The sequence below is a fragment of the Providencia sp. PROV040 genome (genome assembly GCF_032706145.1).
Classification (GTDB): domain Bacteria; phylum Pseudomonadota; class Gammaproteobacteria; order Enterobacterales; family Enterobacteriaceae; genus Providencia; species Providencia hangzhouensis.
Map to the genome: position 1 here is coordinate 1441788 of NZ_CP120530.1, position 57671 is coordinate 1499458.

49 protein-coding genes (2 of these 49 cut by a window edge) are annotated in these 57671 nt (G+C 39.1%); 20 read left to right on the plus strand and 29 right to left on the minus strand.

Going from position 1 to position 57671, the window contains the following annotated elements; all coding sequences use genetic code 11:
• The 8 genes from P3L40_RS06545 to P3L40_RS06580 all read left to right on the plus strand — a co-directional run.
• Window positions 1–383, plus strand: the end of a protein-coding gene (locus P3L40_RS06545) for a fimbria/pilus outer membrane usher protein (RefSeq protein ID WP_210852383.1). It extends 2197 nt beyond the left edge of the window; only the last 383 of its 2580 coding nucleotides appear in the window; its start codon lies off the left edge, out of view; its stop codon occupies window positions 381–383.
• Window positions 384–396: 13 nt separating this feature from the next.
• On the plus strand, window positions 397–1473 hold the full coding sequence (locus P3L40_RS06550; protein WP_136134008.1) for a fimbrial protein: 1077 nt from the start codon (window positions 397–399) through the stop codon (window positions 1471–1473).
• 20 nt (window positions 1474–1493) lie between these two features.
• Window positions 1494–2057 carry a fimbrial protein gene (locus tag P3L40_RS06555; protein WP_036958503.1) on the plus strand — a complete coding sequence of 188 codons (564 nt, stop codon included), beginning with the start codon at window positions 1494–1496 and terminating at the stop codon, window positions 2055–2057.
• A gap of 58 nt (window positions 2058–2115) precedes the next feature.
• Window positions 2116–2658, plus strand: coding sequence for a fimbrial protein (locus P3L40_RS06560; RefSeq protein ID WP_004262414.1), 543 nt, complete (start codon window positions 2116–2118; stop codon window positions 2656–2658).
• A 211-nt stretch (window positions 2659–2869) separates the two neighbouring features.
• The gene (locus P3L40_RS06565) at window positions 2870–3400 is read left to right on the plus strand and encodes a fimbrial protein (RefSeq protein ID WP_136134009.1); all 531 of its coding nucleotides are present in this window, start codon (window positions 2870–2872) and stop codon (window positions 3398–3400) included.
• A 30-nt stretch (window positions 3401–3430) separates the two neighbouring features.
• Window positions 3431–3961, plus strand: a complete 531-nt coding sequence (locus P3L40_RS06570) for a fimbrial protein (RefSeq protein ID WP_112307342.1) — start codon at window positions 3431–3433, stop codon at window positions 3959–3961.
• Window positions 3962–4176: 215 nt separating this feature from the next.
• Window positions 4177–4425 carry a helix-turn-helix domain-containing protein gene (locus P3L40_RS06575; RefSeq protein WP_004262407.1) on the plus strand — a complete coding sequence of 83 codons (249 nt, stop codon included), beginning with the start codon at window positions 4177–4179 and terminating at the stop codon, window positions 4423–4425.
• Between the two features lie 390 nt (window positions 4426–4815).
• Window positions 4816–5793 carry a LysR substrate-binding domain-containing protein gene (locus P3L40_RS06580; protein ID WP_196731629.1) on the plus strand — a complete coding sequence of 326 codons (978 nt, stop codon included), beginning with the start codon at window positions 4816–4818 and terminating at the stop codon, window positions 5791–5793.
• A gap of 105 nt (window positions 5794–5898) precedes the next feature.
• On the opposite strand, the gene P3L40_RS06585 is transcribed toward P3L40_RS06580, so the two are convergent.
• From P3L40_RS06585 to P3L40_RS06600, 4 genes are all read right to left on the minus strand, one after another.
• The gene (locus P3L40_RS06585; RefSeq protein ID WP_272693261.1) at window positions 5899–7077 is read right to left on the minus strand and encodes a M20 family metallopeptidase; all 1179 of its coding nucleotides are present in this window, start codon (window positions 7075–7077) and stop codon (window positions 5899–5901) included.
• Window positions 7078–7659: 582 nt separating this feature from the next.
• Window positions 7660–8985: an amidohydrolase gene (locus P3L40_RS06590; RefSeq protein WP_004262397.1), complete on the minus strand. Its 1326-nt coding sequence runs from the start codon at window positions 8983–8985 to the stop codon at window positions 7660–7662.
• An 18-nt stretch (window positions 8986–9003) separates the two neighbouring features.
• Window positions 9004–9480, minus strand: a complete 477-nt coding sequence (locus P3L40_RS06595; RefSeq protein ID WP_094961301.1) for a hypothetical protein — start codon at window positions 9478–9480, stop codon at window positions 9004–9006.
• Window positions 9481–9492: 12 nt separating this feature from the next.
• Entirely contained in the window at window positions 9493–10248 is a 756-nt protein-coding gene (locus P3L40_RS06600) for a DUF3100 domain-containing protein (RefSeq protein ID WP_272693262.1), read from the minus strand.
• Between the two features lie 810 nt (window positions 10249–11058).
• Between P3L40_RS06600 and P3L40_RS06605 the strand changes: the two genes are divergently transcribed.
• Window positions 11059–11505 (plus strand): GNAT family N-acetyltransferase, encoded by a 447-nt coding sequence (locus P3L40_RS06605; RefSeq protein ID WP_136135169.1) that lies wholly within the window; start codon window positions 11059–11061, stop codon window positions 11503–11505.
• A 77-nt stretch (window positions 11506–11582) separates the two neighbouring features.
• Here P3L40_RS06605 and P3L40_RS06610 read toward each other — a convergent pair whose 3' ends face one another.
• The 3 genes from P3L40_RS06610 to P3L40_RS06620 form a co-directional block, all read right to left on the minus strand.
• Complete coding sequence (locus tag P3L40_RS06610; RefSeq protein WP_136135168.1) at window positions 11583–14546, minus strand: TonB-dependent receptor plug domain-containing protein; 2964 nt, start codon at window positions 14544–14546, stop codon at window positions 11583–11585.
• A 25-nt stretch (window positions 14547–14571) separates the two neighbouring features.
• Window positions 14572–16026, minus strand: coding sequence for a porin family protein (locus P3L40_RS06615; protein ID WP_210852385.1), 1455 nt, complete (start codon window positions 16024–16026; stop codon window positions 14572–14574).
• Window positions 16027–16105: 79 nt separating this feature from the next.
• Entirely contained in the window at window positions 16106–16852 is a 747-nt protein-coding gene (locus P3L40_RS06620; RefSeq protein ID WP_196731632.1) for a Slam-dependent surface lipoprotein, read from the minus strand.
• Window positions 16853–17334: 482 nt separating this feature from the next.
• On the opposite strand from P3L40_RS06620, the gene P3L40_RS06625 reads away from it, so the two are divergent.
• Together P3L40_RS06625 and P3L40_RS06630 are read left to right on the plus strand one after the other, a co-directional pair.
• Window positions 17335–17958, plus strand: coding sequence for an SDR family oxidoreductase (locus P3L40_RS06625; protein WP_036958498.1), 624 nt, complete (start codon window positions 17335–17337; stop codon window positions 17956–17958).
• Between the two features lie 140 nt (window positions 17959–18098).
• A complete protein-coding gene (locus P3L40_RS06630; RefSeq protein WP_228676962.1) occupies window positions 18099–18293 on the plus strand; it encodes a hypothetical protein in 195 nt (64 codons plus the stop codon).
• A 99-nt stretch (window positions 18294–18392) separates the two neighbouring features.
• Here P3L40_RS06630 and torD read toward each other — a convergent pair whose 3' ends face one another.
• Genes torD through torC form a run of 3 tightly spaced genes read right to left on the minus strand, consistent with a single transcriptional unit; the run spans window position 18393 to window position 22718 of the window.
• Window positions 18393–19007 carry a molecular chaperone TorD gene (gene torD / locus P3L40_RS06635; RefSeq protein WP_210852387.1) on the minus strand — a complete coding sequence of 205 codons (615 nt, stop codon included), beginning with the start codon at window positions 19005–19007 and terminating at the stop codon, window positions 18393–18395.
• The gene (gene torA, locus P3L40_RS06640; RefSeq protein ID WP_272515378.1) at window positions 19004–21550 is read right to left on the minus strand and encodes a trimethylamine-N-oxide reductase TorA; all 2547 of its coding nucleotides are present in this window, start codon (window positions 21548–21550) and stop codon (window positions 19004–19006) included. The genes torD and torA overlap by 4 nt, the downstream gene beginning before the upstream one ends.
• Window positions 21540–22718 (minus strand): pentaheme c-type cytochrome TorC, encoded by a 1179-nt coding sequence (gene torC, locus P3L40_RS06645; protein ID WP_094961309.1) that lies wholly within the window; start codon window positions 22716–22718, stop codon window positions 21540–21542. The genes torA and torC overlap by 11 nt, the downstream gene beginning before the upstream one ends.
• 136 nt (window positions 22719–22854) lie before the next feature.
• Here torC and torR point away from each other — a divergent pair, with 136 nt between their 5' ends.
• Window positions 22855–23556 carry a two-component system response regulator TorR gene (gene torR / locus P3L40_RS06650; RefSeq protein WP_004262356.1) on the plus strand — a complete coding sequence of 234 codons (702 nt, stop codon included), beginning with the start codon at window positions 22855–22857 and terminating at the stop codon, window positions 23554–23556.
• Here the strand turns inward: torR and torT are convergent.
• Window positions 23529–24560, minus strand: a complete 1032-nt coding sequence (gene torT / locus P3L40_RS06655) for a TMAO reductase system periplasmic protein TorT (RefSeq protein ID WP_094961310.1) — start codon at window positions 24558–24560, stop codon at window positions 23529–23531. The two genes, torR and torT, sit on opposite strands and share 28 nt — an antisense overlap.
• Before the next feature lie 84 nt (window positions 24561–24644).
• On the opposite strand from torT, the gene torS reads away from it, so the two are divergent.
• Window positions 24645–27398, plus strand: coding sequence for a TMAO reductase system sensor histidine kinase/response regulator TorS (gene torS, locus P3L40_RS06660; protein WP_210852392.1), 2754 nt, complete (start codon window positions 24645–24647; stop codon window positions 27396–27398).
• Window positions 27399–27449: 51 nt separating this feature from the next.
• On the opposite strand, the gene cfa is transcribed toward torS, so the two are convergent.
• From cfa to P3L40_RS06680, 4 genes are all read right to left on the minus strand, one after another.
• Window positions 27450–28613 carry a cyclopropane fatty acyl phospholipid synthase gene (cfa, locus tag P3L40_RS06665; RefSeq protein WP_110592198.1) on the minus strand — a complete coding sequence of 388 codons (1164 nt, stop codon included), beginning with the start codon at window positions 28611–28613 and terminating at the stop codon, window positions 27450–27452.
• 471 nt (window positions 28614–29084) lie between these two features.
• On the minus strand, window positions 29085–30377 hold the full coding sequence (locus P3L40_RS06670) for a cytosine deaminase (protein WP_136135161.1): 1293 nt from the start codon (window positions 30375–30377) through the stop codon (window positions 29085–29087).
• Window positions 30370–31617, minus strand: coding sequence for a cytosine permease (codB, locus tag P3L40_RS06675; RefSeq protein WP_004262339.1), 1248 nt, complete (start codon window positions 31615–31617; stop codon window positions 30370–30372). Before codB ends, P3L40_RS06670 begins: the two co-directional genes overlap by 8 nt.
• Window positions 31618–31777: 160 nt before the next feature.
• Window positions 31778–32662 (minus strand): LysR family transcriptional regulator, encoded by an 885-nt coding sequence (locus P3L40_RS06680; protein WP_210852419.1) that lies wholly within the window; start codon window positions 32660–32662, stop codon window positions 31778–31780.
• Window positions 32663–32763: 101 nt separating this feature from the next.
• On the opposite strand from P3L40_RS06680, the gene P3L40_RS06685 reads away from it, so the two are divergent.
• Window positions 32764–33207, plus strand: a complete 444-nt coding sequence (locus tag P3L40_RS06685) for a PACE efflux transporter (RefSeq protein ID WP_004262335.1) — start codon at window positions 32764–32766, stop codon at window positions 33205–33207.
• A 69-nt stretch (window positions 33208–33276) separates the two neighbouring features.
• Here P3L40_RS06685 and dbpA read toward each other — a convergent pair whose 3' ends face one another.
• Window positions 33277–34650, minus strand: a complete 1374-nt coding sequence (dbpA, locus tag P3L40_RS06690) for an ATP-dependent RNA helicase DbpA (protein WP_144140651.1) — start codon at window positions 34648–34650, stop codon at window positions 33277–33279.
• Between the two features lie 143 nt (window positions 34651–34793).
• Here dbpA and P3L40_RS06695 point away from each other — a divergent pair, with 143 nt between their 5' ends.
• Window positions 34794–35153 (plus strand): DUF7000 family protein, encoded by a 360-nt coding sequence (locus P3L40_RS06695; protein ID WP_210852394.1) that lies wholly within the window; start codon window positions 34794–34796, stop codon window positions 35151–35153.
• Window positions 35154–35359: 206 nt separating this feature from the next.
• Here the strand turns inward: P3L40_RS06695 and P3L40_RS06700 are convergent, their stop codons facing one another.
• Window positions 35360–36799, minus strand: a complete 1440-nt coding sequence (locus P3L40_RS06700; protein WP_247605778.1) for a YfcC family protein — start codon at window positions 36797–36799, stop codon at window positions 35360–35362.
• A 23-nt stretch (window positions 36800–36822) separates the two neighbouring features.
• A complete protein-coding gene (locus P3L40_RS06705; RefSeq protein WP_136135158.1) occupies window positions 36823–37953 on the minus strand; it encodes a M20 family metallopeptidase in 1131 nt (376 codons plus the stop codon).
• A 1227-nt stretch (window positions 37954–39180) separates the two neighbouring features.
• Between P3L40_RS06705 and P3L40_RS06710 the strand changes: the two genes are divergently transcribed.
• The 3 genes from P3L40_RS06710 (at window position 39181) to P3L40_RS06720 (ending at window position 43143) form a co-directional block, all read left to right on the plus strand.
• Window positions 39181–40326: a trans-sulfuration enzyme family protein gene (locus tag P3L40_RS06710; RefSeq protein WP_210852396.1), complete on the plus strand. Its 1146-nt coding sequence runs from the start codon at window positions 39181–39183 to the stop codon at window positions 40324–40326.
• Between the two features lie 40 nt (window positions 40327–40366).
• The gene (locus P3L40_RS06715) at window positions 40367–41791 is read left to right on the plus strand and encodes a Na+/H+ antiporter NhaC family protein (RefSeq protein WP_112307329.1); all 1425 of its coding nucleotides are present in this window, start codon (window positions 40367–40369) and stop codon (window positions 41789–41791) included.
• A gap of 245 nt (window positions 41792–42036) precedes the next feature.
• Window positions 42037–43143, plus strand: coding sequence for a trans-sulfuration enzyme family protein (locus tag P3L40_RS06720; protein WP_196731636.1), 1107 nt, complete (start codon window positions 42037–42039; stop codon window positions 43141–43143).
• Between the two features lie 144 nt (window positions 43144–43287).
• On the opposite strand, the gene dmsD is transcribed toward P3L40_RS06720, so the two are convergent.
• From dmsD to P3L40_RS06750, 6 genes are all read right to left on the minus strand, one after another.
• Window positions 43288–43905, minus strand: a complete 618-nt coding sequence (gene dmsD, locus P3L40_RS06725) for a Tat proofreading chaperone DmsD (RefSeq protein WP_036958487.1) — start codon at window positions 43903–43905, stop codon at window positions 43288–43290.
• A gap of 123 nt (window positions 43906–44028) precedes the next feature.
• Window positions 44029–44886 carry a DmsC/YnfH family molybdoenzyme membrane anchor subunit gene (locus P3L40_RS06730; RefSeq protein WP_096863217.1) on the minus strand — a complete coding sequence of 286 codons (858 nt, stop codon included), beginning with the start codon at window positions 44884–44886 and terminating at the stop codon, window positions 44029–44031.
• A gap of 1 nt (window position 44887) precedes the next feature.
• A complete protein-coding gene (locus tag P3L40_RS06735) occupies window positions 44888–45505 on the minus strand; it encodes a DMSO/selenate family reductase complex B subunit (protein ID WP_096863216.1) in 618 nt (205 codons plus the stop codon).
• Between the two features lie 10 nt (window positions 45506–45515).
• Window positions 45516–47942, minus strand: a complete 2427-nt coding sequence (gene ynfF, locus P3L40_RS06740; RefSeq protein ID WP_247605779.1) for a selenate/tellurate reductase subunit YnfF — start codon at window positions 47940–47942, stop codon at window positions 45516–45518.
• A 476-nt stretch (window positions 47943–48418) separates the two neighbouring features.
• Window positions 48419–49162 (minus strand): energy transducer TonB, encoded by a 744-nt coding sequence (locus P3L40_RS06745; protein ID WP_272660819.1) that lies wholly within the window; start codon window positions 49160–49162, stop codon window positions 48419–48421.
• 403 nt (window positions 49163–49565) lie between these two features.
• Complete coding sequence (locus P3L40_RS06750) at window positions 49566–50036, minus strand: multidrug/biocide efflux PACE transporter (protein WP_094961326.1); 471 nt, start codon at window positions 50034–50036, stop codon at window positions 49566–49568.
• A gap of 109 nt (window positions 50037–50145) precedes the next feature.
• Here P3L40_RS06750 and P3L40_RS06755 point away from each other — a divergent pair, with 109 nt between their 5' ends.
• Window positions 50146–51000, plus strand: coding sequence for a LysR family transcriptional regulator (locus P3L40_RS06755; protein WP_004262273.1), 855 nt, complete (start codon window positions 50146–50148; stop codon window positions 50998–51000).
• A 185-nt stretch (window positions 51001–51185) separates the two neighbouring features.
• The gene (locus P3L40_RS06760; protein ID WP_094961328.1) at window positions 51186–51665 is read left to right on the plus strand and encodes a DUF4822 domain-containing protein; all 480 of its coding nucleotides are present in this window, start codon (window positions 51186–51188) and stop codon (window positions 51663–51665) included.
• Window positions 51666–51733: 68 nt separating this feature from the next.
• On the opposite strand, the gene yegD is transcribed toward P3L40_RS06760, so the two are convergent.
• The 5 genes from yegD to nrfD all read right to left on the minus strand — a co-directional run.
• Window positions 51734–53086: a molecular chaperone gene (gene yegD, locus P3L40_RS06765; RefSeq protein WP_096863213.1), complete on the minus strand. Its 1353-nt coding sequence runs from the start codon at window positions 53084–53086 to the stop codon at window positions 51734–51736.
• Window positions 53087–53408: 322 nt separating this feature from the next.
• Window positions 53409–53807 (minus strand): hypothetical protein, encoded by a 399-nt coding sequence (locus tag P3L40_RS06770; protein ID WP_004262270.1) that lies wholly within the window; start codon window positions 53805–53807, stop codon window positions 53409–53411.
• Window positions 53808–54136: 329 nt separating this feature from the next.
• Window positions 54137–55183: a heme lyase NrfEFG subunit NrfF gene (gene nrfF, locus P3L40_RS06775; RefSeq protein ID WP_210852400.1), complete on the minus strand. Its 1047-nt coding sequence runs from the start codon at window positions 55181–55183 to the stop codon at window positions 54137–54139.
• Window positions 55176–57050 carry a heme lyase CcmF/NrfE family subunit gene (locus tag P3L40_RS06780; protein WP_136135152.1) on the minus strand — a complete coding sequence of 625 codons (1875 nt, stop codon included), beginning with the start codon at window positions 57048–57050 and terminating at the stop codon, window positions 55176–55178. The genes nrfF and P3L40_RS06780 overlap by 8 nt, the downstream gene beginning before the upstream one ends.
• Before the next feature lie 24 nt (window positions 57051–57074).
• A protein-coding gene (gene nrfD / locus P3L40_RS06785; protein WP_181488282.1) for a cytochrome c nitrite reductase subunit NrfD crosses the window boundary here: on the minus strand, window positions 57075–57671 show its 3' portion. The gene runs 360 nt beyond the window's last position; only the last 597 of its 957 coding nucleotides appear in the window; the start codon falls outside the window, past its right edge; the stop codon is at window positions 57075–57077.

A 57671-nucleotide genomic window follows, 5' to 3' on the forward strand; every position in this document is an offset into this window, starting at 1 on the left:
TAGATACAAAAACATTGGGTGACAATGTGGAATTACAAGAAAGTGCTAAGAGTGTTGTGCCGAGTAAAGGGGCGATTTCTAGAGTTGAGTTTATTACTCAGATAGGGTACCGAGCTTTAATCACACTAAAACATAAAAATGGCACAGTGATACCTTTTGGTGCATCTGTACAGTTAGTTCAAAACAACGGGAAAGCGGTTAATAGCTCCATAGTAGGAGAAGGTGGACAGTTATTTATGAGTGGGTTACCAGAAAGCGGCAAACTGGAAGTTAAATGGGGACGTCAGGCAGCGCAAAGTTGCTTTGTTAATTACCAACTACCTGTCAATTCAAAGAGTAAAGATACTATTGGCATTATTCAAACTCAAGCCGTATGCCAGTAATTAGGGGATTATAATGAGAAAGTTATTTAGCACTCGTATGTCCAAGTTATTGTTAGCTTCCAGCTTATTAACTTCTTCATTGCTGGTAGTTCCATATAGTGCATTTGCTAATAATGGTATTTGTCGACCACATGCTGATGGGCCAGGAAGGTATACCGCCACTCTTCAGGGGGATATTGGTGCGTCATTTAATAAAGTAGGAACAGAGCTTTTATCCCAGTTTACTTGGAAAGAGAATGGTTTTATTTATAAGGTAGAGTGTTTTTGTTTTCCAGCAAATACGCAGATTAACTCAACATATTATTGGGGGGAATATGCTGCAGGAATAACTCAAGGACATGCCCCAGGCTGGTACTCTGTAAATGAATACCTAGATATTAGAACAGAAGTGGCAATTTGGAACGCTAATGTTGGGGGGATGCAATATCATAGAGTACCTTTTGGCCCCATATCTAACAATACTCCAGAAATGTGCTCCAATGCTGCTCGGTTAACTACAAGTGTGTCGAGTGGTGGCTCTGGGAAAATGGATCTTTATATAAAGAAAGCATTTGTCGGGAACGTTTCTTTTAGTATTTCAGATATATATTACCTTAAGGCATCATTAATTAGTAATACTTCAGGCCCCCCTATTGCACTAATTGGGTTGAATGTATCTGTGACTGCTCCACAGTCATGTGAAATTGATGCTGGGCAGAATATATCAATCTCTTTTAATGATACATCACAACAAAATTTTGTGAAGGCGGGTAAAGGTGAAATGCCTTCAGGCATGGTTCCGCAATCTAAAACATTAAGCATAAAATGCTCAAATATGGACGCTTATGCAAATTTAGATATGCGTTTTATTGGTGCTGCTGACCCAAATAGTACTACTGATGGCTTTAGTACGGATAATAAAGATATTGCTATTGCAATAGAAGGACCTAATGGTCGCTTAACACCGACTACAGGGAAACTCCCTTTGCAATTAGATGCTAATCAAAATGGTTCGGTAACTATCAAAACTTACCCTTTCAGTAGTACTGGTCTAGCCCCTGCGGTTGGTAAATATTCATCAATTGTAACTGTGCGTTTAGACTTTAGATAATAACAATGGAGATAACTATTATGAGTAAGGCAATGGAAAATAGTCGTAATTTCCCATGGTCAACAATGAAAAAAGCGGGTGTTTTATCATTATTGATTGCAGTTAGCGGTGCAGCACATGCAGCGGATATTACGTTGAACTTTAGTGGTAATGTAACAGTAACAGGGTGCGATATTTCAGCTAGTAGTAAAACAAAAGCAATTGCTTTCGGTACTGTGGATTTGGCGAAAGCGGCAGCTGGTGGGACAGGGTCTTCGGCCTTAAAAGATGTGGATTTTTCTTTAGATTTTACCAATTGTGTGAACCTTAAGAATATCAGCTTAGTGATGGATACAACCAAAGCTGTGACGGGATTTGCTGATTACTATTCTATCGATGAAGGTGCGGGGAAAGCCGGTGGCTTAGCGGTTGGTATTAAGGGAACAGATACAGCAAAAACTGTTCAATCACCAGGAAAAGAGGTTTTATGGGCAAACACAGCGGCAACAAATAATATTCCTTTTAAAGCCACATTATATAAAACCGGTGCAGTAACTGCAGGGGCAATTACTGGGCTTGTGAATGTTACTGTGAAATATAATTAGTATAAATTATCTATTTAAAAATATTACTTCTAATAATATAGAACCAAAGGTTATATAAATGAAAAAAACTTTTGTATTAACGCTAATAAGCGCTATGGCAGGTATCGCTTTAATTTCAGGCGCACAAGCGGCTGATGCAACATTAACATTGAAAGCAACAATAAAATTGGCGGGTTGTGATATTTCAACAGGCACAGGTAAAGACCAATTAGTTGACTTTTCAGATGTTACCGTAGTTAAAAATGCGGTCAAAGGGAGCTCAATAGCTAAAAAAGATTTTAATCTGCAATTTCAAAATTGTGCAGACTTGAAGGGCATTGATGTTTCAATGAAAGGTACTGCTGATACGGATTTCGCGGGTGGAGAACTGTTTGCGATTGATAAAGGTGCAAATATGTCCAAAGGCGTTGGTGTTAAGATTATTGCGAAAACAACTGGTGGAGAAAAAGTCCAGAAGCCAGTCGGTGATACGGTTGTTTGGGGAAGTCTTTCAGGGGCTAGCGTGACTTTACCTTATCGTGCTGAATTAGTTAAAACGTTAGATACGATAACCGGGGGGGATGTTCGTTCAGTTGCCGAAGTTAGCGTAGCATATAAATAAAATATTAATAGATTGAATGGTGTTATAGATATTTAAAATAACTGATGGCATTGTCGTTTTATTCTCTTAAAACGACAAAGAAGTTTAATTTATCTACTTTTACTATAGAAGTGATTCAATAATTTATATGCATATTATAAGGCAATGATTAATTCAAGAACTAGCATCTTTATTCGTTAATTTTGATTTGCGATTATTATTTGGACTGATTATGAAATTATATTCGTATAGGTATTGTTATATTTTTGGCATAGTTTTTTCGCTATGCCCTCTATTTTCATCAGCTAGTGATTTATCGTTAAATTTTACTGGAAATGCAATTGTTACAGGGTGTGATGTTGAATTTGGAAATAGTGGTAAGAATCAAGAAATCGATTTTAAAACAGTAACAACGACGAAAAGTGGAACAGGTCTTTCTGGCTTGGTTACTCAACCATTTTCATTGAAATTATCTAATTGCGCGGGAACAATTAATAAAGTTTCTGTGAGTATGTCTGGTAAGGCTGATACCGGCTTTTCTGAATACTTTGCCATTAATAGTGGCACTGGCAGTGCGCAAGGGTTGGTTTATGGTGTGAACGTAAAAGGGGACAAGAATAAAAAGCAAAAACCCGATGGTACAGTTGTTGAGTGGTCATCAACGGCACAGCCATTAGAATATGAAGCCACTTTGTATAAAACAGGGAATGTTGATGGTGGTCTCGCACAAGCGAGTATTGATATCAGTATTGGGTATCAATAAATAATATCTATTTAATATGGGAGAGAGAGGATGAACATAAGCCGTTTATTCAGGGGAACTGTTTTAGTTGCAGGTATAAGCTTCTTTTCATCAGGGGCACTGGCTTTGGATGCTTCTGTTCAGATTAAAGGCAAAATAAAATTGATGGGATGCGAGGTTGATACCGGATCAAAAGATCAAACTGTTGATTTTAAAAGGGTCAATGTGCCGGTGAGTTACCCTTCAGGAAGTGTTGTAGCCGAGAAACCATTTACGATTAAACTACAAAATTGTGAATCAACCGCAGTTGCTGATGTTTCGATGAGTGGTACCCCAGATAGTTTTAATGCAGATTATTTTGCATTAGATTCTACGAGTCAAGATTCAGCGAAAGGAATAGCTCTGCGTATTAAATCAACAAATGGGGATGTTCAGAACCCTTCAGGTAAAGTAGTGACATGGCGTTTTAATTCATCAAGTAGTGAACAATTATTAACATATAATGGTGCATTAATTAAGACGAGTGATATCACTAACGGTAAAGTGAATGTAAATGCAGAGTTTAGCGTTAATTATCGTTAATTTTAATATAGAAAGATAATAGTGTATTAATTAATCTGATAATAATGGTTTAATAACTTTTATTATATGAGTTTATGATTGTTTTTTTATTTGAGAAATATAAGTTTATTGGAAGTTGTAAATCTCGAATACGCTTTTTTATAGCATATCAGGGCGTTAAACTTTAAGGCTACAACACTAAAAATAATAGTGTCGTTATAATTAGGACAGTACGTATGAGCGTATATAACACTGAAATTTCTAATAGTTTTATTGGGCAGCAGGTTCGCAAACGCCGCCTTCTTTTAGGTTGGTCTGCGAGTACATTGGGGAAAAAATCAGGCTTGAGCCAACAACAAATTTCACGCTATGAAAGAGGAACACAGAATTTCACTATTTATCGTTTATGTATATTTGCAAATATACTGGAATGTGACTTAAATTACTTTTTGGGGCATGAAACTGATCTTGGCTACCCACTATAAGTTGAATATTAAATTTAATAGCTTCTTGAGAGAGGAGCTATTAAGAATCAATATATGTAGACATAATCTGTTTATACTTGATGAAAGCATCAAAAAAGATGGCAAAAAATAAGCTCCTATGCTTATTTAGTATATCTGTCTGTTTTATAAAAAAGTATGTTTAGTTTACATATATTGCTATGGTTATAGCAGTATTATATTTTTTTGGGACGAATAGAAACGGTATTATTTGGGGATCTTGTGAAAAATGTAAATGTGAACTCAGCAATGCTAAAAGGATGCTTCTAGCTGGCTGGTTGCCTATGGTATAATAATCGCACAAAAATATTGTGCTACAGCTATACTTTTTAAATCTTATTTTTAATCCATTTTACATTGGATACCCCAGTAATGAACATTAGTCAGCTTAAAAGCTTTGTTGAAGTAGTGAGGAGTGATTTTAATATCACTAATGCGGCTGAAAAATTGTATACCTCTCAGCCAACTGTCAGTAAGCAACTTAAAATATTGGAAGATGAGTTAAACGTTTCATTATTCAATCGAAAAAATAATAACTTATTATCGCTGAGTCCGATTGGCGAAAAAGTTCATCATGTTGCGTGTGATATTCTTGCGCAGTTCGATAAAATTAAAAGTATCGTGTCTCATGAAGACTCGACGATAAAACAAAACCTGCATATTGCAACAACTCACACACAGATCCGCTATAAATTGCCTCAAGTGATTGAGCGTTTTAACGCACGCTATCCCAATATTTCTTTGCATTTCCATCAAGGTGCGCCCGCTCAGATTGCAGAGATGGTAAACAATGGCGATGTGGACTTTGCCATTGCGACCGAGTCTATGCACCTTTATGATGATTTATTGGTGATGCCTTGTTACCAATGGTCTCGCAGTATTATTGTTCCACATGACCACCCATTGGCTCAATGTGAACAGCTTAAGATTGAAGACCTTGCAGGCTACCCGCTAATTACTTATGTTTTTGGTTTTACAGGGCATTCAAAGCTCGACCAAGTCTTTTATCAACATAAATTAACGCCAAATGTTGTTTTAACTGCCGTAGATACTGAAATTATTAAATACTATGTAAAACGGGGTGCTGGGGTTGGTATTATTTCAACCGTGGCTTTTGACCCAGAGGAAGATAGCGAAGCATTACGTTGTATTGATATCAGTCACTTAGTAAAACCAAGTTATACACATGTATGTATTAATCGGCACATGCATTTAAAAGATTATATGTATGATTTTATCTCTCATTACGCACCTCACCTTGATTTGAATTATATTCATCAGCCGAATCAATGGGTACCTACAGAACAAAGCGAGCGTGATCAGTTATACCGAGAATTGCCAGAATTGTAACTTATAAGTGAATGACTAAGAAAAAAGCCGAGTAATTGATTGTCCAACTATTGGGGGTCACTTCAATTTACTCGGCTTTAGTATTACTGTGTGTATAGAGTTATTCTAACGAGTAGCAATATTAATAAAGATTTGAGCGCCAATCAGTAAACAATCGTCATCAACAAAATAAGGGTTAGCGTGTAAGTAATTATTAATCCCTTTTGCTTGATTACCACTTCCTAAGAAGTACATGGCTCCGAGTTTATCTTTAGTGGCATTGATCATATAACTGAAGTCTTCACTGCCAGTCATTGGCTTACCATTTGAATCAATCTGCTCAATCGGTAAGAAGGCGGCAGCGGCATCATAAATCACTTTGGCTGCTTGTGGGTGGTTGACAACGGCAGGATATCCGCTGGCTTCCAGTGTTGTTTTAAACCCACCGGCTTCACTACGAGCCACAATTTCATGGAAGCTGGCTTTTAATATTTTGTCCGTTTCTTCATCCATTGAACGGATCGTTCCGCGTGCTTGCACATGATCCGCCAGCGCATTTGGGATGGTTCCGCCGTTAATCATGCCGCAACCAAATACGGCGGGGCTGAAAGGATCAGTCTTTTTGGCAACAATGTAGTCCATATAATCAATGATACGCGTTGCTTCGCGGATAGCATCTAACCCTTTATGAGGGGTTGAACCGTGAGCAGAAACACCTTGGACATCTAGTGTCCACGCTGAGCCGTATGAAGACATAACCCCAGAATTGAATTTAATATAACCCGTTTCAAATGCAGCATCATTGTGTAGGCCGTAAACTTCGTCGACACCTTCCATACACCCCATTTCTACCATTTTGTTAGCACCTGGCACACGCATATCTTCTTCTGCCATTTGGAAGATAAAACGGACGTTATGGGTGAGTTCAGAACGGTTTTCACTGAGGTACTTTGCTGCCGTTAAGGCGATGGTCATGTGGGTATCATGTCCACAGTTATGAGCGCAACCTTCATGGACAGAACTGTGCTCATTGCACGTTAAATCAGGCATTTCAAGGCCATCAATGTCAGTACGATAGGCAATCAAGCGCTTTGTTGGGTCGACAATCAATTCAGCGGTAAAACCAGTGTAGCCTTCGAATAAACGAATGTTATATCCAAAGCTTTCCATCAATTCACGGCAATATTGTGAGGTTTTGAATTCCTGCCCAGACAATTCAGGGATTTTATGTAAATCCTGACGTGTTTTTTTGCTAAATGTTTCTAAAGCAAAGAGCTTTTCACTGATATTGTATTTATTGGTCATTATGTTTTATCCCGTATACAAAAAGCGTTTTTAATGCTGTTAAAAGGCCCCTGGTGTGAGCATGGAATAATGAACAGCACGCTCATTTAATTTATGTGTATTTTAAAAACTAGATTCAGACATAGGGTGATTTCTACTTCTACTCGTTATTTTTTATCTATCAATTTATAGGGTCAATTTTAGCGTGGATATTAAAAAATTGAGCGTGACGGAGATCGTGTTTATATCATATCAGTATTGCATGGCTCATGAATAATAAGGATGGTAATTTATTAAAATAATAATAAAAAATCATCATTTCAATTAAAATCCTTTTATATCAATTTGTTATGATTTTATTTTTCAATTTTAATATTAAGGATATTTATATTTTAAAGCGAGCCTGAATAGGGTTTAAGTTAAATTTTTTATTTAAAGTAGGGCGGTGATTGGCATGATTTTAGAAATTTTTTAAATGAGATGGTGAATGTAAAAAGAAATTAAATTAATGCGAAGAAAAAATTTTAAAGGTGGGATAAAAGCTAAAAAAATCATATTCCCCTTATTATAATTAACATAGCAATAAGGGGAATATTTTAATAATTAGTTCTTAAAAGAGCCGATAAATGAGAGGTATTCCTCTTTGCTCATTAATGGGGTGTAATCAGCTAACATCTCATCAGCTTGGGATGCATCATCAAATAACAGGTCAATAATTGCCATTGCCATCATTTGAGCTGGGCGGATATAGGCCATATCATCATCAAAAACAACGTAATCTTTACCATGCAAACCACCACGAATTGCGCCAATCCATGGGTGACTCACTGGCATGATATGTGATAAGTCACCTGTATCCGTGCTTCCCGTCATGTGCCCAGCAACCCAAACATTTTCTTCACCAATCAAGTCATGGGCATTTTGCTGCAACAAATGGTTCAACGTATCGTTGTTATACAGTGGGAGGTAACCCGGTAAATCTTTGACTTCTACCTCTGCACCGACAGACATTGCACCAGCAACCAATGCGCGAGTAATACGCTCATTCGCATCAATCATTGCAGGGACATTTGACGCTCGGACATAACTTTCCATACGGACATCACTTGGGGTGACATTGACCAAATCGCCGCCTTGCGTGATGATCGGATGAAAACGAATATAATCTTTTTCTTGGAAGGTCTCGCGGATCGCATTCACTCCCATAATCCCCATCATTGCGGCATTGAGGGCATTGACACCTAAGTGAGGGGCAGCCGCAGCATGAGATGCTTTCCCTTTGTAATTAATCAACTTGCCAATAAACCCATTGGTGGTGGTCGACATTTCAATAAAACCGGTATCACGTTCTGGTTTGACACTGGTTAAATGAATTTGCATCGCCATATCGATATCATCAAATTCACCAAGGGATATCAGCTCTGGCTTACCGCCGATATAACTAATTTTTCCTTGTTCAATCAGTTTATTACGATAAGCCAGTTCAACATACTCCTCAGCGGGAACGGCGAAAGGAACGACGTCTCCCGCGAGGTATTGCATAGCACCTGACTTAACCAGACCAATAGTCACAGCCATCATATTAGCGATTTGGGCATTGTGCCCACAGCAATGGGCAGCACCCGTTAAATCATCGGCTTCTGGGTGTTCTGCACAAATAATCGCATCGAGCTCACCAATCACAGCAATACTATGTTTACTCCCTTTTCCACCTTTAAGGCGCGCCTTAACACCTGTTAATGCGAGTTGGTTTCGGTAATTAACGCCTAGCGCAGAAAATGCAGCTTCCACTTTTTTTGCTGTTTTGATTTCTTTGTAGCCTAGCTCAGGCTCTGCCCAAATATCATCTGCTAATTTCTTTATATCCCCTTTATGGGATGCAATTGTCTCGCAGACGATGGCTTTCAATTGGTCTTTGGTCATTGTCATGGTAAATATTTCCTCTTGTTAGATAACGCCGCTCCATGAAAGTGTCACTTGACCAATAAGTGCAGCGAATAAGAATGTTCCCGTAAAGACCGCCAGTGAAACTGGGATGATGCGCCATGAAATAGCTTTAAATTTATCAATATCTTTACCGAGTGAAAGACCGGCAAATGCAAGTACCGTCGTACTAATAACAGCAAGTGATATTTTACCTGTCATTGCGATCATTTCTTTATCGTAAGGGAATAACGGTGAACACAAACCGGCAGCAATTAAAGATACCCAGAAAATTACAGGTAACTTACCTAATGGCGGGATTTGTGCAATTAAGTATGCCACAAATGACATCCCCCCTAATAATGCCATGGCGATAAGTGAGTCACTAAAGACTGTGCCAAAGCTACCGCGGCCATAAATTGAACCGCCGAGTGCATCACCCAGTGAAGTGAAGATGATGACTAACACGATGATTATTGCAATTTCTGCCATCTTTTTCATGATCTTATATCCTTATTCTGTATCTGCTGATGCTGTTGCACGTTTTCTTTTCAACTTGTTGTATAAGAAAGAGGCAAACGGTAAGGAGAAGAAAATATAGATGTACAGACCTAATACTGAAGACATCAAGTTTGCGGAGGATGAAAATGCTTGAATATCCGCAGCGTGTTCAGGATAAAGCTCCAATAATGGTGCGACTGACGCAGCTAGCATCGAGCCACTTCCGACCCCGGCTCCCATTGCTAAAGCGAGAGGGCTCATAATATCGAGTCCAGCGATAACACTGGCGATGATGCCCATCCAAACGGCTCCGTACAATGTTCCGCAAATATACATTGCCATAACACCGCGGCCTTCTGGTGAACTTAAACCATATTTGGCTTCGATAATGGCAATATTAGGTTCACGACCCATGCCTAACATGATAGCAAGTGGTAAACCAAGTAAAATGGTACCGATAAAGTGACCGATTTCTTGCAATATTAATGCGCCACCGGCTTGAATAATTTTTTCCCAAGATGCACCAACGGAGGTGCTTAATTTTGCAATTAAGATAACTAACGCGACACTCATTATAGAGCTAGCGTGTGCCATGTTTTTTTCGCTGAGAATTTTGAATTTTGGAAAACTGATAATACCACCCATCAACATGGAATAAAGCATTGGAAAAACCATAACTAAACTGATTTTAATTTGCCCTATAGCTTCCGAAAGAAGAATGATAAGTAAGCTAACCAAAAGCAACTTACTATCTTTTAATATACCCATAGTGTTACCTTTCATTGGAAATGTTTTTAAGAGTTATTCGTATATATTTATAATAAAAATGCATCATTTTCGTATTCATACTATCCATGAAACTATTTTCCTGACAATATTCCAAAAGTCTCTTAGCCATGCCGAAAAGGCATGGTTAAAATCAATAAATTAAAATAATTAATAAAAATGGAGTCTTTGAATTATTTTTCGCATTTCAATATTAAAAATATTTTTATTTTTCAGTGCGATACGAAAATTTATTAAATTTTTAACATGTTGTTTCATAAGTGATTTTTATTTTCAGATGCATTAATGCGAAGAGTTATCAAATACCTAATAAATGTGAGGTTGTTCAGGTTTTATGTATTTTTATATGAAAAGGGTTTATTTTTATTTATTTTGCATAATGGTGAAAATTGAAGGATTCTTGGGTTTTGTTGTTGTATTTTTTGGTTTTAGGTTCTACTTTAATCTGATTTAAATTTAATTATTGGTTTAATAAACCAATGCATTTTTTTGTTTTTCTTTCAAAAAAATTTGATAAATTACAATAATAGTGTATTTGGCAGTGATATTTGACTTGGATCGCAATTCTGAATATTCATTAATTAGAAAGCAATAAATGAGTCGAAATTTTATTTTAGTCTAAATGCTGATATTAATGTTATCCGTAACATATCAACTGCTATTTGTTTATAGCATCTCAAAAAATACAAAGGCACGAATGGCGCGAACAAAAAAGTATTTATTGTTAATTTATGGTGAGTCATCTTTTTATCACAACGGTATTGTAATCGGTAAATCTAATGCAAGGTGTTTATGGCCATTACCCTAAAAGATATCACCAAAGACAATTGGGTGGATATCATATGCCTCGAAATAACCAAAGTGCAGGAAGACTTTGTCGCTCTTAACTCAGAGTCAATCGCAGCCTCAAAATTTTTTGATTATTATATTAATCGAGGTATCTATGTTGATGATGAGCCTGTTGGCTTTGTTCAATATTATTCAAACCATGAAAATGGTAGGCCTGAAGAAGTGTTTATTGACCAATTGATGATTGATATAAAACATCAAAGAAAAGGTTTTGGTTCTAAGGCTATTCCGCTAGTTCTCGAGGAAATTAAAAATTTGGGCAAATATAAGTCCGTATCAATTTGTTATGTCGAAGGTAATGACATCATGAAACCTTTTTTTGAACAATTTGGCTTTTCTGTTGTTGAGCAAGATGAATTTGATGAAACTATTATGCGGTTATTTTTCTGATACTAAAGTGATAAATATCCACTCTAACTTAAAGTTAGCAGCGGATATTTATAGAGCGGTAAATCGGCAGTATTTATCTAAAATTGCGCATTTAATCCTAAGCGTAGTGTGCGGCCCGGGGCTGGCATCATACTACGTGTCAGTGGGTCGATATAATAACGATCAGTTAAGTTGGTTACTAAGAATTCGACATTAATATTTTTGTCAATTTGGTAACTTGCATAGGCATCCGCTGTAAAGGTGGGTGTCCAGTGCATTGGGCTGTTGTTCGCCATCGAATAACTTCCCGGGAACTGTTGCATCAGTTTGCGTTCATCTTTATTTTGCACACTACTGGTATAACGTAAACGTGTTCCCACTTCGAGATCTTCATCCATAAAGCGCATGCCTAGGTTGGAGTTAATCGCATATTTAGGCTGTAATTGTGTGCGTAAAAAGCCACCGGGGAAACCTGCTGTTGTACATTGGGAGAGATTATAACGGTTAGTTGGGTCTAAATTAGCGGGCGCGGAGTCATCACAAACTTCATTTTTGAGGCGGTAATCAACACCAATATCCATAAATACCCCACCATTATCGTAGCGAGCTAAGGCTTCAATCCCTGCGGTTTTATGTTCTTTTACTTGAACGAAATTAAGACGCCCATCGCGGTCAAATGCATTTTCGATGACCGTATGGTAATAGCCTATTTTAACATCGGCATGGCGTTCTGCTCCGAGGAAACCCTGTAAATTACGTGAATAACCAAATTCAAAGGTTTTTGCACGTTCGGGTTTAAATGCCATCCTCTCTTTACGAGCTTCACTTTCGCCTGCAAATCCAATGCTACTTTCGAAGATACTCGGTAAGCGTACTGTTTCAATGTAACGTGCATAAACCCGGTCGTTATCAGACAACCAAATATTGGCACCAAAAGCGGGGGCCCAGCCATGGCTTTTTTGCTTGCCTGAGAATTTCCATTTTTCTTCTTCAGTAAGTTCACGTTTGATGTCATCTGATGGGTGTGAGTAACTTGAACCATACACATAAACTTCTTTACCGGTTACTGGGTCTACTGCGCGAGCTTGAGAGTCAAAAGTTCCGTTATGGAAAGGGTTCGTTTTGGTGGTATAGCGCCCATCGTTATCTGATTTCCATTCAGTGCGGAAATTAACGTCTAAAACGCCATTTTCTTCTGGGTGCTGAGAGTTTTTTCTCTTGGTGATGTAAACGGTATAGTTTGTATCATCAAGTCCTATTGTTTTGAGTAAGATTTGTTTGTTTTGATAGGCACCATTGAAGGGTTGGTAACCATTGGCAACAGCCTTATTATATTCTTCTTGAGTTAAAATTCGGTTGTAATTGATCTGTTTTGCAAGTCGTTCATCAGGGTTTTGAAAACCTTTGGTTCGATTGCGCATTTGCTCTTTTAAGTAATCATCCTCTGTCCAGCCATCAATATATTTTGCACCAGCATCCAATTCCAACCAACTCGTTGGACGATAGTTAAAGTTAAAGGCAATACTGGTTTCTTGCCGATGTCCTTTGCGTGGAAGGGCAATAAACGGGCTAGCCGTTTGCGATGGTGGTACGTCGTTAGAGTCTAATTTTTCTTTGAGCATTGAGCCGCGAATGGTTAAATCAAGATCGGGCGTGAGCGCCATGGTATTGCGTAAATTAAATCCAATACGGTCATTTTCAGAATTGGTTGCTGCGGTATTAATTAAAGTTCCATCAATGTTAGGATCTCTTCCATCACCATAACCATATTCAAACCCCCAATCACGTTCTTTAGGCTCTCGTGGGTAACCACCAGAGGTGTTGGTATCTCCTACCGAATGCGTCATCCACACATTTGCATTTAGATCAATCCATTGATTATCATCAGGTTTCCATTTGTATTCCGCATTATAGGCATTGACCGTAAAGTGAGCTAATGGCCATTGTGGTAATACTTGTTTTCCTTCCAGCTCAGCAAATCCTAAACGTGAAGGCATAATTTCACCATAGGTACTTTCACTCCGGCGAAAGCCAAGGTGTAATGTTTGGTTTTCAGTGAGATATAAATTGGTTTTGACTAAATAGGATTCCAGCTCATTAGAGGTATTAGTCACTTCTTTTCCGGGGCGAAATACATTCGCGGCAAAAGGTAAGTAAGGGTCTGGGCCAAGTTGTTGCTGTACTGTTTGTTGTTCATTTAATTGAACAGATTCTTTATAACGGTGAGCGCCATTTTTCCCCGCAAAGTAGTTACCTTGCCGGCGATAAGCATAGGCGGCCATTAAATCAAATTTTTCTTGTCGGGTCCCAACCGCGATCCTTCCTCCGTTATCTTTAAAATTGAAAAATTGAGCATTTCCACGGGATTTCGGTGTGATGTTAACAACGGGGTCGGAAAGGACAGAGTTCTTATTTTTATAAATCTCAGGGTGATCTCGGTAATCTTCGCCATAACCATAGTGGGGAATACGTTCACGAGTTGAATTACTGCTGGTTTCCAATTTTAAGCTGACACCAAACTTTTCATCCGGTGCAACAACATCATCTATCCCTATGGTTCTGATGGCTATCCCTCCACCGACAGAGGTTTTTATATCGCCAGCGAGAGAACCACTTTTTTCAATCTCAATGCTACTAATGAGGTTTGGGTCCACATAGTTACGGTTATTTGCGCCATTATAACCCCGATAAACGGTGAGTGATTGTTCTGTGCCGTCAACCGTGACAGGAACACGCTCTTGCCCTTGGATCCCTCGAATATTTGGGTCTAACGCACCACTGTTTCTCGCATCACCGCTATAGACACCAACTGCACTATTTAGCACATCTGCAGTACTGGTGCCTTTATAACGTTCAACAAGGTCTTTTCCTAAATAAATTTTAGAACCTTTGGCATCATATTGGTCATCGTAACCTTGTTGATCTCGTTCTTTGATGGTTTTTGCTGAATCTTGAACGGTAATGGTGCCGAGGTGTTCTTCTTTTTCCCCTAAAGCGGTTATTGGAATAAAAAGAGCAGTAATAATTGCAGTAGTAATAGGTGTTAATTTATATTTATACATAGTGTTTTTCTCTGTGCCATAACGCTTAAAAACGGGTTTCTAACCCAATAGAAATTTCGTGCTGGTGGTAGGAGTAAATTCCATCCGCGGAACTGCGATTGTCACGAAAGCGGTAACTGGTATAAGGCGTGAATGTGAGCAATGAATAATTTGGAAAGCTGAGTCGCGCAAAATACATAGCTTCTTTATCATGGCGTTTTACATTCAACATTTGGTTGAAGGCCTTGAATTGGCTTTCTCGATAAGTTGCGAGTGCCAGTAAATGAATATCGGGTGTGAGTACGGTATACAAGCCACCTCGGATGCCTAGCTGGTCATAATCATCACTACGAACTTCAGTCGTGAGACGAGTTGCATCAGCCCCTAAAAAGAGGGAAGTATCTGGGGTAATACCATAGACACCCGTTAGATGTAGGCTACTTCGATCGCCATCAGCACTGTCATACGGTTTTTGGTAATGAAGTTGTTGGTAGTCAGCGGAGGTACTGAGGATAACCCGAGGTGTAAATTGGTAGTCGGCTTCAATTTTGCCGCCCATACCTAAATAACGGCGCTTTTCATTAACCGTTTTTAATTCAATTAATGGGCCAAAGGCGATAGTCGTATTTGCATCATTAAAACGATATAAAGTTGCCAAAGAAGAGGTATTTTCACTGAACTCGGCATAGTGAGGATACCGGTCGCCATAAGATGTGCCCTTAATTTGTAAGGAATGGTTGCTCGAGATAGGAATAATTTTACTTAGGCTTGCGTCATAGGTGAGCCCTGGCGATGACTTAGGGTTAGCCATTTTCCAGGTTCCCCCCGGAGTTTCCCAAACTTTATTTTTATCAGGAACTTGGTTGATATTACTGTTGTATTTATAGCCAAAAGAGAGGCTTCCTGTCCAAGCAGTACGGTTTTCTATAGCATCAATAAATTGTTGAATTGTTTGCTTTACACTGGCAGGTAATGCGAGTGTTTCATCGTTGATTAAATTTTGGAATAAAGCCAAAGACTCCTTATTTTGATTATCTTCAAAATAAGCCCGGGCAAGTTCCAATTTAATGCGAAGAAACTTTGGTGAAAGTGCCAGTATTTGTTGGTAGTGGGCAATTGCTTCAGGGTAATGGTTTTGCGCTTTAGCAGTTTCTGCTTTTGCAAATAAAATAAGCAATGGGTCCGCATCAGTTAGCTGCTGGTAGCGAGGCAATAAGCGTTGTACGTCTTGAAATTGCCGATGGTTGATTGCCAGATAAATTGCCTGTCCTAAGTCTTGAGCGTTATTTTTTAGGGTATAGTTTTCCCCATTTAGTTTTATTGATAGGTCATCTGGGAGTAGCAATTGATCTTTATTGGGGACAACTGCACTTTTATCACGATAATTTTGTTTATCTTTTTGCCATAACAACTGTTCTCGGTCAGTATCCAAGCTAGCTGGAAATGCAGAGAACGCAACCATAAGCATCATGATGGCAGGGGGTAATAGCAGATATCGCATAGGATTAGCTTCGGTAATAAAAGGCTGTGGCCAACTACCTGTCACGTTTTATAGTTGGCCACTGAGGTTAATTTACGGATTACTGGGAGATATTCCCACGGCTTCCACCAAAGGCCATGTCTTTGCTGTGGTCGCTAAATTCAGTTACCCCTGCAATATGTTTAGCTTGGTCGCCAAAGAAGTGCCCATTTGTTGAGCCTGATTCACCATTAAGAGTGGCCGCTCCGGCGAAAGTGGCATTGTTATTTATGGTGGCATTAATATTGGTTGAACCAATATTCCCTGCTAAGGATTTAGTTCCAAAGTTGGCTGTCAGAGTACCTGCGGCTAGGGCACCTCCATTATATTGGCTTATCCCTTTAACAGAGTATTCCGCAGTGCCCGCTGTTGGCATATTGGTGGTGACATCTTTACCAGAGTAGTAAGCCGTGTGTGTTGTGTCACTAGCTTGTCCGGTTGATGACCATTCGCCGAAATAGACTTCTGCATCTGCTACTTTTGCAAAGTTAAATACGCCCATTTTGTCATGTGAACCAGAGCTATTAGGCATAGAGACCACATGTGCTTCATTCCCTGGTTGTTTTGGCGCCATTTTTGTTAACCCAGAGAATGAAATGATTTTTCCACCGTAAACAGATTGCACACCAATACCAGGATCACCCGCAGCACCACCATGTCCACCACCGGTTCCTTCTGTCGCTCCAACACGAATGGAAGGTTCATTGGGATCGAAAGGTTGGCTTTGCCCAGAACCGATTGCTGCAGAAGCACCAAAAGTCATTGTGCAGGTTGCGAGTGCTAGAGCGATAATATTTAACTTTTTCATCGAAATACTCCATTTTTATTAAAGATATTAACGATACTATTGATTAAGAAATTATTATTTCGCATATATATGACGAGAGTTATTAAATCAAATAATAATATAAATGCAAATGATAATTCTTCGCATTGACATTAAAATAATTATGGGTATCAATGGGATAGTGGTATTTAGTTTATTGTTAGTTGTTGATATTACGATTTATTTTTGTAATTAATTTGTTGGTTTATCAATTTTTATGATAATTATTTTTTAATAAAAAAGTTAAACTAGTCACATTTTAATGTGTTTGATTAAAAGAGTTACATAAAAAACATTAAAGTTAGTGTTGTTTACTGTTTCATCATCGGCGCTAGTCAATGGCGGGCTAAATAAATTAAAATAGTAAATGAAAATAAGGCGCATTATCATTAATGGTGTGGTAATTTAGCTTTTACCGATCACTATTAGATTAATATTTACTCAAAATGCTAAGGGATAAAGTAATGGCACCATGGTTAATTTTTGGCGCTGGTGGAAAAGGTGTTGGCCATCAGATTGCTCAGTTGGCAATAGCAGAGAAACATCCTGTCATCGCAGTTGTACGTAATAGGCAATCTGCAGCAGCGTTAGAGGCTGTAGGGGTGCAAGTTTTCATCGGCGATGCTTGTGATAGCGAGGTGGTTAAAGCTGCATGCCATGCCGCAGGAACAAATGCCACAGTTATTTCAACCATGGGAGGTACGCAAGATTATTTAGCTCACCGTACGGTGATTGATTGTGCCGAGCAAGCGGGTATATCTCGCATGGTGTTAGTTACGTCATTAGGCTGTGGAGATTCATGGCCTTATTTATCTGCTCGGTCACGCGCTGCGTTTGGTCAGGCAGTGAGAGAAAAATCCCTTGCGGAATCATGGCTACAAACTAGCTCGTTAGATTATGTGATTATTCGCCCTGGTGGGTTATTACATGGTGAACCAACGGGAAAAGCAGTTCTTCAACAAGAGGTTGAAGTTCATGGGTTAGTGATGCGCGCGGATGTTGCTTCACATGTTTACCAGTTGGCTAAGCAAGGGGAATTGAAAAAACAAATTTATAGCGTGGTACAACCCGGTCTGACACCCTCTTAATAAAACCAAGGATTTTTTTGCATAGTGACAACGACATCATAACTATCCTCAATTATTTGTTTATTGCCTTAGACTCGCATAATTTTGAACAAGTTATTCAAGTTTTAGGGGAACAAACAGAAAAGCATAAGGAGACAATCATGAATATTGCGCAACGATTGCAAGATAAAGGACGACAAGAAGGACGGCAAGAAGGGCTGCAGGAAGGATTTCAAAAAGGCAAAGAAGAGGCAAATATAACAACGGCGCGGAATCTTTTGGAACAAGGAGTTAGTATCGAGATAATAATGAAAAGCACTGGGCTGAGCCGTGAAAAACTTATTTCTTTACAGTAACTCAGGTGTTATGACTCAGATTTAAAAGGGATATTATTTATCAATATCCCTTTATTTAATAATAGTTGAATAATATATAAATTATTTAAATGGCATCTACTAGGTTTGCTTATCCCATTGAACTAGTGCTAACGACAGTTGACTCAAAGCGGCATAAAAACCAAACTCATCATACCGTTGGCAATTTTGGCTAAATATTGGTAGCCATTGCAGTAAAAGTGACAAGGTTTTTAGGCGCAATTGCCTTACTTTTTCTTGGTCCAAATGGGCTTCATTTAATGAAAAATGTAAGTGACTTAATAGCTCTAAAAAAATTGAAATATGATCAGAAGGCTCGTTAAATGCCTCACTGGTTTCCATTCCAGCCTCGGCTAATAAGTACTTAATTTGTTCATTACCTTGCTCACAGTTTGGATAAACTGAGGCGTAAGGTAAAGCTGATTGCTTATCAGACATTAAAAATAAGCTACAGAAGTCGGCGGCTAATTCGAGTTGTGCATCATTTCGCATTATTAGCGCTTGGACTTTTGTTTTAACTGCTTGAATTGGCAAAGTTAGAACGGGTTCCTGCTCGACAGTCGTAAACCAATCCATCATTTCGCTAGATTGAATCTGTGCTAACGTTGCATTATCTAATTCACGTGAGAACAATTGTGCTAGCCATGCATAAACACATGCTATTTGTTCTAGCGACAAAGTGATTTGTTTTGTCATTTGTTCACCTGTGATGCAGGAACATATTCACATTGAGCAACCATTTCAATTGGCCCATCGAATGCATTGACGTTATCCACTTGTCCTGTGTATTTTTCTATCTCCACTAAGGTTGTATGTGCGCTGGTGGCCTGCGCTAATTGAGAGGTTCCAATATCAAGCGTTAATACGTTTGGGTTTCCGTATTTGCACAGGGAATTGATTTCTCCACCCTTAGTCGGGTCATACCAAGCTCCTTCATGGATACGAGCAACGCCTTCTGTATATAAGTCAGAAACTACGGCTCCTGCTAACACTTGCCCGCGGTCGTTGAAAACACGAACAATATCACCATTTTGTATGCCTCTAGCTTTCGCATCTTGAGGGCTAATAAAGACCGGCTCTTTGCCACTCACAGAATAATATTGACGTAATACAGGGGACTCGCACAATTGTGAGTGTAAACGAAAATCGGGATGTGCGGATTGCAAATGTAGTGGCCATTTTTTTGAACCTGGACCACCATGAGAGCGTTCTGCTTTTTCGAACCACATTGGGTGACCTTGGCAATCATCATATTGCATATCAGCAATAGTTTTTGAGTAAATTTCAATTAAACCACTCGGTGTCCCTAAAGGTTCTAAGTCGGGATCTTCCCTAAATGCTTGATGACGAACAAACATTTGTGGATGTTCAAATTCCACATAGCCTTCTTTTTCCCAGAACGTATCGAAGGAGGGTAAATGAATACCACGGCCTTTTCCTTGTTGGCTGCCTTCTTGCCAAATGCGTTTTAGCCAGCCCATTTCGTCCAAACCTTCAGTAAAGGCTTCTTCACGACCAAAACGGCGGCATAGGTCACGTAAGATATCGAAGTCATTACGTGACTCAAACTGCGGTTCAACGAGTTGTTTCATCGCAATAATGCCACGGTTTGAGTGATTGCCGTATTGGTCAAGGTCATTACGTTCAAATTGTGTGGTTGCCGGTAATACGATATCGGCAAAACGACAGGTGGATGTCCATTGATTATCAATAGAGACAACCGTTTCTAGTTTTCGCCAACCTTCAATAATACGGTTAATTTGTTGGTGGCGGTGGAATGGGTTGGTTCCGGCAAATACACACATTTTTAGTGGAGGTAATTTAACTGCTTTACCGTTCCAGTTGATTGTTTTTCCGGGTTCTAAAATAGCATCAATAAAACGAGCAATAGGGATGGTGCTGCTGTAGCCTTTGTAGTCATTGTTATCATGAATAGGTGGCACTTTGGTTGAGCCGGAAAAACCACTTAAAATAATTCCCTGGCGGCTTGGGGTTCCTGCTCCATTATAGTGCCAACCGAAACCAAATCCTCCACCCGGTAAGCCAATCTGACCTAACATCGCAGCCAAAACGACAATCATCCAAGACCATTGTTCACCATGTTGCATACGTTGAACACACCAACCTGCGATGATTTGGGTTCTATCTGCTGCCATTTGGCGGGCTAAAGCGCGGATTGTGTCGGCATCAATGCCACAGATTTCAGCCGCCCATTGTGTATCTTTGGGTTGTCCATCTGTTTTTCCCATTAAGTAGGGAACAAATTGCTCGAAACCAACACAATATTCTTTTAAGAAAGTTTTATCATGTAAGTCTTCACTGTAAAGTGTGTGGGCGATGGCTAATTGCAGTGGGACATCCGCTTGCGGGTTAATCGCAATATGCTGAACATTGGTACGCCCAAGGTAATCATGAGTTGAGGTGATTATTGGGTCGATACTGATGACTTTTATCTCGCCATTAGCGGCTTTTTCTTTCAGTTGTTCATAATATTCATAAACGTCATGATCAGGACACCACCAGTTAGCTTGTTGGTTTTTAATCAGGTCAGAGCCCCATAATACGATGGTTTTACTATTTTTAAGGACTAGCGGCCAAGAGGTTTGTTGTTCATAAACCTCCATTGACCCGACAACTCGAGGTAAAATCACTTGTGCAGCACCCGTTGAGTAGTCTCCGCCAGTACTGACACTATTACCGTGCAGCGCAATGGCGCGGGCTAACATACCTGATGCATTGTGGAGCATCCCTGTCGATTGCCAGCCATTTGCAGTAAGTAATCCACTTGGTCCATAAGTTGTTTGAATACGTTCTAATTCTTGATAGAACAAATCAAGGGCCTCATCCCAAGAAACACGTACGAAGCGGTTATCACCTCGTTGTGAGGTGTCACTTAAATGGCGTTTACGTAGCCAGTCAACACGCACCATTGGGTAACGGATACGGGCAGTGCCATGCACATGGTCAGGCAATCCTGCAATCATTTTTGATGGAAATTTATCGTGTTCAAAGGGTTTTGCTTCGATAAAACGGCCATCAACTACGGTAGCGCGAATTGCGCCCCAGTGTGACCCAGTTAGAATGCCTTCTTGTACCACCGCAGTTTGTTCTCCAGCTGTTGCAGCGTTAGCCTTACGTGGTGTTAATAGGGAAGGGCCTAACATACCCGCAACAGTGAGCCCGCCAAGCTGGAACAAAAAGTGTCGACGAGAAGCTTGAAAAGTTGGATTATTTTTCATTCTGTACTCCGTTATCACCGTGTGAAGATCCTGCGGTATCAGATGCATTCATTTGTAAGTATTTCAATAAGGTACGCTCTTCTCGCTTATCTAAACTGGTAAAGCCAATCATACCATTTAATGTGCCTATCCAACCGTTAGCATCAAAGTGAGCAATATCTGGCGCGCCATGGCATTGATTACAAGAACCGTTATATAAAGAGTCTGCATAAGCCCATATCGGTTTGATATCATTGACCATATCACCTTGCTGCATCCATGCAGTCGCTTGCAGTTTGCTCCATGACGTATCTGTTGCAGCGACGACGGTGCTTTCTAAATTTTTCACATTTTCTTGAACATCACCACGTATCGAAGCTACGAAAATTCGCTTGCCGGGGAATTCAGATAGAACTCGTTGGCGACCATCGGTTTCTGTCCACCCTGTGATTTCAACTTGTAGCCAATCGCCATCACGTTTTAGGACTTTCACCTCTGAGGCAGGAAGTAACGAGCCAGCGGGGTCTTTATCCCCTTTATTGGAATATAAAGGTTTAATATCAAGTGAATAAAGAATGTCAGCATCACTATTTGCTTTCGCCCTTAACTCATCAAATTGCTTACGAAAGCCACTGCTCATATCGGGTAATTGGTGGGCAATCCCTTTATGGCAGTCAATACATGACTGATTTTCTTTCGCAGCGATTTGCATTTGGCGAGCTGCTTCTGGATTTTGTTTAGCGTGATCCATTGAGTCATAATCATGGCAAGAGCGGCAAGTAGCAGAATTATTTTCTTTCATGCGAGCCCACTCGCGTTCCGCAAGTTCGGCACGTTTGGCTTCAAATTTTTCTGGGGTATCTATCGAGTGAGCAATAAATGTTTGATAAATATCATTGCTTGCTTCGAGTTTCCGTTTAATCATGCCTGGAAGGTCGGAGGGAATATGGCAGTCATGGCATTCTGCGCGTACGCCAGATGCATTTTGGAAATGTACAGATTGCTTATATTCTTCGTAAACGGGTTCCATGCTATGGCAACTGACACAAAACTCGGTGGTGCTAGTCACTTTCATCCCAACATGGGGAACAACGATTAACGCAACACCCACTGCAATCCCGACAACGATTAACGTTAGCATTGACCAACGAGCACTTGGTTTTCGCAACGCTCTCCAGAGTTTCCGCATAATAGCCCCTGTAATTATATGGTTTAATACAGGCGATCTTATTGAGTTAATATGAATAGCGGTACTAGTCAGAATGAACAGCTTACGGCAAGATATGGGCAAATATGAACAGATATGAACAGAAGAGAGTATATCAATGACATCACATCATATTGTGGTTGTTGAAGATGAACCCGTTACTCAGGCTCGCTTACAGGCTTACTTTGAGCAAGAAGGGTATCGTGTTTCTGTAACGGGGAATGGCGCGGGGCTACGCGAAATTATGGACCAGCAAGCCGTTGACTTGATTCTGTTGGATATTAATTTACCAGATGAAAACGGGTTAATGTTAACAAGGGCACTACGTGAGCGTTTCACGGTAGGAATTATTTTAGTCACAGGTCGCTGTGACCAAATTGACCGTATTGTGGGTTTAGAAATGGGAGCCGATGACTATGTTACTAAGCCCTTGGAACTCAGGGAATTAGTCGTTCGCGTTAAAAATTTACTTTGGCGAATTGACCTTGCTAAGCCTTCGCAAGCTCAAGTTGTTTCACAAGATAATTGTTATCAGTTTGCTGGCTATTGCCTAAATGTTTCGATGCATACGCTCGAATTTGAGCATCAGGCTATCAAACTCACACGGGCTGAATATGAAATGCTAGTGGCTTTTGTGACGAACCCGCGGGAGATTTTAAGCCGAGAACGTCTTTTACGTATGTTATCTGCCCGACGAGTTGATAACCCTGACTTACGTACCATAGATGTACTTATTCGCCGTTTACGCCATAAAATCAAAGCGGATTTATTAGTGACTCAGCATGGTGAAGGCTATTTTTTAGCCGCCGATGTATATTGATATACGGGCCTAAAGCCTCCTGGAGATAATGAGTTGCGTAAGTGTTCACTATCTGCGTTTTGTTGGGTAAGCACTAAAATCGGCGGGCTTATATTGTTTGGAACCGGCTGCTTTTGTAGTACTTTGATGGCTTGTTCAATCACTAGCTCACCTTGCCAAACCATTTGGTCGCTGGCAGCCATAATAATTCGGCCTCTTTTTAACCCGCGGTAGACTTGGTGAGAAAGGTAAAAAGAGACAATATTCAATGGGTTCGTTAAGTTTCGGCCTTCACCCATTGCGGCCTCAGCAGCAATAGCAGTGCCAACGACGACATCGACATCAGGGTTACGCTCTAACATTTCATGTAATAGATTGCGTTGAACCTCAAGGTCGTTATCCCCTTGCGCCACATCCACAATTTGTACTTGGCTACCTGCAATAGCTTCTCGGAATCCTTGCTCCATTTCATGGCTGCCTCCGGCATTTAATGGGCCAGGCATAAGTAAAACTTTCAATGGTTTACCTTGACTCCATTGGACTAAATAGCGCCCCGGTTGATAACCCATTTGAAACCAAGGTACACCAACGCGGGTTTTAATTGTTTTATCGTGTGTCGCATTGATGACTTCAATGACAGGCGTATTTTCTACCAGTTGGCTAAGGTTTGGAAAAGTTGTGGTGCTACTGCCTAGTAAGATGGCATCTGCTCCCCATTGTTGGCACTGTGTAATTTGCTTTTGTTGGGTTGCTAGTTGGTTATATCCACCGGCTTCTAATACGTTTAGGTCAATGCCATAGTGTTTTGCCGCTTTTTGCATTCCGTAATTAATTGATAACCAATAAGAATCTTTTAGGCTAGGATAAAGCGCACACAACTTCCATGTTTTTGTGGCGGTAACGGGATCATGTGGTTGCTGGTCAAAATGCAGTGTGTCACGCCACTGAATTAGTGAGCTATCGTGCGCCGTTGCTAGGCTCAACAACGAGTGAAATGTGAACAGTAGTAAAATCAATACACGCATGATAGCCTCACAAACCAGAAACCTTTATCCTAAATGCATTCTTGCTGCTAACTCAACCATTTTAATTTTTAGGCTAACCAAACCGTGAATTTATCACTAACTAGACGACTATGGATGGGCTTTGCGTTGATGGCTGCATTGACCTTTATTAGCACCCTTGTGGGGTGGTACAACTTACGTTTTGTTAGCCAAGTTGAACAGGCCAACACCGAGGCTCTGATCCCAACCATGAATATGGCAAGGCAACTGAGTGAAGCGAGCGCTTGGGAGCTATTTTCTGCACAAAATCTCACAAATGCAGATAGCGAAAGTATTTGGTTAGCACAAGGACGAATGTTAACGGCACAAAGCCTTAAAATCACTAATTTACTGAAAATATTAAGAGAACAAGGCTTTAATACACAAAATATTGAACAACAAGAAAAAGAAATTGCTCAGTCATTAAGCCAACAGGGTGAATTAGTTGGGCAGCGGTTAAAACTGCGCGTAGAGCAACAACAATTAAGGCAGCATATCATTGCGGCGGCGGGTGATATCGCTCAAATGGCACATGGTCAGGCAAACAATGCCGCCACCTCAGCGGGAGCAACTCAAGTCAGTATTTACGACCTTATTGAAAGGAAACAAGGGGAACAAGCACAACAAGCCCTTGATCAACTAATTGATATTGACCTTGAATATGCCAGCCAAATGAATGAGCTTCGATTAAGCGCGATGCGTGTACAGCAAATGGTACTTAATTTAGGTTCAAACCAGCCCCACCGCAATATGGCCGAATTAGAAAAACAGTTGAATTCTGCAGTTAAAATCTTACAACGTCGGCAAAAATATATTGAAGATCCTGCAGTGCGAGGCCAAGTAGAAAACGCGTTAAATAGCGTGAAGCGCTATACTGAGTTAATCGCGTTGTACCGGCAAGATAACGACATCACAACACGTTTACAGATTTTATCACAAAATAATATTGACCAATTTGCACGTTTTAGTAGTGAAGTAGCGCAATTAGTTGACATCATTGAGCTTCGTAACCAAACCGCATTGGGACAACTTAAACAAGCCAGTGAACGAGGGCAGAATTGGTTGTTAGCATTGAGTATTGTCTCATTACTCTCACTTATCTTGATCCTTTGGCGAGTGGTTTATCGTTTAGTGACAAAGCCGTTGGCACAGCAAACCCAAGCCCTTCAACGCTTATTAGAGGGCGATATTGACTCTGCATTTCCTGAAACTGCAGGGGTGAAAGAGCTTGATACGATTGGCCGTTTAATGGATGCATTTCGTGAAAGTGTTCATGCCTTAAATAATCAGCGTGAACAGCTAGCAGACGAAGTCAAAGCGAGGACGGCAGAATTGCGCGTGATGGTTGTTGAGCACCGCAAAGCTCGTTCTGAAGCAGAACAAGCCAATCAGGCTAAATCGGCATTTTTAGCGGCAATGAGCCATGAAATTCGCACTCCTCTTTATGGGATTTTGGGGACAGCGCAACTGTTATTAGAAAATAAAGCACTTAGCCAATATCATGATGATTTATATGCGATTACTGACTCAGGTGAATCTTTATTAGCAATTTTGAATGACATTTTGGACTACTCCGCAATTGAAGCTGGGGGACAAAATGTTTCCATCAATGATGAGCCTTTTGAGCCCAAGCCGTTATTAGAAAGTACTTTGTATTTAATGAATGCCAGTAATAAAAATAGTGCTATTCAGTTAGTTGCAGATATTGCGGATGATTTGCCGATTGCTTTACAAGGGGACCCGCTACGGATCCGACAAATTATCACGAATTTACTCAGTAATGCATTGCGCTTTACTCAAAAGGGGCAAATCACTTTGCGTAGTTGCCGTTATGGTAAATATTGGTTTATTGAAGTGGAAGACACAGGGTGTGGCATTGATAGCTCGCGATTTACTGATATTTTTAAGCCATTTGTGCAAGTAGATAGCCAGCGGGGTGGTACAGGGCTTGGGCTGACAATTAGTGCAAGTCTAGCGCAAGCGATGGGAGGTGAATTGACGGTTAGTAGCCAGTTGGGGAGCGGGAGCTGCTTTCGTTTAACATTGCCGCTATGTATCACCTCTCATCCAGTGGTTAAATCGGCTGAGCTGCCATTAGACATGCGAGGTGTGAATTTATTACTCATAGAAGACAACCCATTGACTCAAAAAATCAGTGGAGAAATGTTAACCCGCAGTGGGGCTCAGGTAACCATTGTTGGCTCTGCTGCTGAGGCTTTGGCGACTCTACAAACTGGTCAACAATTTACGGCGGCATTGGTGGATTTTGGCTTACCTGACATCGATGGTATCACCTTGGCTAAACAAATAGCGAAAACTTACCCTACATTGATTTTGATTGGTTTTAGTGCTCATGTGATTGATGAAACATTGCGCCAACGAACCAGCCAAGTTTTTCGCGGTATCATTCAAAAACCGGTACCAAGAGATATGTTAAATCAATTAATTGTTAAATATATTTCAGGTGGTGAATATACATTGTCTGATTCTGGTGTTCAGGGAGAAGTTATAAATTTACAACAGCTTGCCAGTGATGCCGAATTAATGGGATTCCAGAAAATTCGCGAATGGGTGAGTATTTTTAAACAACATTCCTTGCCTTTGCTCGATCAAATTGACATTGCACGAGCAGAAAGTAACGCAGAACAAATAAAGCGCCTTGCTCACCAGTTAAAAAGCAGTTGTGCCAGTTTGGGAATGCAAAACGCAGTACAAAGCTGCGTATTACTAGAACAGCAGCCAATGGCGGATACCCAATTGAAGGATGATATCCAGCAAGGCTTACGGGCTATTGATCAATGGTTGAATAAAATACATTGACTCTTTAACTAGCCCGTAAGGTTAACAAAGATATATATTCAGGACAAAAGCTTAGCGAGCAACCCGTAGGCCCCCGGTCACACCTTGTGGGCTCCAAAGTATTTGCCATAATTGAATATCTCTCGCTCTAAATGCACCTGCACAAGCATTTAAATAATAAGAAAACATGCGTTTGAAGCGAGGCGTGTAATTATGTTCGAGCTCTGGCCAAGCCGCTTGAAAACGGGAATACCACGCCATAAGTGTATGGTCATAATCTGCACCAAAATTATGCCAATCCTCCATTACCAGTTTGCCTTCGCTGGTTTCGCCAATATTTTGTACAGACGGTAGGCAGCCGTTTGGGAAAATATACTTGTTAGTCCATGGGTCGACATTGACTTTATTTTGATTAGAACCAATGGTGTGAAGTAAAAACAAACCATTAGTTTTTAAATTGCGTTGAATAACATCAAAGTAAGTCGCATAGTTTTTAGGCCCGACATGCTCAAACATGCCTACAGAGACAATACGGTCAAATTGGTCGTTGAGATTCCGATAATCGTCTAATTTAATATCGACATCTAAGCCTGCACAGCGAGCTTGAGCATATTTTTGTTGCTCAGCGGAAATAGTGACACCCGTGACAGAAACTCCATAGTTTTTTGCTGCATAGGCAGCTAGCCCGCCCCATCCACAGCCGATATCCAGTAATCGCATACCTGGTTTTAATTGCAGTTTTTCGCAGATTAAATTTAATTTTTGTTCTTGAGCAAGAGGGAGGTTTTCAGGAACCGTTTCTAAACCTTTCCAGTAGCCGCAAGAATATTGCATATAAGGGTCGAGCATCAGGGAAAATAAGTCATTCCCGAGGTCGTAATGTTCTTCTCCAACAATGCGAGCACGTTTTAGGGTTTGTAAATTGCGAACGCGTGCGACAGCAATTTTCAATGTATCACTGAAATTATGAGGTATTTTTTTATCGAGCTTATGGCGTAATACATGTTGGAAAAATATGTCTAAACGTTCGCAATCCCACCAACCATCCATATAGCTTTCACCTAATCCTAATGAGCCTTGTTGTAGCACTCGTTTAAAGAATTGGTGGTTGTGAACTTGAATATCGAAAGGGCGGGAGCCATTAATTTTAATACCAGCTTCACTTAATAATTCAGCAGCAATGCGTTGCCAAGAATCGATAGTATTTTTTTGGTTAACGACTTGTTCAGTACTCATCTGATCTCCAATTTTTTTCAAAGTGGGATTCAGAGAACTTTATTTGTGACGTATTCGCGGTACAGCAAAACAGGAATATTGGCCACCGCTGCATGACAGTCAGTGTATTAGCGTTATTGTTGCTATAAATAAAGCTCAAATCCAGTTTCAGATAACTCTCTAAAAAATATAAAACGTTCGCATTGAATTTCAATAGAAATTGCGCTTAATACTTAGAAATGGCACTTATAACCAAAAAAGGAGTTCTTATAAGACGTTTATTTGCTCACCAAAGCTTTCAAGCTCTGCAATAAGTATTGGATTAAGTCTAGTATATAGGAATGAATTTTGTGTAAGAATTACGTTATTAGTTGCTTTTTATCCGATTAAGATTAGTTCTTCGGGCTGGTTTTATTTAAATTAATGATGAGCTATAAGACAATTGGCTCACCTACTGTTGTAGAGAGCCATTTTGGAATAAAAAATTAATGGTTAGATTTTTGGAGTATATCCATAACGGATTGTTTCCGTTTGTTCTAAATGAATTTGGGTTACCGCAGGTTGGGTATTGGCAATCACCTGACCATCACGAACCGAATAACGTACAGGAACTTGACGGCGCACGGCATCGAAGCCATTTTCTGCAGGTAAAATCAATAAACTAGCGCGTTTTCCTTCACTAACGCCATAATCTTGCAAGTTCAACGTACGTGCGCTGTACTCACTAATCAGTTTCAGCCCATCATTGATTTGCTGGTAACCCATTAATTGGCAAACATGTAACCCCATATGCAGGACTTGCAGCATATTAGCTGTACCAAGTGGGTACCAAGGGTCAAAAACATCATCGTGGCCGAAGCAGACATTAATATCTGCGGCTAGCATCTCTTTCACTCGCGTAATCCCACGGCGTTTGGGATAAGTATCAAAGCGGCCTTGTAAGTGAATATTCACTAGCGGGTTAGCCACAAAGTTAATCTCAGACATTTTTAGCAGACGAAATAAACGAGAAGTATAAGCGCCATTGTATGAATGCATCGCAGTGGTATGGCTTGCCGTGACGCGAGAACCCATCCCCTGTGCATGTGCTAGCGCTGCGACAGTTTCCACAAAGCGGGATTGTTCATCATCGATTTCATCACAGTGGACATCAATCAAACGGTCATATTTTTGTGCTAAAGCGAACGTTTTATGGAGTGATTCTACACCATACTCACGAGTAAATTCGAAATGTGGAATAGCACCAACGACATCGGCTCCAAGGCGTAGTGCTTCTTCTAACAAGGCTTCGCCATTTGGATAAGACAAAATACCTTCTTGTGGAAAAGCAACAATTTGCACATCAACCCAAGGCGCGATTTCTTGTTTTACTTCTAACATCGCTTTCAGTGCGGTTAATGTTGGGTCTGACACATCCACATGGGTGCGAACATGTTGAATACCATTGGCAATTTGCCATTTAAGGGTTTGCCACGCGCGGTTTTTAACATCCTCGTGGGTAAGCATCGCTTTGCGCTCCGCCCAACGTTCAATGCCTTCAAAGAGTGTTCCAGACTGGTTCCAGCTTGGTTGCCCAGCGGTTTGAGTAGTATCCAAGTGAATATGTGGCTCAACGAAGGGCGCGGTCACCAAACCACCTTCACCGTCTAAGCTGTTTGGCAATATTTCGCCTTCAGGTTGTGGAAGGATAGCTTGAATTTTTTGGTTGTCGATATCAATACGCCACAGCCCATCACGCTCGGGTAAACGGATATTATGGATATGTTTGATAGTTTGATTAAGCACGGGTCATCTCCGAATCAGTAGTATGGCGGCGATTTAATAATGGGTTAAGGATAGCGTAACATAATGCACCACCCAGCACGGCATTGACAGGGACAATACCTGGTAACCAGTTACCTGCGATAACCCCAGCGGCAACAGCGATTAATGCACTGATGTTGACATCACGCATTTTACTGCGGTCAAAGGTTTCATAGCGGTGACGGTACATGAGGTAGTCGGCGATGATAATTCCACCAATAGGGGGAATAGCCGCAGATAAGAAAGTTAGCCAGCCGACAAAATTATTATATAACCACAGTGCGCATAACGTTCCTACCAGTCCATTGACAATGGATAAGGTTTTGCTGGATAACCCGGTGATATTGGCAAACCCCAAGCCTGACGCGTATAGGGCGTTATCATTAGTTGTCCAAATATTTAGACCTAAAACGATAATTGCGGGTAATAGCAAACCTTGAGCAATCATCACATCAGAGATATCTGCCATACCTAATGATGCAGCGCCAGCGGCGCCAAAGATAAACATCAATGAGTTACCAAGGAAAAAGGCAATAATAGCGACAAGTACTGCAATTTTAGGTCTTCGCCCGAAACGCACAAAATCGGCCGTTAATGTTCCTGCACTCACAAAAGAGCCTACCACCATGGCTAAAGCAAGGTTAAAATCGATGGGTTTTGCGGGTACGACAGCCTGCAATGCACTCATTCCACCCATATCAGTGATAGCAAGGTAAACGGAGTAACTACCGAGTATCGCAATGGCAGGAACAGCAACGATTGACAGAACTGTAAGAGCAGAAATACCAAAAAACACAGTAACGGTCATTAAGACCCCGGAAATACCAATTAACCAGTTGATATCCCAGCCTGTTGCTTTACCAACAGGAATGGCAAACATCGCAACACCGACACCAAACCAGCCAACTTGTGTGCCGCCCAATAGGAAAGAGGGGAGCCATGAGCCTTTAATACCAAAAGAATAACGAGCAAGAAGGTGAGTGGTTAAGCCTGTTTTAGAACCAATAAAACCAAGAAATGCGGTGTAGATACCAAGAAGAAGATTACCGATAAGAACTGCGAGGAAGAAATCATGAAAATCAAGACCGGTACCGAGAGCGCCTCCGGTCCACATACTGGCGGAAAAGAACGTTAAACCTAGCATCACAAAGGTTAATGCTAGTCCGCCTTTCCGCGCCGATATGGGCACGGGGCCATGGCTATAATTTTTATCGTCAGGCACGATTGTCTCCAGTTATTTTTTTCAGGCCAAAAAATCCGACGCATTTTATAGCCATCAAAACAAAAAGCAAACGTTTTCGTCAATAATTTAAAATAATTAATGTATTCAAGAATAATTTTATTTATGGAATTAAAAGTAGAAATAATAGATAACTTAGGGTTTAAATTGCCTTATTTTTCAGTAATTCAATGCATTCTTGAGCACCACGTTTAAGCACATGGCCTTTCAAACATACCGCGTGAATAGGCAGTTTGAAGCCATTTGGGGTATTTTTAAACTCAAGGGGTTTTAGTGAGCCATCGTTCAATTTATCTTTAATTAGTGACAAAGGGAAATTTCCCCATCCCATACCACTCTCGACTAAACCGAGAGCCAAAGAAAAATTGTCTGTTTTCCAATAATTACTGGAAACTAGAATGCGTATATCACTCAATTCACGTTGGCGGCTCGCAATAATAATTTGCCGGCTTTCAACAAGGTCTTCGATATAGAGCGATGTTTTATTTTGTAAAGAGGGATGTTTAGCCGAAATGGTGGCAATAATTGATTCTTCGCCAATATAATGAAATTGCTCTTGGGAATTAACATTTAAACCGCCAAAGACAATCGCAAGGTGAATTTGTTGTTCATGTAATAACGGTAGAAGATCATCTTGAGGTGCGGTAATCAGTTCAATATGCAATAAAGGATAACGCTGGCTTAAAATATGTAGAGCATCAAAGAGTAAATTGGCATTGATACCTGCTGCAATACCAATGGTCAATTTACTTTCGACACCTTGGGTCAACTCTAAAGAAAAAGTATTGAGTTGTGATAAATTAGCCACAATATGCCGTGCATAGGGCGCTAATGAAAGTGCCTTTTCAGTGGGCTTAGGCTCTCTAGTGTGTCTATCAAATAGTTCAAATCCAAGTTCAGCTTCTAGATTCGCCACGGCCATACTGACCGCGGATGGCACACGTTTTAATGCCCTAGCCGCCGCAGAAAATGAGCCTTTATCTAACACGGTAAGAAAAATCGTTAGGTTGTCACTATTAAATGGCATCATTCACCTTTCAATAAAACTGATAGAAGCTGACTTTTATTATCATTGAATTATATTTATTTTACCACTTTGTTGATAATGATATTTTTGGAGGTGGGAAAATGCAGGGGATTAAACGTAAAATTGTTTTTGTCACGGCTTATGAGGTGATTGGGTGGTTAATTTCAGCGTTGGCATTGGCTTTTCTTTCTGGTAATTCAGCGGAAACAACAGGCCCATTAGCTTTAGTCATAACAACTATTGCAGTGAGCTGGAACTTTATTTTTAATACCGCATTTGAATATTGGGAATCAAAACAAAAATCACGCATTAGAACCTTTAGGCGCCGGTTTGTACATGCCATATTATTTCAATTAACGTTGGTGATTTTTTTAATTCCTTTAATAGCATGGTGGTTATCAATTAGTCTTTTACAGGCGTTAATACTCGACTTCGCCTTAATTATTTTTATCCCAATTTATACTTTCTTTTTTAATTGGGCATTTGATAAGATTTTTGGATTACCTAAATCTGCCTTACCGCAAGAGAATAACGCCACATCATAGAAAAGTAAGAAAATTATCGAGTTTCCTTCCGTACTAACATTGTGCAGAAGGAAACTCGAATCACACATATTATTTTAATAACCTAGCCTTAACGGATTTCCCTTTAATTTTTCCTTGCTGTAAATGCTTCCAAGCTTGTACGGCAACCTCACGTTTGAGTGCGACGTAGGCATGGGTAGGGTGGATCACAATCTTGCCAATATCGGCACCATTGAGGCCAACTTCTCCGGTTAAAGCACCTAAAATATCTCCGGGGCGTATTTTGGCTTTTTTACCGCCATCAAGGCATAAGGTCATCATTGTCGCTTCTAACGGAGTGACTCGTAAACCTGTCGGTTCGGTTTGCCAATTAAGCTTCATGTTTAACATTTCTTCTAGAGCATTGGCTCGTTGGGCTTCTTCTGGCGCACATAAACTAATTGCTAAACCGCTTTCACCGGCACGTGCAGTTCGGCCGATGCGGTGAACATGCACTTCAGGGTCCCATGATAATTCATAGTTAATCACCATTTCGAGGGCTTTAATATCTAACCCGCGGGATGCGACATCCGTAGCCACTAATACACGGCTACTTCCGTTAGCAAAACGCACAAGAGTTTGGTCACGCTCACGTTGTTCCATGTCACCATGAAGCACTAAGACACTTTGTTTGCTGGCTGTTAAGGCATCATAAACGGCTTGGCAATCTTTCTTAGTATTACAGAAAACGACACAAGAAGCGGGCTGTTCACGGCTTAAGAGCTTTTGTAATAATTCAATTTTTTCGTGACGAGCGACTTCAAAAAATTGTTGTTCAACTGCGGGGAGTTCATCAACACTATTGATTTCAATGGTTTGTGGGTTATTTTGAATTTGCTGGCTAATTCGTGCAATTTCTTCTGGCCAAGTGGCTGAAAACAATAATGTTTGTCTATTAATTGGTGCGTAATCAATTATGGTCTCAATATCTGGCATAAAGCCCATATCGAGCATTCTGTCTGCTTCGTCTAAAACTAAAGTTTGCAATGCATCAAGTTGTACTGTTTCACGATTTAAATGATCAAGTAAGCGCCCCGGTGTGGCAACAATGATATGTGCTGCATGTGCAAGGGAGTCGCGTTGTACGCTGAAAGGCATACCACCACAGAGTGTCAAAATTTTGATATTAGGGATCGCGCGAGCTAAACGGCGCAATTCATTGGCGACTTGATCTGCCAGTTCACGAGTTGGACATAAAACTAATGACTGAGTTTTAAATAATTTGGCGTCAATATGTTGTAATAAACCCAGACCAAAAGCCGCAGTTTTGCCGCTGCCCGTTTTAGCTTGTGCTCGGACGTCTTTTCCGGCAAGTATAGGGGGAAGAGCGGCAGCTTGGATCTGCGTCATGTTTAGGTAGCCTAACTCTTGCAAGTTAGTGAGTTGTTCCGCAGAAAGCGCATTTAGGTCAGCAAATGAAGTCACAATACAATCTCAAATAGAATAAAAGGCATAATAGCGCTAATAATACTATTCCTACCTTACTCTGTCTGTTTTTAATTCGTCATTAATGTAGAATCCGGCTATCACTGATATAGTTCAAAATTAAATCAACAGGAAGTAATGAAATGGAAAATTTGCAACAGCGGCTAATTAATTATCGGCAGCACTTAGAAAGTGGTGAATTGAAATTTGCTTATGAGTATTTGATTAAAACTATCATGCAAGTAAAACAATATATTGCAAGAAATCCAGATACAGAATTTAAGTGTGGAAATGTATCCCCAGGCTATTTGGATTATACCTATTTTCCATTAGTTAATAGTTTTTTGACGGCAAGAAAACTTCGATTTGGACTCGTGCTAAATCATAACACGCTAAATTTGGAACTGTGGTTAATGGGGCAAAATGCAGCCGTACAAAAAGAATACTGGCAGAGTTTGAAAAATAGCCCTTGGAATCTGGATAAAACTGAAATGCCACAATAGAGTGTGTTAGCAATCAATTTACTTGTTGAACCTGATTTTACCGATAAAGATACACTATTTATGGATATTGAAAAGACAATATTTCCAGTTATGGAAGAGGTTATTCAATATCTTGAAAGTAGCAAATGATGTTTTGGAAATGTCGATGGCTTTTAGCACCACTTAAAAGTGGTGCTAAAAAGATGGGGGTATTCAATATTGATGTCTTAGATAGGACCTAAATTTGTCATTACAGCATATATTAGAGCGACAATAGAAATGGCTACCCATGTGAAGACTAACGGCCAAATAAATCTCACCCATTGTGTATAAGGAATTTTTGCCGTTGCAAGTACAGCCATTAAAATTCCAGAAGTTGGGTTAATACAGTTAACAACCCCTTCTCCAAGCAATACAGTTTGCACTGTCGTTTGGCGAGTGATTTCTAATAAATCGCCCATTGGCGTGAAAATAGGTACAAGCACTGCCGCTTCACCAGAACCTGATGAAATAAAGAAGTGCATAATTGCCGCGGTTGCGAACATGGAAAGGGCAGATAAGGTCTTCGGTAAGCCATCCATCATTGAAATAATGGCATTAACGATGGTATCTAAAATCATCCCATCAGATAATACGATAGCAATAGCGCGTGCCATACCAACGATAAACGCGCCACCTACCATTCCCGCACAACCTTTTAAGAAGCCTGTTGCAATGGTATTAGGAGACATGCGGTTTAAAATACCCACGCCAACGCCTAAGATGATAAACATAGCCATCATCTCTTTTTCTCCCCAGCCCCACTCAACAGCACCGAAAATAAATCCGACTAAGCAGAATGCGCTATAGGAAAGAATAATGACATGCAAAGCTGAAATTTTAGAGGTTTGGTGTTCGTCGGTATTAATTTCAATCTCAGGACGAACCATGCCTTTATTACGACATTTCTTGGTATAAATCGTTAAAAATAGAATACCCGCGATAACAAATGCAATATAAATAGCCATTCTAAAACCGAGGCCGGATAACAACGGGACGTCGGCTAAACCTTGAGATAAACCCACTGTCATTGGTGCCATGATTGAGGCATTAAAGCCCGAATAAGCCGCAACATAGACTAAAGCAGCACCAAATTTGTCGTCCATTCCCACGGATTTAGCGACTAAAAGACCAATAGGAACAAATGCAATAATTGAGTTAACGACAATCCCTGTTGTTCCTAAAATAGAAAAAACGACAAAGAATATACTGATTAGTAAAAAGTCATTAAGTCTTTTACTGCGCGAGATATTATTGAGTACTTTTTTGATGGCCCCGGTTTCCTCAAGAAGATGTAAAGCACCTCCAGTGAAAATAATCAAAAAGATAATAGGAGCAGCTTTGATTAGACCATCAGCTATTGAGGTGAAAATTTGCCCTGGCAAAATACCGTGTTGTTCTGGTAAGCGCTCATAACTTCCGGGAATGGTATAAGAACTAGATACTTTTGTTTCTATACCATCTTTTACCATGGTGATGACTTTTGTTTCTGATGCATATTGCCCCGCAGGAACGATCCACGTTGCAATACCCGCCAATACTAAGATGAAAAACAAAAGAACATAAGGGTTCAGACCTTCAGAACGTTTTTTAGGTGGTGTTGTTGTGTTTGTTGACATCGTTGCCATAGAGTTTCCTATTGGATTATTATTTATTGTGTAATGCGTTGTAATACATTGAAAAATAACTGTGCACGCTCTGTGAGTGACGGTATTTCTAAGTATTCTTTATCACTGTGCTGGTATCCACCAATCGGGCCTAACCCATCTACAGTGGCCGTTCCGACACCTGCAGTAAAAGAGGCATCAGAGCCACCACCCGTCGAAACATCAAGTAAATCAATGTTTAGTTGCGCAGCTTCTTCTTTAATGATGTTGATAAGAACGGTGCTTTCATCCGTTTTAGCCATAGGTGGGCGATTAATTCCGCCTGTTAAAGTGAGTTTGATGCCGTCTAATACTGGTGTACTACATACTTCCCTGACTTTTTTATCGATCTCAATACCCTGTTCTTCAGACGAAATACGGACATCGATTTCTGCTCTGGCATTCGGAGCTACAGTATTCACAGAGGTTCCACCAGAAATTAGGCCAACGTTAACGGATAGGCCTTTATCATGAGCAGAGAGTGCGTGTAACATTTGGATTTTATATGATAATTCCTGAATTGCACTAATGCCTGCTTCGGGGGCAATACCTGAATGAGAGGCTTTTCCTTCAATATTTAATACATAAGTTCCAACACCGCGGCGAGCGCTCACTATAGCGCCATTGGCACGAGCAGGCTCCATCACAAGTGCGTAGCGCTTTCCTAGTGCACATTGTTCGATGACACCGCGAGATGAAATAGAACCAATTTCTTCATCACAATTGAGGAGGATTTCAATATTTTTGTAGCGAATATCTTGATTATCATAAAGTTGCTTCATGACTTGATATACCATGACATGGCTGCCTTTCATATCAATCACGCCAGGGCCATAAGCTCGATCACCTTCAATGCTAAAAGGACGTTCAGTAACGGTGCCTTTAGGAAAAACGGTATCTAAATGCAATAAAATTAATATATCAGCCTTTATTGAAGGGTGATAAATTCGATAATTATTGCCGAGTGATTCATTTTCAATGATTTCGACTTCGAACCCCATTTCGCGATATTTTTCACACCAGACAGCAGCGTGGTTATCTACACCTTCTTTGTCATAAGAGCCTGATTCGATATTGACTACTTTTTCAAGTAGCTTAAGCATGCTGTCTTCATGCGCTAAAAAGTTATTATTCATGGTTGTTTCCTTATATTGTATTTACTACAAAATTAAGTTGTTTTTATTGTGGTAAATTTAATTTTAGGTGATATCAAAACAGGGTGTATATTAAGTTAAATTTATCTAATTCAGATTTTCACTAAATTAAACGCTGCTTTCATTAAAGGTAAAAAAACAAAAGAAAAAGGCAGTGTTAAAATTTGCTAATAATAATTGCGATTTTTTTTGATTCTCACTGTTTGTATTATGGGAAATAAATACCATAAATTTTTATGCTCTAGTGAGTCGTACCACAGTAAAGGATATAAGAAGTACCAATACTTGATAGTTGAATCATAGGCATTTTTTGACTGTATCATAATAAATAATTTGTATACAAGATGATTATTCACTAAAAATATAAACCCATTTAGAGAGTAATTTTATGGGGATATATAAGATGGAATACATTGCTGATATTGTTCGAGCAAGTTTGAGTTTCTAATGAAAAATTCTGTATTAGGCTAAATTGAGATTCTTTAAGAGAGTGTGATTAGAATAATTTATAAAATATATAGTGGTTATGCGTTTTTCTAATAATTTAAATAACGATAGCAATTCATTTTTCATAGCTTGTAATATTTAACTGTGTTTTTTTTAAACAAAAAAGTCAGAGTGATTAAATTAAAAACAACTCAGTCAAATTTAGTCTCTGTACTTTTCTTATAAATAGCCTTTGAGCATATTATTGCTTGATAGCCACTCTTTGACGTATTAATTGTATTTTTATTCATCGACTTTTTCTGTCTTCTAAGCGATATAGCTCATTGCAAGAAATAAGGTGAAAGAGAATAAGTTTCTCTTATATGACTATTATGCAGCATGAGAAGAAGCCAATTAGGCGTAAATACTAAGGTGTATGTTAAATTAACGACAAAATACCTACCAAATAATTACATTACGTGATGAAGAATTTAACTTGCATGGAACATTTGTTGTTTTATTTTAGTGGCTTATGTGGTTTTTACTGGGTAATTGATTGTGAAGAATAAACAAAATAATGATATTGTGACGGCTAGCTCATTTATCAAAACTTAACCAACAGCATGAATTTAAAGGCTATTTATTCTTGAATAGAAAAATTTTCTCTTAATTTGAAAAAAGGCACTAATTTTTAGAAAAAATTTTCTATTTCCCTGTGGCATATTTCTTTTAGCAACAAATATAAAGATATCATTTTTACTTTACTATATTGGGTTTTAGATAATGACTAAGAATATTGCTACAATTTTAATTCATGGTGGAAAGCAGCAAGATACTGTTAATCATGCTATTTTTCCTGCTATTACAACAGCCAGTACTTTCGTTCAACAAAGCTTAACAGAGCATGGTGAATATTGTTATTCACGTTGCAGCAACCCAACACGTTATGCATATGAAACCTTATTAGCTGAAATTGAAGGTGGAAGCTATGCAACAGCGACTGCATCCGGTGTGGCTGCTTCAAGTTTAGTTTTAAATTTATTACCAAAAGATTCACATATTATTGCAATGAAGGGTGTTTATGGAGGAACTTTTCGGTTATTTGAACGAGTTTCAACCATTAATAGCGGTCACCAAATAGACTATGTTGATTTGAATAATCTTGATGAAGTTAAAACAAAAATAAAAGATAACACACGCTTAATTTGGATTGAAAGCCCAACTAATCCCTTATTAGAATTAGTTGATATTAATGCTATTTGTTCACTTGCCAAAGAGCATAATATTTTAACTTGTATTGATAATACATTTGCAACAGCTTGGAACCAAAAACCATTAGAATTAGGTGCCGATTTAGTGATGTTATCGGCAAGTAAATATATTGGCGGCCATTCCGATTTAATTGGTGGTGCGGTGATCACCCAAAGAGAAGACTTAGCCAGCCGCCTTGATTTTCTAAAAACCACCCTCGGAGCAATTGCTTCTCCTTTTGACGCCTACCTTGCTTTACGTGGATTAAAAACATTAGCATTACGTATGGCATCACAATGCAGTAATGCCGCACAAGTTGCGAAATATTTATCAACACACCCGAAAGTTGAGCAGGTTTATTACCCTGGATTACCTTCGCATCCTCAATATGAATTATGCAAAAAACAAATGCGTACAGGAGGAGCGGTTGTGACGATTAAATTAGCAGGGGATATTGAAGACACCAAAGTCTTTTTATCTAAAGTTAAATATTTTGTTTTAGCGGAATCATTGGGGGGTGTTGAAAGTATGGTGAATCATTCGGCAACCATGTCACATGGGTCGATGACAAAAGAAGAAAGAGAAAGTATCCAAGTATTTGACACCACATTACGTTTATCCGTAGGTATTGAAGATATCACAGACTTATTAAATGATTTAGAAAACGCACTATCTTAATTTATTAAAATAAAAATAAAATATAATAAGAGAGCATCTAATGAATGATTATGGGATTTGGACCATTGTCACGCCAATGGTGACGATACTTTTAGCCATTTTTACACGACAAGTTATATTATCATTATTACTGGGGATATTAGTTGGTTTTACCGTTATATATGATCACAATATATTATTAGGTATAAACGGAACGCTCGATGGCATTATTAATACGTTTGCATCACCGGGAAACACAAAAACAATTCTATTTATGGTAATGATTGGCGGTATTATGCGGCTCGTCGTTGTTACTGGTGGTGTGCGTTCATTGGTTAAATTATTAACAAATAAAACAAAGTTAATTAAAAATAAAAAAGCTGTTCAATTAATGGCGATGATTATTACATCATTAATTTTTATTGAAAGCTCTATTAACCAATTAATTGCTGGAGCATCAACAAAAACATTAGCGAAGAAATACGGAGTTTCGCCAGAAAAAATGTCCTACATTGTGCAGACTTCCTGTGTATCAGTGTGTTCATCAGCCATGATTAACGGCTGGGGAGCGGCAATGATGGGGGTTATTGGCGTACAAATATCTAAAGGTTTAATTACTGGAGAGCCTTTTGAAATTTTAGCTGGCTCAATGGTATTTAATATCATGGCGTGGTTTTCCCTCGCTTCAGTGCTGTTTTATATTTTCTCCAATGTTTCTTGGGGGCCAATGAAAAAGGCGGATTTACGCGCAGAGCAGCAGGCTTTAACTTTATTATCCGCGGAAGAAACTGAGCAGGATGATGAAGATATTATTGAGCACCCTAATTGCCATACCTCTCTTAACTTCTTTATCCCAATTTTATCAACGGTATTAATGGTGCCTGTTGCGCTTTATATCACCGGTAATGGCGATTTTAGTAAAGGTAGCGGTTCAACATCGGTATATTGGGGAGTCATGTTTGGAACTTTAGTCTCTTTTGTGTGGTTCTTAGCACGTCGCGTACTTAATATTGAGACTTTCTTTAAAGAATTATATATCGGTTATGCCAGCATGGTAAAAATTAGCTCGGTGATGATCCTCGCTTTTTTAATGGGAACCGTTTCTTCAGATTTAAATACCGGTGCCTATATAGCAGAAATCACCTCGGGTGTTATTTCGCCGGCTTTCTCAATAGGCTTTATCTTCTTAATTAGTGCGGTAATGTCATTAGCAACAGGAACATCGTGGGGAACATTTGCCATTATGATCCCAATTGGTGTGCAATTAGGACTTTCAGTCGGAATGCCTGTTGAATATATGATTGGTGCAGCCATTGCAGGTTCAATTTACGGAGACATGACATCACCAATTTCCAGTGATGCAATTGTGGCTTCTATGGCAACAGATTGTGACCATATTGAGCATATTCGTACCCAAATGCCTTATGCAACAGTTACGGCCGCGTTTGCGCTGATAGTTTATCTGTATTTAGGTTTCACATATTAATAAAGTGAATAAAATAATAAAGATTAGGCAAAATTAGCTGCAATAAATAAAATAGATTTATTTCAAGGAGTAGCACCGCTAGTAAAACTAAATAATCATTCAGAATATTTAGGTCATAATATTTATACTGATGGTGCACTCGCTATTTTTGTTCATTCTGAAATCAATGTGGCAATAATTAAATAGACTTTTGATAATGCGATTTACTTATGAAAATTAATACCAAGGTTATTCATGGATACCCCATGACAGATAAATATACCGGAAGTTCTTCTATCCCGTTATATCAATCATCTACATTTTCACAAGCCAATATTGAGGAAAGTTACGACCATATTTATTCTCGTTTTTCCAATCCAACGAGAGATGCATTAAGTGAGGCTATTTGCGCGATTGAAAATGCAAAATTTGCTGAAGTTTTTTCCTCAGGAATGGCAGCAATAAGCGCCGTATTGCTTAATTTTAGTCAGGGCGACCATATTGTTGCCTGCAAAAATATATATGGTGGCTCTTTCCAATTAATGACTGAATTTTTACCACGCTACGGTATTTCAGTCACATTTGTTGATGCGACTAATCCAATGAATTATCAGCAAGCAATAATGGAAAACACCAAAGCGTTTTATATTGAAACGCCATCTAATCCAACGTTACAAGTGACGGATTTAAAATCTGTTATTGGGATTGCGCAGCAGCATAATATTATTACTATCTGTGACAATACCTTTATGACGCCGTTGTTATCAGATGTTATTTCTCTTGGAATTGATTTTTCTATTAATAGCGCAACTAAATTTATTAATGGCCATAGTGATGTGATCTTGGGGACGGTAGCAACGAATAACCCTGAATATGCGAGGTGGTTACATAAGTCTGCAGTTGCTATTGGCAGTATTGCTGCACCATTTGACAGCTGGCTGACAATGCGAGGTTTAAAATCAATGGCAATGCGGGTTGAACGAGCCAGTGAAAATGCGCAAAAGCTTGCAGAATATCTGAATGAGCATCCAAAAGTACAACACGTTTTTTATCCTGGGTTAGCTTCGCACCCAAATCATATCATTCATATGCAGCAATCTAAAAATGGCGGAATGGTGGTTTCCTTTGATTTGGGTAGCTATGAAAATGTAAAACGATTTTTAGACGCGGTTCGTATTCCACTCGTTGCAGTCAGTTTAGGGGGAATTGAATCAATTATTTCCTACCCTAAAATGATGTCCCATGCTTGTATCCCTGAAGAAGAGAGATTACTGCAAGGCGTAACGGATGGGTTATTGCGTTTCTCACTGGGCTGTGAAGATATTGATGATTTACTTGCTGACGTCGGTTCTGCTTTATCGCAAATACAGTAATTAGGCGATTATCAACGTATTTTAATTCCTCAGTGGCACTAATCACATCCCAAGAAAGTACCAATAATATATTCAAGCCCTCTAAATAATCAGATTATTTAGAGGGCTTTTACTTCACGAAACGGTTATTTGAACGATATAAAACTAAAGACAAAGCTCTTTATTCGCTGGATTTAATTTAGCGGCTTGTTGGATATGTCTTAAAGTTTCAGTGGCCAATAGTGCGGAGGCTTCATAAAATGCATTCCCGCTTTGCAATTGCATTTTCTCTAAATAGCGATAGACCCAAGGTAGAAAATGTAATTCTAGCAATTCGCGTAGTAGTTCTGGTTTATTTTCAATCACCCAGGCGGTGAGAAGAAATAATAACCCTACATGATCTTCTGGCTCTTTTTGGTTTAATTCAATATTGATTTGGTTATTACGGAGCCATGCTCTTAACTCAAGTGTCGAAATACCAAAAATAACATTTTCTTTATCAAGATAAACAGAACCCCAAGGTGGTGCTGGTAATGCATAAGGGCCTATAAATAAGCGCTGATAGGCTTCTTGTAATGTTTCTGATTCAGAAAGATTATCTTGAAAGAGTTTATCAATACGTTGGCAATCATAATCCTGAGTAAATGGCCATTCAGCTAACCATTCGCTCGTCGTAAATAAATCAATTAACTTATTTACGCGTGCATCAGAAGGGTCATAATAAAATAATGCCCCTAAAGTTTGCGCGCAAAGCGAAAAATCTGCCAATAATTTTTGTTCCATATTTGTCCACATTGCTATGTTGATGATGACTCTTTGGTGTGATCGTAGCGAAACATGAGATTGTTGTCGATGATAAGAAAGTCATTAACCTTCTTATCATCGTAAAAAACAATGAATTAGTCGTTAGCCTGCAACAGCCATACCCACCGTCATATGCAGCCCGTAGAAAATGCCTCTACCAATCAATTCACCAAAAATCACCAATAATACGGCGACTAGTAGCCCAATAATTGAAGGGTTTTTCATTTTAACATGCGGGTAAATCCAGAAAGCTAGCCCCAATGTTAAGCAAACAGTACGCCATCCCATCAGTGAGGCATAATCTGGAACAAGCTCTGATGCTTTTTGTACTGAACTTTGGATAGAGCCTAATTCAAACCCCTGCGCTGTCACCAAGATACTACTCGCAATCACTGCAACAATACTGATTAATGTAAAGAAGCGGACGTTATTGATATCATAGCTAGCTATGCGCAATAAAAATGCGGCAAGAACAGGCCCCGCAATAAAGCTGGTTAGGATAAATTGCAAACTACCATAGTGATTAAACCAAGTTGGGACGGTATCAATTTGGTAAACGCGAGATATGGCATAAATAAATATTGCCGCACAAATGATAGTGACGATTAACCAAATATTGCCGACAGACTTGGGCATCTTCTTTAATAATGACAATAACCAATATATCCCACCTAAGGCAAAGAATATTGAGCCACTGACTATTTCGTTACTGAGCGCTGAATGCCCAACACGTATCATCGAATTAAAGGCACGCATCGGTGAGCCCATATGTAGCATGGAGAGTAAAAAGCCAACTCCCATTAACACCCATAAACCAAACATGCTCATCACTATTTTATGATGCTGTTCTTGCATGGGTTTCATTAACAATACCAGAGCCATGAGAATAAATGCGCCAGCAACACTTTGACCTATAACGGTGAAGAAGATTAACGGATATTCATGTAAGCCTGCGCCCATTTTAAACTTCCTCCGGATTAGCTAAATAACCTGTGGTGTCGCCCACAGGACGGCAATTTGCATTGAGATTTAATACAATATTGGGTTTGGTATAATGTGCTGCTGGTAGCGGTGCTATTTCATTGATTGTTCCGTATTTCTCACGTAACTCTTCAATGGGCCCAAAATCTAATGCACGTAGCGGGCAAGACTCAACACAAATGGGTTTTTTGCCTTCAGCCACACGTTCATAGCAGCCATCACATTTAGTCATATGCCCTTTGACTGCATCAAACTGCGGTGCACTATAAGGACATGCCATATGGCAATAACGGCAACCAATACAGACACTTTCGTCAACAACGACAAAGCCATCTTCACGTTTATGCATTGCGCCACTTGGGCAAACTTTAACGCAAGCAGGATCTTCACAATGGTTGCATGAAATAGAGAGGTAATAAGAAAATACATTTTGATGCCATGCGCCATCTTGCTCTGTCCAGTCGCCGCCTGCATATTCATAAATACGACGAAAATGAACATCAGCGGATAAGTTTTTAAAATCTTTACAGGCGAGTTCACACGTTTTGCAGCCCGTACAACGTTGTGTATCAATATAAAAACCATATTGTTGTGACATACCGGGCTCCTTATAGTTTTGCAATTTCAACTAAGTTAGTATGCTGAGGGTTTCCCTTAGCAAGCGGTGAAGGGCGTTGAGTTGTGAGGACATTAATACACCCGCCTTGGTCTACTTTTTTGCCAAACATATCGGCATCTAACCAAGCCCCTTGGCCCATAGCCGTCACCCCAGGCATGATCCGCGGAGTCACTTTAGCTGGAATATGAACTTCACCTCGGTCATTGAAAACTTTGACCATATCACCCTGATTAATATCACGCGCTTTGGCATCTATTGGGTTAATCCATATTTCTTGGCGGCAGGCTTGTTTTAAGATATCAATGTTGCCATAACTTGAGTGTGTTCTGGCTTTATAATGAAACCCTGTCATTTGTAATGGGTATTTTTTATTAAGGCTATCGGTATGGCTTTCAAAGCCTTCTGTGTAAATTGGTAACGGATCAATCACATCATCTGGTGCTAATTGCCATGTTTTCGCTATCTCAGCTAGGCTTTCAGAGTAAATTTCTATTTTTCCTGAAGGCGTTTTCAGTGGATTAGCTTGAGGGTTATCTCGGAAGGCTTTAAATCCAATGACATGCTCACCTGGGCATTTGTGCTTGAAAATACCCACGGTTTTCATTTCTTCATAAGTTGGCATATCAGGGTAGCGTTCGCGACTTTTTTCACATAAATATTTAACCCATTCGTGCTGGCTGCGGCCTTCGGTGAATTTCTGTTCGACATCAGGGCCTAAGCGTTTAGCAATTTCCGACAAAATTTCATAGATGGGTTTACGCTCAAATTTAGCGCTAGTCGCTGGTTGGCCTAAGATCATGTAAGACATGTTTCCTGCGGACTCGCTAGGAATAAGGTCTTCTTGCTCGGTAGGCATTAAATCAGGTAATAAAATATCGCAATATTTTGCTGATGCCGTCATGAAATGGTCGATACCAACAATCATTTCGCATTTGCTGTCATCTTGCAAAATTTCATGGGTACGGGCGATATCACTGTGCTGATTTATCAATGTGTTACTGGCATAGCACCATAAGAACTTAATGGGAACATCTAATTTATCTTTCCCTTTGATGCCATCGTGAATGGCGGTCATTTCTGTGCCGCGTTCAATCGCATCAGTCCATGTGAAAACGGAAATTTGTGTTTTGACTGGGTTATCGAGCATTGGAAACCATTCAACACCTGAATCATAGGTGCCTTCACGACAGCCTGAATTTCCGCCACTGATACCAACATTACCTGTGATAATGGCTAACATGGCAATTGCTCGAACGGTTTGTTCACCATTTGAATGACGTTGAGGGCCCCAACCTTGAACAATATAAGCGGGTTTCGCTTGGCCTATTTCACGAGCTAACTTAATGATTTTATCTGCTGGAATACCTGTAATTTTAGCGGCCCACTGTGGTGTTTTAGCCACACCATCAGCACCTTGGCCTAAAATATAGGCCTTATAGTGACCGTTTTGAGGAGCAGAAGCCGGTAAGGTTTTTTCGTCATAGCCAATACAGTATTTATCCACAAACTCTTGGTCAACCATATCCTCAGTGATAATCACATAAGCTAATGCAGCTGCAAGTGCGCCATCAGTACCAGGGCGAATAGGTAACCATTCATCTTCTCTACCAGAAGCTGTGTCATTATAACGAGGGTCAATAACTATCATGCGCGCATTCGAACGCTCACGTGCTTGTTCGACATAATAAGTCACACCTCCACCACTCATACGAGTTTCGGCTGGGTTATTACCAAACATCACAACTAGTTTTGTATTTGCGATATCGTCGGGGCTATTGGCTTCTTGAGAACCATACAGATAATTCATACCCGCACGAATTTGCGCAGTACTATAACTGCCATAGCGGCTCAGGAAACCACCACATGAATTCATTAAACGGTAGGGAACATTCGAATTGGTGATATTACCGCCATCAACGCCAGTGCCATAGAGAACATGCACAGCTTCATTGCCGTAATTTTGCAAAATATCGCGCAAACTATTACCAACGGTATCAAGGGCCTCATCCCATGAAATTCGGACAAATTTGCCTTCACCACGTTTACCCACACGTTTCATTGGGTACTTTAATCTATCTGGGTGGTTCATTCTTCTACGGATTGAGCGGCCACGCAGGCAAGCTCTTACTTGATGATTGCCATATTCATCTTTTCCCGTGGTATCAGATTCAACCCAATATACTTCATCGTCACGAACATGGAGACGTAATAGGCAACGGCTACCACAGTTAACGGTACATGAGCTCCAAACGGCTTTTTCTTCAGCGGATGTTGAGTTTTGAGTGTTATCGATTGCTTTTGCATTGAAAGGAAGTGATAAACCGCCTACTGCAGCAAATAAACCGCCTGCAGCGCCAGATTTCACGACATTGCGCCTTGAGATAGGGCTATTTAATAATTTATTTTTTGTATTCATTGATATGAGCCTTTATGACCATATTAAATATAATGTTATTCAAGGGTTATCTTACTCTGACATGTTTAGTTTTTTTTGCGCCATATCAATGAAGTTATATTTGCAAAACTGGTAACTTTTCTATAATAAATAAATTATATTGATAATCAATATCATCTTAACATCATGAATATAAGGAATTTTTTATTTCACTTGCTGGAGATTGAAATTTTAGAAATGTTAATGTTTGGTTTTGTAGAGAAAATATTTCTCTAGGTGAGGAGTTTTCGAAAAATAGGGAGAATATTTCTAGCAGTATAGTTGGAAAATAATAATAAATTTCTCTAGAGTCATTAATTGTTCTAAAAAAATAATAAAGATCATCATTATTTTTCGGAATAAAAAGCAAATACGGAATAACTATCTATTAGATGAATATCTAATACCTAATTAAGACGTAACTTCTTAGTGGGAATAATATTTATTTTCAACTGAGGTTAATTAAATTCAATATTAAGTGTTATAGATTGAGCAAAACCTGCAGGTGGTTTACCTACAGAGCGGCTTTTTTGTACTGCAAGCAAAGCAGCTTGATCTAATGAATCATTTCCTGAGCTACTTGCTAAGCGAATTAAGCTAATTTCCCCGTTTTGGCTTAATTGAAATTGTATTGTTGCAATACCACGGTTTTTCATTTTTTTCGCGCGGCGAGGGTATTGTTTATTTCTCTCAACTTCTTGGCGTAGTTTTTCACGGTAAGCATTAATTAATTGGCTATTAGTATCACTAGTCGCATGTTGGTTTTTGGGACCTTTTATTCCTGCGGATTGAGACGATACAAGGGCTCCAGCCTTTTGTTGTTGTGCGATTGGCAAATCATTTTTAATTTCTGTATTAGCTGGTTTGTGAGCGTTTTCAGTTCTTTTAGTGAGTTCTTTGGGCTTCACTGGTTCTTTTGGGGTTTTGATCACCTTTTTTTGCTTTTTAGGCGCAACAATGACGGCGTGTTCAACTATTGGGCTGGAAGCAATTTTTACCTCATTAGGTGTGTCTATAGGCAGGGGGATCTCTTCAGGTTCTGCAACGTTAACAGCTTGAGTCAATGCGATCGATATAATAGGCGCATCCTGTAGTGCTTGGTTTTTTAAGGATAATGATTGAGCCGTAACATAGGTTAAGTACCCAATAACAAGAACATGAAGTGTTATGGATAGCATAAAAGTGATTAATTTTCGACTCATCATAAAACCTCAATATTCTTTCTCGTTGAACCTAAAGAGGGGAGACCAATACAGGTATTAAGTAGTTATGTTTGAGTTATGACTCATAAGGTAAAATAACGATTCGAATTATATGTTAATAATTATCAATTGCAAATGATAGTTATTATCAACTTTGGTGGGTGCATATTATAATTTGTTAATATTTTGATTTTTAATGAAATATTATTTATAAGTAAAAAGGCTTGGTGAGTAGCCAAGCCTTAATGAGGTTAATTGTGTGATAAATTAGTTAAATATCATTCTCTATTTTATTTTTTGCAAAAAAAAGAGGATTATTTCGGCGTGTTTATAGGGGTTTTAATATACAAAGAACACCGTGAAGATAAGCAACACGGTGTTCGAATATTTATTAATAGTAAAATTAAGAGCGTTTAGCTACCGCTTCAGAGATACTTACAGCGTTCTCTCTATTTGCAAACCAACGGACACGTAAAAGGTCATATCCAAGATTAAACGCATAAGTATAAAATAAGAAAAAGACAAAAAAGCCGATTTCAAGTAAGAATGCATCTAAGAATGACATTTGAAGTAAAAACGCCAGCATTGGGACACCCATGATCACAAAGCTTAATTCAAATCCAACAGCATGAAAAACACGCACTTTGGCTGGGCGAGCCCCCTTGGATAAAGGCCAATAACGGTCAAAAGCCATGTTATAAAATAAGTTTAATAGCATTGCCAGCGTCGATAAGACAATAGCCACTGTTCCCATTTGGAAAATTGAGCGTCCTAAAAGCCACGCACTGACCGGTGCAGTTATCGCAATTGCGATGACCTCAAATGAAACTGCATGAAAAATTCGCTCAGTTAATGTTTTTGTATACTTGCTCATAACTACCTCAAAGATATAGAAAATTAATTTTTAGGTAAAAATCGGGTGCAATTATTTGCTATTTTTTATATATATACAAAATGGCAGCCATCGAAAAAAGCGATACCTTATGAACTATTCTATAGAAACATTGCGTACCTTTGTGGAAGCGGCATCCTTAAAGTCATTCTCTGCTGCGGCACGTAAATTAAATAAAAGCCAATCAACTGTCAGTACGACAATCAGTGGTTTTGAAGACGATTTGGGGTTTGCGTTATTTGATAGGCAGGGGCGTGAATCAACATTGACTTTTGCAGGTAGAAAAGTTTTGAGCTTAGTTGAGGATATTTTATCAGCAGATGAGCGTCTTCAAGCGCTTAGAGTTGAGTTGCTCCCTGATATTGAGCCTAGGTTAAGTTGTGCTTTTTCAGATACCTATCAGCCACCTCATGCTGAGCATATTGTAACAACATTAGATAGGCAATTTCCGCATCTTGAGTTTGAGTTTTTAATTGCAGAAAATAATGCTGTTATCGAAATGATCCAGAACCAACAAGCCCATGTTGGTATGATGGAGTCCCGTACAGAATATCCTGCGGATATTTCTTTTTCTCGTTTACCTATTCAAGGTGAATTAGGTTTATATGTATTAGATAGTCATCCATTAGCTAAAGAGAAAAAAATAACTTATCAACATTTAACGATGACTCGTCAATTACGGCTAAGCAGTAGCAGCCAAATTATTATTAATAGTGAAAAGAACTGGTTTGCACCTAATTATTTATTATTATTAGAAATGGCAGAACAAGGGGCTGGATGGGCAATATTACCAACATGGTTAGTTAAGCAATTTGGACATAACCGTTTAGTGAGTATTAATTATGATTTATGGCCACGTAAAATTGATGTGGATTTAGTTTGGTCTAAGAATAATCCACCCGGAAAAGCGGGGTACTGGTTGATTAATAAATTGCTTGATAGCTAAAATTAAGAGTATTAATTTTAAAATTCATGAATTTTCGATATATTTTTTATTGTAAAATAGTATTTACTAATTGTAATAAGATATTATCTTGTAAATAAACGTAATATAATTTTCAAAATTGGTTTTATATCGCTAATCTTAACTTAATCAAATTGTTGTTTGAGTTAATTTATTAGAGGATAAAAATGAAAAAATTATTAGTACCTACACTCTTTGCTGTTGTATCTACTATGTCATTTGCTGTTCAAGCAGCTACAACTCCAGCAGCAAGCCAATCACAGAATGCGGAACATAAATTAAATGCTTACGAAGAAATTATGGTAGGCAAAGTATGGACAACGACAGAAGCTTTAGATCAAGATAAAAAAGAAGTTAATGCAGATGATAAACAAGTCGCTAACTTTTTTGGTTTAGCTGAGTATTATCCAGACGGTACATTTAATATGACCACGTTTGATGGAAAACCTAAAATGAAAGGTGACTGGTCATTTGATGAAAATGGCAAAACTCGCTCATTAACAGCGAAAGATGACGAGGGTAAAGTCTTGTTTACTCGTGTTGTTGAAAATGTCACAGTAACCCCAGAAGAATACACATATCGTATTTATCCAGAGCAAGATAATAAAGATAAGTACTTTGATATTGTTCATAAAGCTAAGAAATAATATTTTGTACCAATAGCGCAGTCTAAATATGAATCTTATTTATTCTGCGCTATTAGTGTTTCTGTCGCTTATTTAAAACAAGTCTCAGCCCAACGCGTTAACCCTGCAGTAACGGAACCAAAATCATCCCCACGTACTATCGGAATATTAGGTAATTCTTGGCTAATAGCTTGGTGTAATATTGGGGAGCGAGCACTCCCACCTGTAACGTAAATAGCATCAGGTTTGACCCCGCCTTGGTTGACTGCTTCTTTAACCAATTCAATCATTTTACTTTTTGGTGATTCAATTGATTCCACCATTTGTTCATGGGGAATATTCACTTCTAATTTTTCAGAAATTAATTTAATTTGTGCTAAATAGCTTGAGGCGTCTGATAAAGCAATTTTAGCTTCTTCAGCTTTACGTACTAAGCTATAACCTAATGTTTCATTATAAACTTCTAGTAATCGAGATATTATTTGAGGTTCTTTTGCATCTTGTTTTAAGCGTGTTAACGCTGTCAAATTTTGTCTTGAATAAAACTCTTTTTGTGCTTCAACATTATTGATAGCAATAGGGTTCCAAAATTGCAGGAATGGCATTTTAATGCCTGATAAAGATTGGCTTTCCATACCAAAAAGCGGCATCAATTGTTTTAATGCAAGGTAAATATCAAGGTCATTTCCACCCACCCGTTGTCCACTATGAGCAAGTAAGGATTGTGTTCTGTCTTGTGCATTTCTATAAGTGGGCCCCATTTGGATTAATGAACAATCCGTTGTTCCACCACCAATATCAACGACTAGGATAATCTGGTCTTTATTTAATGTTGATTCATATTCAAGCCCTGCGGCTACGGGTTCGAATTGAAAAGTAATATGATTAAATCCTGCGCGTTTTGCCGCGCGATAGAGTATTGATTCTGCTTGTTGGTTCGAGAGTTCCCCTCCACGACCATGAAAGTTAATAGGGCGTCCAATCACAGTATCATCAATAATCTGTTGTAAATTATTTTCTGCGGTATTCTTTATATTTTTCATCATGGCGCAGACAAGGTCTTCAAAAAAACTAATTTGAGTCTCATGTAAGCCAGATGCCCCCAAAAATGATTTAGGGGACTTCACATAATATACATCTCTAGGATCACTTAAATATAAATCTAAAGCGGCTTGCCCAAATACGATGTCTTCAGGCATTAAATCGATCCCTTCATCACGGTTAAATGCGATAGATCTTTTTAAAATTTGCTGCCCGATTTCATTCGAGGGGGCGATTTTACAATGGCGAAATAAATGCTCAGAGACTGATTCTCTTGTCGGTGCGCATAAGGTTGATGGGATATAAACGTTATCGCCTTCTAATGGTAATAATGTGGGTATCCCGTTCTTCATGACCGCAATAGCGCAGTTAGATGTACCGTAATCAAAACCGATAAACATTTCGCCTCCAAGAGTAACTATTTTGAAAAAAGGCTGAGACTTTATATCAAGCAGGGATGAATTACTATTGAAAAATAATTCTATATGAGGGATAGCTCAAAAGGAGATAGTCTGAATTGATCGCATTTTGCCTAGATGCTCTGTTAGTACAGAGTCTCCACGATAAAATGTAATCATCATTAAAGGATTGATTTACGGAATGACAGATATCTAAAGAGAATATAGTTTTTTATGTAATATTTAATTTGAGCCCTTTGATATATTAATGAAATTTTAAAGGGCTCGGAAATATCTTATTTAAACAATTGGGTTTTATATTTACTTAATTATTACAATACTTATTCCAAATAACATTAAAGTCATTATCAGGAAATTCTTTATCATCTCTATCGATTAATGGAATGGAAACAACATTACGACCATCATTATGAAGATAAGTTTTGACCACAAAACGTTTAAATGAATATGAATTTTGGCTAGTAAAAATAAGTACTTCACCGCATACATAGCCTAGCATACCATGGTCTAAGGTTTCTCTTATCTCATGATATTTAACATTTTTATACTCAGCTGTTTTGGGAAATGCTAAAAAATCTTCAACCGCTTTTTGAGATTTTTCTACAATGTCTAAATCAGGTGTATAGTTACTTACAACGCCTCCTATAAAGGACGCGCCTGCAATTAGGCCAATAACTAAAAATGAAAATATTTTATTTTTCATAGTGTTTATTTCTTATGTTATTATTTTTGAACCTCCCAATGAATGCCATAATATAAAAGTAAATAAAATTTATCACCATAAGCTAAATTTTAATTGATAATTTCACTTACGGAGATATACTTGGATTACATTTGGGATAATTTACTGTTGCCAATCTAACATAAGATTATTTGAAGTAATATAGGGGGGACACAATGGTAATCAATAAGAAACGAAAAATTACACATTTAAATAAATAGACATTCATAAAAGAATATTTTATCACTACTGTGATAATTTAGTATGTATTAATCCCTAGCGTAATAAAATTAATAATAAAGATAAGATTATTATTTTTTATTCTTCATTATTTTTGCCATATGAATAGCTTCAATGAGCTGAGAGCGATTAATACGAGAACTATTACTATCTAATAACTTTTGCCAAATATCAATCGCTTGCTCATAATTTGCATTCATAAAGGCATCAGAAGCAACTAGCATTAATGCGGTAACCTCTTGATTATCAAGGTTTAATGCTTTATTGATTACCGCTCTGATATCTTCGGTTAGCTGTTGACCTGCTTGGTAATATAAAACGGTTGCAATAGCAGAGTATATTTGAGCATTTTCGCCGCCATATTTTAGTGCTCTTTGATAAGCAATCAACGCATTATCATAACTGTTTTGATAAAGATAATATTCACCCAGTATAGCCCAAAGCTCACTATTTTTAGGCGATTGACGAATATCATTTTGTAAGCGTAATAAATCCTTTTGTTCTTGCTGCAATGGTGTGAATGAGAGCAGTGGATCGGATATACGTTGATATTCCTGATAAGCTAATTCAAATCGAGGTGAGAAGAAGTAACCAATAACAACCAACACAATTAATATGGCAAGTAATTTATTAAAATGCCATTGCAGGATAGTCGAGGGTGTTGTTATATCTGGGGGTAATAATTGCTCGGATATTTGTCGATGGCTAAAATTGTTCTCTATAAGTTGCTGTTTTTGTGACCGAGTAAATTTGAAAATGAAATAAAAAATGCCAATCAGAGCAATAGCAGGCAATCCCCAAAGCAGGGCAGTTCCAATCGTTAGCGGTGGGTTATACAGCACGAAATCACCATATCGTTCGGTCATATAGTGCATGATTTGCGCTTTATCTTTTCCTTCTGCAACCATTTTAAAAACTTGGTGGCGCATACTTACTGCTGTGGGGGCATTGGATTCGAGTAAATTTTGGTTTTGGCATTGCGGGCAACGTAACTGTGAGGCGATCTGCAAAGAATACTCTTGTTCTTCAATGGAATTAAATTCCCACACATCAACGATTTGAGCATTGGATATAAAAGAGAAAAATAGGAAAAATAGTGCTAATAGGATTCTAAGCATTTTTTATTCTCCCTTTTACCCAGCTTATTAATAGGCCAAAACACATCACAAACGCACCGCCCCAAATCCATTGAATGCCATCTTGCACGTAAAGGCGTATCGCGTAGCTATTTGTTCCTGTTTTCTCACCTAATACCGCATACCAATTGCGTAACCATCCCCAATATATACCAGGTTCAATCATTAATTGCTGGCGAGCGGTATAAAGGCGGCGCTCGGTGATTAACTGGTGTAATGGCTGGCCAGCTTTGCTAATTTGTATAATAGCCTTTTCGGTCGTGTAATTAGATTTAGCTTCAAGTTGCAGTTCGTTGAATTGGAATTGATAACCGGCGAGTGAAATAGATTGCCCAACAGAAAGATTAACACTCGTTTCGTGGTGGCTACCAATTGACAAGGCAATACCAGCAGCAAAAATTACAACTCCTGTATGAGCGATAAGGGAAGGGAAATGTTGCCGAATAGCATCGATAGGACGTAGCCAAAAGATAAGCAAAATTGCAAATAAAAAGCCACAAGAAAGGGCGATAACAAGTCCTTTAGACCAAAGAAAGAAGCTTAATAACACACTGAGAAGTAGAATTAAAAGAATACGCCATTGGGGGTTAATGCGAGTTTTGCTAAGAGGATAAATGGCACTCACAGCCATTATGATTAACATTAAAATACCAAATGGTAATAACGTTTGGTTAAAATAAGGTGCCCCAACCGATATTTTCCCCCAACCAAATAGCGTGTAAATCATTGGGTAAAGCGTGCCCGTCAGGACAATAAATAATACAGTAGAAAATAGGATTAAAGTGAGTAATAAGTAAAGCTGACGGCGACTCATGTTAGTTGGTAAATTATCGATATTTTTAGCTTTCCAACCATATATACATAAAGCCCCGAAACTCAGAAAACTGAATAATAAGAAGAGGGGGACAGCCCTAACGTTATCCAAAGCAAATGCATGGACAGACATTAAAATCCCTGAGCGTACAATTAATGTGCCTAATAAAGATAAAATAAACGTAAGAATTGCCAGCAATATAGACCAGTGGCGATAGTGCCCAGTTTTGCGTGAGACTGTTAAGCTATGAAATAGGGCAGTTGCACTTAGCCATGGTAATAATGACGCATTTTCAACAGGGTCCCAAAACCACCAACCACCCCAACCAAGTTCACTGTATGCCCACCATGACCCAAGAGTGATACCCAAAGTGAGTATGCACCAACTAGGAACGACAACGCGCCAACAGAGCCCGGCGATAGTTTGGTTAAATTGCCCGCAAAGTGTAGATGCAAGCGATAAGGCGGTTACGACCATTAATCCGCTATAGCCTAAATAAAGTAGAGGGGGATGTAATATTAATCCCCAATGTTGCAGCATTGGGTTGAGATCTCTCCCTTCAATAGCGGGAGGGAAAATGCGAACAAAGGGGTCAGAATAAAAGACGATAAACAGTAATAATGCCGCACTGATAATGGCAAGTAGCGTTAGTGTGAGAGGAAACACGAGGTGAGTTTGCTGGCGATAACGCCATGCAAATAGACAACTCCAAGCTGAGATAAACAGCAGCCAAAGAAATATTGACCCTTCATGGCCTCCCCATACTGCCGCAATTTTAATATATAGCGGCGATAGCCGGTGGCTATGTTGCGCCACATATACGACCGAAAAGTCACTTTGAATAAAACTGATAGTTAAACAAATATAAGCAACGAGCAAGAAAAGAAATTGTAAGTAGGTCCAAAGAATATTCCGAGGCATTTGCCTCGGAATATGGCGGAAGAAACCAATAACTCCGAATGATACTTGAAAACAGGCAATACACAGTGCCAATGCAAGGCAGAGAAAGCCAATTTCTGGGAGTATGAGTTCCAATGATTACCCTTATTATTTAGTGAGTTATGCGACGGTCAACTGCCCTGCGTATAACACAAAGAAGCGTAAGCAGAAGACACCCAGTAAGCTTGCACCACTGATAATCAATACTCTTGCTGCGCCTTGTCCTTTGTCCATCCATTTCTTGAATAGAAGTGGAATAATAAAACCAAACCCGACAACACCAATCCAAAACCACCAAGTCCAGAAACCACCGCCTAATGCAGCAATTAATGAACGGATTTTCCCATCGTCTCCTAAAGCTAACCCGACAAAAAAGGCCGCTAATAGGAATATCTCCAACCAAATAACAAAGCTTTCGATACGGTGCAAAAATGCGGTTTCGCCGTTATGAATATTTTTGCGGTAGCGCAATGCGATTGCTATGAGTGATACCGCAATACCTGAAGATATTCCTGAAAATAGGAATAAAGCTGGTAATAATGGGTTGTTTAAGAATGGATAAGATTTTAATGCTGAAAGTAAAAAACCGGTATAAGCCCCAAGCAAAATGGCCAATACGAGCATCACAATATCCAGAAAACGCATTGCACGGTTTAGCAGGGTTAATACTCTTGGGATGATAGTAAATTTGGGCAGCCATTTTTGCTGTAAAACAAT

Excerpts from the sequence above, each read along its gene's own strand:
- P3L40_RS06630 (WP_228676962.1), top strand. The coding sequence starts at position 18,099 with ATGAATATTGCGCAACGATTGCAAGATAAAGGACGACAAGAAGGACGG.
- torA (WP_272515378.1), bottom strand. The coding sequence starts at position 21,550 with ATGAAAAATAATCCAACTTTTCAAGCTTCTCGTCGACACTTTTTGTTC.
- P3L40_RS06735 (WP_096863216.1), bottom strand. The coding sequence starts at position 45,505 with ATGTCACAACAATATGGTTTTTATATTGATACACAACGTTGTACGGGC.
- P3L40_RS06750 (WP_094961326.1), bottom strand. The coding sequence starts at position 50,036 with ATGAGCAAGTATACAAAAACATTAACTGAGCGAATTTTTCATGCAGTT.
- P3L40_RS06755 (WP_004262273.1), top strand. The coding sequence starts at position 50,146 with ATGAACTATTCTATAGAAACATTGCGTACCTTTGTGGAAGCGGCATCC.
- nrfF (WP_210852400.1), bottom strand. The coding sequence starts at position 55,183 with ATGCTTAGAATCCTATTAGCACTATTTTTCCTATTTTTCTCTTTTATA.
- P3L40_RS06745 (WP_272660819.1), bottom strand. The coding sequence starts at position 49,162 with ATGAGTCGAAAATTAATCACTTTTATGCTATCCATAACACTTCATGTT.
- P3L40_RS06760 (WP_094961328.1), top strand. The coding sequence starts at position 51,186 with ATGAAAAAATTATTAGTACCTACACTCTTTGCTGTTGTATCTACTATG.
- P3L40_RS06580 (WP_196731629.1), top strand. The coding sequence starts at position 4,816 with ATGAACATTAGTCAGCTTAAAAGCTTTGTTGAAGTAGTGAGGAGTGAT.
- P3L40_RS06565 (WP_136134009.1), top strand. The coding sequence starts at position 2,870 with ATGAAATTATATTCGTATAGGTATTGTTATATTTTTGGCATAGTTTTT.
- P3L40_RS06600 (WP_272693262.1), bottom strand. The coding sequence starts at position 10,248 with ATGGGTATATTAAAAGATAGTAAGTTGCTTTTGGTTAGCTTACTTATC.
- torT (WP_094961310.1), bottom strand. The coding sequence starts at position 24,560 with ATGCGTGTATTGATTTTACTACTGTTCACATTTCACTCGTTGTTGAGC.
- yegD (WP_096863213.1), bottom strand. The coding sequence starts at position 53,086 with ATGTTTATCGGTTTTGATTACGGTACATCTAACTGCGCTATTGCGGTC.
- P3L40_RS06715 (WP_112307329.1), top strand. The coding sequence starts at position 40,367 with ATGAATGATTATGGGATTTGGACCATTGTCACGCCAATGGTGACGATA.
- P3L40_RS06625 (WP_036958498.1), top strand. The coding sequence starts at position 17,335 with ATGGCACCATGGTTAATTTTTGGCGCTGGTGGAAAAGGTGTTGGCCAT.
- P3L40_RS06555 (WP_036958503.1), top strand. The coding sequence starts at position 1,494 with ATGAGTAAGGCAATGGAAAATAGTCGTAATTTCCCATGGTCAACAATG.
- P3L40_RS06620 (WP_196731632.1), bottom strand. The coding sequence starts at position 16,852 with ATGAAAAAGTTAAATATTATCGCTCTAGCACTCGCAACCTGCACAATG.
- P3L40_RS06560 (WP_004262414.1), top strand. The coding sequence starts at position 2,116 with ATGAAAAAAACTTTTGTATTAACGCTAATAAGCGCTATGGCAGGTATC.
- torC (WP_094961309.1), bottom strand. The coding sequence starts at position 22,718 with ATGCGGAAACTCTGGAGAGCGTTGCGAAAACCAAGTGCTCGTTGGTCA.
- P3L40_RS06570 (WP_112307342.1), top strand. The coding sequence starts at position 3,431 with ATGAACATAAGCCGTTTATTCAGGGGAACTGTTTTAGTTGCAGGTATA.
- P3L40_RS06605 (WP_136135169.1), top strand. The coding sequence starts at position 11,059 with ATGGCCATTACCCTAAAAGATATCACCAAAGACAATTGGGTGGATATC.
- torR (WP_004262356.1), top strand. The coding sequence starts at position 22,855 with ATGACATCACATCATATTGTGGTTGTTGAAGATGAACCCGTTACTCAG.
- P3L40_RS06685 (WP_004262335.1), top strand. The coding sequence starts at position 32,764 with ATGCAGGGGATTAAACGTAAAATTGTTTTTGTCACGGCTTATGAGGTG.
- P3L40_RS06720 (WP_196731636.1), top strand. The coding sequence starts at position 42,037 with ATGACAGATAAATATACCGGAAGTTCTTCTATCCCGTTATATCAATCA.
- P3L40_RS06770 (WP_004262270.1), bottom strand. The coding sequence starts at position 53,807 with ATGAAAAATAAAATATTTTCATTTTTAGTTATTGGCCTAATTGCAGGC.
- P3L40_RS06595 (WP_094961301.1), bottom strand. The coding sequence starts at position 9,480 with ATGAAAAAGATGGCAGAAATTGCAATAATCATCGTGTTAGTCATCATC.
- cfa (WP_110592198.1), bottom strand. The coding sequence starts at position 28,613 with ATGAGTACTGAACAAGTCGTTAACCAAAAAAATACTATCGATTCTTGG.
- P3L40_RS06585 (WP_272693261.1), bottom strand. The coding sequence starts at position 7,077 with ATGACCAATAAATACAATATCAGTGAAAAGCTCTTTGCTTTAGAAACA.
- P3L40_RS06700 (WP_247605778.1), bottom strand. The coding sequence starts at position 36,799 with ATGGCAACGATGTCAACAAACACAACAACACCACCTAAAAAACGTTCT.
- P3L40_RS06590 (WP_004262397.1), bottom strand. The coding sequence starts at position 8,985 with ATGACAATGACCAAAGACCAATTGAAAGCCATCGTCTGCGAGACAATT.
- torD (WP_210852387.1), bottom strand. The coding sequence starts at position 19,007 with ATGACAAAACAAATCACTTTGTCGCTAGAACAAATAGCATGTGTTTAT.
- P3L40_RS06695 (WP_210852394.1), top strand. The coding sequence starts at position 34,794 with ATGGAAAATTTGCAACAGCGGCTAATTAATTATCGGCAGCACTTAGAA.
- P3L40_RS06705 (WP_136135158.1), bottom strand. The coding sequence starts at position 37,953 with ATGAATAATAACTTTTTAGCGCATGAAGACAGCATGCTTAAGCTACTT.
- P3L40_RS06575 (WP_004262407.1), top strand. The coding sequence starts at position 4,177 with ATGAGCGTATATAACACTGAAATTTCTAATAGTTTTATTGGGCAGCAG.
- P3L40_RS06710 (WP_210852396.1), top strand. The coding sequence starts at position 39,181 with ATGACTAAGAATATTGCTACAATTTTAATTCATGGTGGAAAGCAGCAA.
- P3L40_RS06730 (WP_096863217.1), bottom strand. The coding sequence starts at position 44,886 with ATGGGCGCAGGCTTACATGAATATCCGTTAATCTTCTTCACCGTTATA.
- P3L40_RS06550 (WP_136134008.1), top strand. The coding sequence starts at position 397 with ATGAGAAAGTTATTTAGCACTCGTATGTCCAAGTTATTGTTAGCTTCC.
- P3L40_RS06680 (WP_210852419.1), bottom strand. The coding sequence starts at position 32,662 with ATGCCATTTAATAGTGACAACCTAACGATTTTTCTTACCGTGTTAGAT.
- P3L40_RS06610 (WP_136135168.1), bottom strand. The coding sequence starts at position 14,546 with ATGTATAAATATAAATTAACACCTATTACTACTGCAATTATTACTGCT.
- dmsD (WP_036958487.1), bottom strand. The coding sequence starts at position 43,905 with ATGGAACAAAAATTATTGGCAGATTTTTCGCTTTGCGCGCAAACTTTA.
- P3L40_RS06615 (WP_210852385.1), bottom strand. The coding sequence starts at position 16,026 with ATGCGATATCTGCTATTACCCCCTGCCATCATGATGCTTATGGTTGCG.
- ynfF (WP_247605779.1), bottom strand. The coding sequence starts at position 47,942 with ATGAATACAAAAAATAAATTATTAAATAGCCCTATCTCAAGGCGCAAT.